This is a genomic window from Zunongwangia endophytica (genome assembly GCF_030409505.1).
GTDB classification, from domain to species: Bacteria; Bacteroidota; Bacteroidia; order Flavobacteriales; family Flavobacteriaceae; genus Zunongwangia; species Zunongwangia endophytica.
On the sequence record NZ_JAUFPZ010000003.1, the window covers coordinates 1 to 44832 of the forward strand.

General features: G+C 33.4%; 67 protein-coding genes and 7 pseudogenes. 60 read left to right on the top strand and 14 right to left on the bottom strand.

The window, feature by feature from the left end:
- Positions 1 to 1288 precede the first annotated feature (1288 nt).
- Together QWY91_RS18985 and QWY91_RS18990 are read left to right on the top strand one after the other, a co-directional pair.
- On the top strand, positions 1289 to 1447 hold the full coding sequence (locus QWY91_RS18985) for a hypothetical protein (RefSeq protein WP_290237132.1): 159 nt from the start codon (positions 1289 to 1291) through the stop codon (positions 1445 to 1447).
- A gap of 384 nt (positions 1448 to 1831) precedes the next feature.
- Complete coding sequence (locus QWY91_RS18990) at positions 1832 to 2119, top strand: hypothetical protein (RefSeq protein WP_290237133.1); 288 nt, start codon at positions 1832 to 1834, stop codon at positions 2117 to 2119.
- Positions 2120 to 2212: 93 nt separating this feature from the next.
- Here the strand turns inward: QWY91_RS18990 and QWY91_RS19415 are convergent, their stop codons facing one another.
- Together QWY91_RS19415 and QWY91_RS19420 are read right to left on the bottom strand one after the other, a co-directional pair.
- Complete coding sequence (locus QWY91_RS19415) at positions 2213 to 2323, bottom strand: helix-turn-helix domain-containing protein (protein WP_435433336.1); 111 nt, start codon at positions 2321 to 2323, stop codon at positions 2213 to 2215.
- Complete coding sequence (locus QWY91_RS19420) at positions 2284 to 2559, bottom strand: helix-turn-helix domain-containing protein (protein WP_290237134.1); 276 nt, start codon at positions 2557 to 2559, stop codon at positions 2284 to 2286. Before QWY91_RS19420 ends, QWY91_RS19415 begins: the two co-directional genes overlap by 40 nt.
- Positions 2560 to 3773: 1214 nt before the next feature.
- Between QWY91_RS19420 and QWY91_RS19000 the strand changes: the two genes are divergently transcribed.
- The 24 genes from QWY91_RS19000 (at position 3774) to QWY91_RS19395 (ending at position 15085) form a co-directional block, all read left to right on the top strand.
- Positions 3774 to 3983: a hypothetical protein gene (locus tag QWY91_RS19000; RefSeq protein WP_290237136.1), complete on the top strand. Its 210-nt coding sequence runs from the start codon at positions 3774 to 3776 to the stop codon at positions 3981 to 3983.
- Positions 3953 to 4180, top strand: a complete 228-nt coding sequence (locus QWY91_RS19005) for a fibronectin type III domain-containing protein (RefSeq protein ID WP_290237138.1) — start codon at positions 3953 to 3955, stop codon at positions 4178 to 4180. Before QWY91_RS19000 ends, QWY91_RS19005 begins: the two co-directional genes overlap by 31 nt.
- Before the next feature lie 95 nt (positions 4181 to 4275).
- Entirely contained in the window at positions 4276 to 4539 is a 264-nt protein-coding gene (locus tag QWY91_RS19010; RefSeq protein ID WP_290237140.1) for a metallophosphoesterase family protein, read from the top strand.
- 124 nt (positions 4540 to 4663) lie between these two features.
- A complete protein-coding gene (locus tag QWY91_RS19015) occupies positions 4664 to 4879 on the top strand; it encodes a hypothetical protein (RefSeq protein ID WP_290237142.1) in 216 nt (71 codons plus the stop codon).
- Between the two features lie 185 nt (positions 4880 to 5064).
- Complete coding sequence (locus tag QWY91_RS19020) at positions 5065 to 5220, top strand: hypothetical protein (RefSeq protein WP_290237144.1); 156 nt, start codon at positions 5065 to 5067, stop codon at positions 5218 to 5220.
- A 44-nt stretch (positions 5221 to 5264) separates the two neighbouring features.
- On the top strand, positions 5265 to 5924 hold the full coding sequence (locus QWY91_RS19025; RefSeq protein WP_290237221.1) for a glycerophosphodiester phosphodiesterase family protein: 660 nt from the start codon (positions 5265 to 5267) through the stop codon (positions 5922 to 5924).
- Positions 5925 to 6403: 479 nt separating this feature from the next.
- Positions 6404 to 6796 carry a sigma-70 family RNA polymerase sigma factor gene (locus QWY91_RS19030; protein ID WP_290237146.1) on the top strand — a complete coding sequence of 131 codons (393 nt, stop codon included), beginning with the start codon at positions 6404 to 6406 and terminating at the stop codon, positions 6794 to 6796.
- 253 nt (positions 6797 to 7049) lie between these two features.
- The gene (locus tag QWY91_RS19035; protein ID WP_290237147.1) at positions 7050 to 7409 is read left to right on the top strand and encodes a hypothetical protein; all 360 of its coding nucleotides are present in this window, start codon (positions 7050 to 7052) and stop codon (positions 7407 to 7409) included.
- Between the two features lie 345 nt (positions 7410 to 7754).
- Positions 7755 to 7949, top strand: coding sequence for a FecR family protein (locus QWY91_RS19040; protein ID WP_290237149.1), 195 nt, complete (start codon positions 7755 to 7757; stop codon positions 7947 to 7949).
- On the top strand, positions 7946 to 8176 hold the full coding sequence (locus QWY91_RS19045; protein ID WP_290237151.1) for a DUF4974 domain-containing protein: 231 nt from the start codon (positions 7946 to 7948) through the stop codon (positions 8174 to 8176). The genes QWY91_RS19040 and QWY91_RS19045 overlap by 4 nt, the downstream gene beginning before the upstream one ends.
- A gap of 342 nt (positions 8177 to 8518) precedes the next feature.
- A complete protein-coding gene (locus tag QWY91_RS19050; protein WP_290237153.1) occupies positions 8519 to 8860 on the top strand; it encodes a hypothetical protein in 342 nt (113 codons plus the stop codon).
- A 27-nt stretch (positions 8861 to 8887) separates the two neighbouring features.
- Positions 8888 to 9289: a TonB-dependent receptor plug domain-containing protein gene (locus QWY91_RS19055; protein ID WP_290237223.1), complete on the top strand. Its 402-nt coding sequence runs from the start codon at positions 8888 to 8890 to the stop codon at positions 9287 to 9289.
- A 420-nt stretch (positions 9290 to 9709) separates the two neighbouring features.
- Positions 9710 to 9841 (top strand): hypothetical protein, encoded by a 132-nt coding sequence (locus QWY91_RS19060; protein WP_290237155.1) that lies wholly within the window; start codon positions 9710 to 9712, stop codon positions 9839 to 9841.
- A 203-nt stretch (positions 9842 to 10044) separates the two neighbouring features.
- Entirely contained in the window at positions 10045 to 10308 is a 264-nt protein-coding gene (locus QWY91_RS19065) for a hypothetical protein (protein ID WP_290237157.1), read from the top strand.
- 167 nt (positions 10309 to 10475) lie between these two features.
- Positions 10476 to 10892: a TonB-dependent receptor domain-containing protein gene (locus QWY91_RS19070; protein WP_290237225.1), complete on the top strand. Its 417-nt coding sequence runs from the start codon at positions 10476 to 10478 to the stop codon at positions 10890 to 10892.
- Positions 10893 to 10967: 75 nt separating this feature from the next.
- Positions 10968 to 11267, top strand: coding sequence for a hypothetical protein (locus QWY91_RS19075; RefSeq protein ID WP_290237159.1), 300 nt, complete (start codon positions 10968 to 10970; stop codon positions 11265 to 11267).
- A gap of 2 nt (positions 11268 to 11269) precedes the next feature.
- Positions 11270 to 11551: a hypothetical protein gene (locus tag QWY91_RS19080; protein ID WP_290237161.1), complete on the top strand. Its 282-nt coding sequence runs from the start codon at positions 11270 to 11272 to the stop codon at positions 11549 to 11551.
- Positions 11552 to 11722: 171 nt separating this feature from the next.
- Positions 11723 to 11998 carry a hypothetical protein gene (locus tag QWY91_RS19085; protein WP_290237163.1) on the top strand — a complete coding sequence of 92 codons (276 nt, stop codon included), beginning with the start codon at positions 11723 to 11725 and terminating at the stop codon, positions 11996 to 11998.
- Entirely contained in the window at positions 11991 to 12512 is a 522-nt protein-coding gene (locus tag QWY91_RS19090; RefSeq protein WP_290237164.1) for a RagB/SusD family nutrient uptake outer membrane protein, read from the top strand. The genes QWY91_RS19085 and QWY91_RS19090 overlap by 8 nt, the downstream gene beginning before the upstream one ends.
- Before the next feature lie 241 nt (positions 12513 to 12753).
- Entirely contained in the window at positions 12754 to 12969 is a 216-nt protein-coding gene (locus QWY91_RS19095; RefSeq protein WP_290237227.1) for a RagB/SusD family nutrient uptake outer membrane protein, read from the top strand.
- 671 nt (positions 12970 to 13640) lie between these two features.
- Complete coding sequence (locus tag QWY91_RS19100) at positions 13641 to 13832, top strand: hypothetical protein (RefSeq protein ID WP_290237166.1); 192 nt, start codon at positions 13641 to 13643, stop codon at positions 13830 to 13832.
- A 200-nt stretch (positions 13833 to 14032) separates the two neighbouring features.
- Positions 14033 to 14533: a TlpA family protein disulfide reductase gene (locus QWY91_RS19105; RefSeq protein WP_290237168.1), complete on the top strand. Its 501-nt coding sequence runs from the start codon at positions 14033 to 14035 to the stop codon at positions 14531 to 14533.
- A 112-nt stretch (positions 14534 to 14645) separates the two neighbouring features.
- Positions 14646 to 14879 (top strand): DoxX family protein, encoded by a 234-nt coding sequence (locus QWY91_RS19390; RefSeq protein WP_353958665.1) that lies wholly within the window; start codon positions 14646 to 14648, stop codon positions 14877 to 14879.
- On the top strand, positions 14849 to 15085 hold the full coding sequence (locus QWY91_RS19395) for a DoxX family protein (RefSeq protein ID WP_353958666.1): 237 nt from the start codon (positions 14849 to 14851) through the stop codon (positions 15083 to 15085). Before QWY91_RS19390 ends, QWY91_RS19395 begins: the two co-directional genes overlap by 31 nt.
- Before the next feature lie 126 nt (positions 15086 to 15211).
- Here QWY91_RS19395 and QWY91_RS19115 read toward each other — a convergent pair whose 3' ends face one another.
- A complete protein-coding gene (locus tag QWY91_RS19115; RefSeq protein WP_290230501.1) occupies positions 15212 to 15778 on the bottom strand; it encodes an RNA polymerase sigma-70 factor in 567 nt (188 codons plus the stop codon).
- 99 nt (positions 15779 to 15877) lie between these two features.
- Here QWY91_RS19115 and QWY91_RS19120 point away from each other — a divergent pair, with 99 nt between their 5' ends.
- The 17 genes and pseudogenes from QWY91_RS19120 to QWY91_RS19425 form a co-directional block, all read left to right on the top strand.
- Positions 15878 to 16249 carry a hypothetical protein gene (locus tag QWY91_RS19120; RefSeq protein WP_290237169.1) on the top strand — a complete coding sequence of 124 codons (372 nt, stop codon included), beginning with the start codon at positions 15878 to 15880 and terminating at the stop codon, positions 16247 to 16249.
- Positions 16250 to 16305: 56 nt separating this feature from the next.
- Entirely contained in the window at positions 16306 to 16941 is a 636-nt protein-coding gene (locus QWY91_RS19125) for a FecR family protein (RefSeq protein ID WP_290237172.1), read from the top strand.
- Positions 16942 to 17103: 162 nt separating this feature from the next.
- Positions 17104 to 17481, top strand: a complete 378-nt coding sequence (locus QWY91_RS19130) for a secretin and TonB N-terminal domain-containing protein (RefSeq protein WP_290237174.1) — start codon at positions 17104 to 17106, stop codon at positions 17479 to 17481.
- A gap of 23 nt (positions 17482 to 17504) precedes the next feature.
- A complete protein-coding gene (locus QWY91_RS19135) occupies positions 17505 to 17615 on the top strand; it encodes a peptidase associated/transthyretin-like domain-containing protein (protein WP_290237176.1) in 111 nt (36 codons plus the stop codon).
- 85 nt (positions 17616 to 17700) lie between these two features.
- Positions 17701 to 18000, top strand: coding sequence for a hypothetical protein (locus QWY91_RS19140; protein WP_290237177.1), 300 nt, complete (start codon positions 17701 to 17703; stop codon positions 17998 to 18000).
- Positions 17940 to 18089, top strand: coding sequence for a TonB-dependent receptor plug domain-containing protein (locus QWY91_RS19145; RefSeq protein WP_290237229.1), 150 nt, complete (start codon positions 17940 to 17942; stop codon positions 18087 to 18089). Before QWY91_RS19140 ends, QWY91_RS19145 begins: the two co-directional genes overlap by 61 nt.
- A gap of 2 nt (positions 18090 to 18091) precedes the next feature.
- Positions 18092 to 18292: a hypothetical protein gene (locus QWY91_RS19150; RefSeq protein ID WP_290237179.1), complete on the top strand. Its 201-nt coding sequence runs from the start codon at positions 18092 to 18094 to the stop codon at positions 18290 to 18292.
- Positions 18293 to 18309: 17 nt separating this feature from the next.
- Positions 18310 to 18747 (top strand): hypothetical protein, encoded by a 438-nt coding sequence (locus QWY91_RS19155; protein WP_290237181.1) that lies wholly within the window; start codon positions 18310 to 18312, stop codon positions 18745 to 18747.
- A 131-nt stretch (positions 18748 to 18878) separates the two neighbouring features.
- Positions 18879 to 19496: a TonB-dependent receptor gene (locus QWY91_RS19160; RefSeq protein WP_290237182.1), complete on the top strand. Its 618-nt coding sequence runs from the start codon at positions 18879 to 18881 to the stop codon at positions 19494 to 19496.
- Positions 19497 to 19708: 212 nt separating this feature from the next.
- Entirely contained in the window at positions 19709 to 20350 is a 642-nt protein-coding gene (locus QWY91_RS19165) for a hypothetical protein (protein WP_353958667.1), read from the top strand.
- On the top strand, positions 20302 to 20637 hold the full coding sequence (locus QWY91_RS19170) for a hypothetical protein (RefSeq protein WP_290237184.1): 336 nt from the start codon (positions 20302 to 20304) through the stop codon (positions 20635 to 20637). Before QWY91_RS19165 ends, QWY91_RS19170 begins: the two co-directional genes overlap by 49 nt.
- Positions 20638 to 20646: 9 nt before the next feature.
- The gene (locus QWY91_RS19175) at positions 20647 to 22062 is read left to right on the top strand and encodes a RagB/SusD family nutrient uptake outer membrane protein (RefSeq protein ID WP_290230506.1); all 1416 of its coding nucleotides are present in this window, start codon (positions 20647 to 20649) and stop codon (positions 22060 to 22062) included.
- Between the two features lie 51 nt (positions 22063 to 22113).
- Complete coding sequence (locus QWY91_RS19180) at positions 22114 to 24093, top strand: TlpA disulfide reductase family protein (protein ID WP_290230509.1); 1980 nt, start codon at positions 22114 to 22116, stop codon at positions 24091 to 24093.
- 6 nt (positions 24094 to 24099) lie between these two features.
- On the top strand, positions 24100 to 24675 hold the full coding sequence (locus tag QWY91_RS19185) for a hypothetical protein (protein ID WP_290237186.1): 576 nt from the start codon (positions 24100 to 24102) through the stop codon (positions 24673 to 24675).
- Positions 24657 to 24836 carry a serine aminopeptidase domain-containing protein gene (locus tag QWY91_RS19190; protein WP_290237188.1) on the top strand — a complete coding sequence of 60 codons (180 nt, stop codon included), beginning with the start codon at positions 24657 to 24659 and terminating at the stop codon, positions 24834 to 24836. The genes QWY91_RS19185 and QWY91_RS19190 overlap by 19 nt, the downstream gene beginning before the upstream one ends.
- 23 nt (positions 24837 to 24859) lie before the next feature.
- Positions 24860 to 25504: a prolyl oligopeptidase family serine peptidase gene (locus QWY91_RS19195; RefSeq protein ID WP_290237190.1), complete on the top strand. Its 645-nt coding sequence runs from the start codon at positions 24860 to 24862 to the stop codon at positions 25502 to 25504.
- Positions 25505 to 25524: 20 nt separating this feature from the next.
- A pseudogene (locus QWY91_RS19425) lies at positions 25525 to 27076 on the top strand (protein-disulfide reductase DsbD family protein); the annotation flags it as partial.
- Between the two features lie 504 nt (positions 27077 to 27580).
- Here QWY91_RS19425 and QWY91_RS19210 read toward each other — a convergent pair.
- Together QWY91_RS19210 and QWY91_RS19215 are read right to left on the bottom strand one after the other, a co-directional pair.
- A complete protein-coding gene (locus tag QWY91_RS19210; RefSeq protein WP_290237193.1) occupies positions 27581 to 28153 on the bottom strand; it encodes an MFS transporter in 573 nt (190 codons plus the stop codon).
- A complete protein-coding gene (locus tag QWY91_RS19215) occupies positions 28138 to 28764 on the bottom strand; it encodes an MFS transporter (protein ID WP_290237195.1) in 627 nt (208 codons plus the stop codon). The genes QWY91_RS19210 and QWY91_RS19215 overlap by 16 nt, the downstream gene beginning before the upstream one ends.
- Before the next feature lie 446 nt (positions 28765 to 29210).
- Between QWY91_RS19215 and QWY91_RS19220 the strand changes: the two are divergent.
- From QWY91_RS19220 to QWY91_RS19245, 6 genes and pseudogenes are all read left to right on the top strand, one after another.
- A pseudogene (locus tag QWY91_RS19220) lies at positions 29211 to 29809 on the top strand (M57 family metalloprotease).
- Between the two features lie 200 nt (positions 29810 to 30009).
- A complete protein-coding gene (locus QWY91_RS19225; RefSeq protein ID WP_290230519.1) occupies positions 30010 to 30198 on the top strand; it encodes a hypothetical protein in 189 nt (62 codons plus the stop codon).
- Between the two features lie 148 nt (positions 30199 to 30346).
- Positions 30347 to 31111 carry a tetratricopeptide repeat protein gene (locus tag QWY91_RS19230; protein ID WP_290237198.1) on the top strand — a complete coding sequence of 255 codons (765 nt, stop codon included), beginning with the start codon at positions 30347 to 30349 and terminating at the stop codon, positions 31109 to 31111.
- Positions 31112 to 31288: 177 nt separating this feature from the next.
- Positions 31289 to 31972: an SH3 domain-containing protein gene (locus tag QWY91_RS19235; RefSeq protein WP_290237200.1), complete on the top strand. Its 684-nt coding sequence runs from the start codon at positions 31289 to 31291 to the stop codon at positions 31970 to 31972.
- A complete protein-coding gene (locus tag QWY91_RS19240) occupies positions 31933 to 32373 on the top strand; it encodes a sensor histidine kinase (protein ID WP_290237202.1) in 441 nt (146 codons plus the stop codon). The genes QWY91_RS19235 and QWY91_RS19240 overlap by 40 nt, the downstream gene beginning before the upstream one ends.
- Entirely contained in the window at positions 32358 to 33014 is a 657-nt protein-coding gene (locus tag QWY91_RS19245; RefSeq protein WP_290230522.1) for a response regulator, read from the top strand. Before QWY91_RS19240 ends, QWY91_RS19245 begins: the two co-directional genes overlap by 16 nt.
- Here the strand turns inward: QWY91_RS19245 and QWY91_RS19250 are convergent.
- The 7 genes and pseudogenes from QWY91_RS19250 to QWY91_RS19280 form a co-directional block, all read right to left on the bottom strand.
- Positions 33011 to 33163 (bottom strand): SsrA-binding protein, encoded by a 153-nt coding sequence (locus QWY91_RS19250; protein WP_290230524.1) that lies wholly within the window; start codon positions 33161 to 33163, stop codon positions 33011 to 33013. The two genes, QWY91_RS19245 and QWY91_RS19250, sit on opposite strands and share 4 nt — an antisense overlap.
- A gap of 72 nt (positions 33164 to 33235) precedes the next feature.
- Complete coding sequence (locus tag QWY91_RS19255) at positions 33236 to 34969, bottom strand: M56 family metallopeptidase (RefSeq protein WP_290237205.1); 1734 nt, start codon at positions 34967 to 34969, stop codon at positions 33236 to 33238.
- A gap of 5 nt (positions 34970 to 34974) precedes the next feature.
- Positions 34975 to 35364, bottom strand: coding sequence for a hypothetical protein (locus tag QWY91_RS19260; RefSeq protein ID WP_290237207.1), 390 nt, complete (start codon positions 35362 to 35364; stop codon positions 34975 to 34977).
- 17 nt (positions 35365 to 35381) lie between these two features.
- A complete protein-coding gene (locus QWY91_RS19265) occupies positions 35382 to 35732 on the bottom strand; it encodes a hypothetical protein (RefSeq protein WP_290230528.1) in 351 nt (116 codons plus the stop codon).
- Positions 35733 to 36199: 467 nt separating this feature from the next.
- Positions 36200 to 36564, bottom strand: a pseudogene (locus tag QWY91_RS19270) (BlaI/MecI/CopY family transcriptional regulator).
- A gap of 79 nt (positions 36565 to 36643) precedes the next feature.
- A complete protein-coding gene (locus QWY91_RS19275; RefSeq protein WP_290237209.1) occupies positions 36644 to 36820 on the bottom strand; it encodes a hypothetical protein in 177 nt (58 codons plus the stop codon).
- 328 nt (positions 36821 to 37148) lie between these two features.
- A complete protein-coding gene (locus tag QWY91_RS19280) occupies positions 37149 to 37637 on the bottom strand; it encodes a carboxypeptidase-like regulatory domain-containing protein (protein WP_290237211.1) in 489 nt (162 codons plus the stop codon).
- Between the two features lie 112 nt (positions 37638 to 37749).
- Here QWY91_RS19280 and QWY91_RS19285 point away from each other — a divergent pair.
- Positions 37750 to 38696: pseudogene (locus QWY91_RS19285) on the top strand (calcium/sodium antiporter).
- A 245-nt stretch (positions 38697 to 38941) separates the two neighbouring features.
- Here the strand turns inward: QWY91_RS19285 and QWY91_RS19290 are convergent.
- Positions 38942 to 39950 (bottom strand): annotated as a pseudogene (locus QWY91_RS19290) (glutamine synthetase beta-grasp domain-containing protein).
- Between the two features lie 342 nt (positions 39951 to 40292).
- On the opposite strand from QWY91_RS19290, the pseudogene QWY91_RS19295 reads away from it, so the two are divergent.
- The 10 genes and pseudogenes from QWY91_RS19295 to QWY91_RS19445 all read left to right on the top strand — a co-directional run bounded on the left by QWY91_RS19295 (position 40293) and on the right by QWY91_RS19445 (position 43500).
- Positions 40293 to 40795: pseudogene (locus QWY91_RS19295) on the top strand (glutamine synthetase III domain-containing protein).
- On the top strand, positions 40792 to 41118 hold the full coding sequence (locus QWY91_RS19300; protein WP_290237213.1) for a hypothetical protein: 327 nt from the start codon (positions 40792 to 40794) through the stop codon (positions 41116 to 41118). The pseudogene QWY91_RS19295 and the gene QWY91_RS19300 overlap by 4 nt, the downstream one beginning before the upstream one ends.
- A complete protein-coding gene (locus QWY91_RS19305) occupies positions 41108 to 41257 on the top strand; it encodes a hypothetical protein (protein WP_290237215.1) in 150 nt (49 codons plus the stop codon). Before QWY91_RS19300 ends, QWY91_RS19305 begins: the two co-directional genes overlap by 11 nt.
- Positions 41254 to 41448 carry a hypothetical protein gene (locus QWY91_RS19310; RefSeq protein ID WP_290237217.1) on the top strand — a complete coding sequence of 65 codons (195 nt, stop codon included), beginning with the start codon at positions 41254 to 41256 and terminating at the stop codon, positions 41446 to 41448. Before QWY91_RS19305 ends, QWY91_RS19310 begins: the two co-directional genes overlap by 4 nt.
- Positions 41449 to 41701: 253 nt before the next feature.
- Positions 41702 to 41989: pseudogene (locus QWY91_RS19315) on the top strand (hypothetical protein).
- A complete protein-coding gene (locus tag QWY91_RS19320; protein WP_290237219.1) occupies positions 41983 to 42258 on the top strand; it encodes a hypothetical protein in 276 nt (91 codons plus the stop codon). Before QWY91_RS19315 ends, QWY91_RS19320 begins: the two are co-directional and overlap by 7 nt.
- A 343-nt stretch (positions 42259 to 42601) precedes the next feature.
- On the top strand, positions 42602 to 42961 hold the full coding sequence (locus tag QWY91_RS19430; protein WP_435433332.1) for an AIR synthase related protein: 360 nt from the start codon (positions 42602 to 42604) through the stop codon (positions 42959 to 42961).
- A 14-nt stretch (positions 42962 to 42975) separates the two neighbouring features.
- Entirely contained in the window at positions 42976 to 43107 is a 132-nt protein-coding gene (locus QWY91_RS19435) for a hypothetical protein (protein ID WP_435433333.1), read from the top strand.
- A gap of 6 nt (positions 43108 to 43113) precedes the next feature.
- Positions 43114 to 43278 carry a hypothetical protein gene (locus tag QWY91_RS19440; protein ID WP_435433334.1) on the top strand — a complete coding sequence of 55 codons (165 nt, stop codon included), beginning with the start codon at positions 43114 to 43116 and terminating at the stop codon, positions 43276 to 43278.
- Between the two features lie 9 nt (positions 43279 to 43287).
- A complete protein-coding gene (locus QWY91_RS19445; RefSeq protein ID WP_435433335.1) occupies positions 43288 to 43500 on the top strand; it encodes a hypothetical protein in 213 nt (70 codons plus the stop codon).
- Positions 43501 to 44575: 1075 nt separating this feature from the next.
- Here QWY91_RS19445 and QWY91_RS19330 read toward each other — a convergent pair.
- On the bottom strand, positions 44576 to 44832 hold a 257-nt coding region (locus QWY91_RS19330), incomplete at its 5' end, for a P-loop NTPase family protein (RefSeq protein WP_494338490.1).

Below are 44832 nucleotides of genomic sequence, written 5' to 3' on the forward strand. Positions count from 1 at the left end.
GTTCCTACAATTAATTTACCGCTGAATAGTGTGAAGGATGTTAATTCTTCCTCTTGTTCTATAGTTGTTAATATATTTTATTTGGATCGAAGCTTGAAACACTATGGTTCCTAAAATCCAAAATAATTTGTTAGAAGAATCGTACAATATCTCTAAAACTTCATCACCGATATCTCCTTTCCATCCCGCTCCATCTTTTGAAAGAAGTTGTAATATTTTACCATCGCTGATTAAAAACTCGAAGTTATCGCTACCAGCAAAAAGTTTCGCTTGGGTAAGATCATGAGTATATATATCGCCCGCCCAAGCATTGCTAAATACTGATTTATCATCTAAAACACAAACTGATTTTATATACCAAAAAGCTACTTATTTTTTTATTTGTAAGAGGTCTATAAGTTTTATCTTTAACTAGCGTGCCGGGGTATAAAAATTGTCCATCATGGGTGCGTAAAATACCATCACTAGAAAGTAATTGTATCACCCCATTCCTGTCCATATAAGCTTCAGAAATCTTTTGATCATCTGCGGAATTATATTTTATACTATAATCTTGCTGGTAGGTGTCTTTATAAGCTGAAACATAACTACTTGATCTGGTTTTGTTTTGTTAATAGAATCACCACAGGATAAAAGAAGTATAGAAATAAATAAAAGATAATATGATTTATTTTTTTTCATAGGGTCATAATTTATAGTACATACTTGAATCGAATTATCTATCAACAATCAAATATTGCAACGTCTGCAAACAAATTAACTAATTTAAAAAGTGTACTGCCACTTATATTTTATATGGTTTGCATAGAATTTTGACTAAAATTCATGATTTTTAAATTCAGGGTGAACTAATTATAAAAGTGTATTCTATTTTTTGATTGTACCAGAATGATTTCTAGATATTGAATTCTATTCTTGAACTCTCTGCGCGATCTAATGTTTTTTTTATTTTAGATTCGGGGCATTTTGAGAATTCAAAATCATTTTGTGGTGATCATAATTATAGTGATTTTAGTCCCTTGGGTAGTATTCTATTAGACCAGTCAAAATAAATGTAGTGTAAGTGCTAAGCTGACCATTATATTTGTATTGAAGTAGATAGATGAATTTAGATTCAGAAATATCTAAGTTTAGATTTACTATAAGCATTAGGGATACTTCACTTCAAAAAATAGAAAATCTAATTTTTTCAAAATAATGACCAATATTAAAAATAAAAATTCTGCGTAGAAGCATTTATAACTCGTTCAGGATTAGCTTTAGCTTCTTTTCCATTTTTATCTAAATCTTGCAAAATTCATCTAAAGAGCCTAAAGAAGAATCAAGTGAAACTTCTTTTGAATTTGCTTTTTTAACGGATATTCATATCAAACCTGAAATGAATGCTCCTAAAGGTTTTCAAATGGCCATAAACAAAGTAAACGAGTTAAATCCAGACTTTGTTTAACCGGAGGAGACTTGGTTTACGATGTTATGCGTGGAGATCATAAGAAGAGCGAATCACTTTTTGATTTATATAAAACAATTGATTCAGGGATTTAAAATGCCAGTATATAATTGTATAGGAAATCATGATTTGTTTGTATATATGAAGAAAGTCCTGAAGATGAGAACCACCCAGATTATAAATATGGAATGTGGGAAAGACATTTTGGAGATTCTTATTATTCTTTTGATCACAAAGGATGGCACTTTGTTACGTTAAATTCTTTAGACGTGACCCATGATAAAAAATATAAAGGGTTTTTTAACCAAGATCAGTTAGAATGTTAAAAGAGATCTCAAAAAAGTCAATAATTCTACCCCTATTGTGATTACCACCCATATACCTATGATTTGTACATATTCCCAATTGAACGGAGAGGGTAGTCGTACAGTTGCTAATGCTTTTGAAGTATTTATAATATTAGAAGCTTATAATTTGAAATTAGTATTACAAGGACATATTCATTGGAAGGAATACGGAGATGTGAATGATAGATTCCAATTCTTAACTGGAGGTTCTATAGCAGGAAATGGTTGGAAAGGCCGCAGACATAATACCAAAGAGGGCTTTGTGAAAATAAAGGTAGAAAGCGAGGATTTTTCGTGGAATATGTTGATCACGGTTGGAAGATGAACGGCTTAAAGCAGAGAACCGTGCAATATGAGATGCAATGACAATTTAAAAGTAAGAACCTAGTTTTGAAATACGTATCTCTCTAAATAGATGTTATCTGAAGTTTTTTCTATACTCTGTAGGGGTTACACCCATACTTACCTTAAAATAGTGGTTAAAATTAGCTAGATTATTATAGCCACTTTCGTAACAAATTTCAGTGATTTGCTTATCTGTTTAGCTAAAAGTTTGGCCGCCATTCCTACTCGTACATTTTTAACATATTCCATAAATGTAATACCTGTTTTTTTCTTGAAGAACCTACAGAAAGAACTTGGAGCCATATTTAGTACAGAGGATGCTTCTTCCAGATTAATACCTTCCTGAATATTTAAAAACACGTACTCATAAACTTTATTGATTTTTTCAATATTTTTTGAGAATACAGAAGATTGATTCAAAGGATTCGATAATTTTTTCGGTCTTTAATCTTTAATAAGAGATTAAAAATCCTCAATAATCCTATATAATATTCCAAGCCTTCACTTTGGGAAAGTCCTATTAAGATTTCACGTATTTCATAATCATTTTCGACTTTAAAATGAATACCTCGACTCGCTTGTTTGATAAAGAAGAATATTTTGGAGTTCTGGCATTTTGAAATACTCATTTAATAATAATTCTTCTGAAAAATGAGTCACTATGCAATTAGGCTCTTCATTTTTTTCTCTATCTAGAAGTTCCCAACAATGTGGCAACTCAGCACCTAACAACACTAGATCTCCTTTTTCAAAATTAGAATGTTATCGCCAACAATTCTTCTGCCTGTCCCAGATGCTATATAATTTAGTTCAATGTTTTTATGAGAGTGTATTATAGTTTCGCCAGAAAGCGCAATTTCTCTGGTAATAAATGAGTGGTTATTTGGGATATATATTTTGTCAAAAATAAATTCCATGTGCTGTAATATTAACTCTTGGTTCAATATTACATATAAAATTTATCCCTAATGGTTAAGATTCTATGATAATCGTAAAATAATTGTATTAATCTTATTCGCTTTTATATTCTTTTGCTCTTGAAAGAGAGGGTGAGATCTAGCTAATATTCCATTATTCGGAGTTTAAATTTTTGAAAGCAATACGGCTTGGAATTAATTTTCAGCTATAAATTATTTTAAATTATCTAGTTATAGGTATTCAACTTATTTAAGTGAGAAAAATTGAAGCTTATCTCTTTTATAAAGATTATTTGAATTCGTTGTTAAGGTAAGGTGTTACGCTAGCTTTTAGAATTATTCCTTAAATAACCTTATGGTAATTAATTTATCACAAAATAGTAATGTACAATTGAAGCCCGTTTATCCTAAAGACAGTAATATGTTTAAAATCTTTTCATCAGAATAAAACGGTTTTTAAACAAATAGAATAGAGGTATTAAATTTCAATAAAATAGTATTTAAAATGCAAAAATGTCTACAAGCATTATCAGTGGTGATATTGCTTAATTTTACACTACATGCACAACATAAGCACTCAGATAGCTTAACCCATCATCATTCACATTACACAGAACATGTTGAAACGCCGGCTCACAAATTAATATTTCCTTCAAGCACTCCAGATCGTATTATATCTAATCTTACAGAAGATCAAGCACATACCTTTGCTGTGAATTGGCGTACAGATCAGCAGGTTTTAAATGGGTAGTAGAAGTAGCGCTAGCAACTGATGGCCCGGAGTTTTTACTAGATGGTGTTCGTAGAATAGATGCCATATCAGAGAAAATTGAAAATCAAAATAGAAATGAAGCGCTGGTTAAAGCTACTTACCATTCTGCTTTGTTACAGATTTATTGCCAAATACGACCTATGTATATAGAGTAGGTAATGGCGAAAAAAATGATGACTATTGGAGCGAATGGTTTCAAATTAAAACCGCTAAAACAGGGAGCGAAGAGCCCTTTAGCTTTATTTATTTTGGAGATGCTCAAAACAATATAAAGTCATTATGGTCTAGAGTTATACGCAGTTCATATCGTAAATTTCCAAAAGTTGATTTATGCTTCATGCAGGAGATTTGATTAATGACCGAGACTCTAATCTAGAATGGGAGAATGGTTTTATGCAGGTAGCTTTATTCATGCCACAGTACCTAGTGTAATGACTCCAGGTAACCATGAATACAGGTGTTTTAACTTCTCTTTGGAAACCTCAATTTACACTTCCTGAAAATGGACCTACAGAGGATTTGAAAGAAACCTGCTTTTCTATCGATTATCAGGATATGAAATTGATTTCGATAGATAGTGAAGCTTTTGATGAAAGTATGGAATCAAGAAATGCACAAATAGAATGGTTGGAATCTGTATTAAAGTCAAATACAAAAAAATGGATAACTATTTTTACACATTATCCGTATATTCAACTGCTGAAGGCGTGATAATTGGGAACTACGAGAAGCTATAAAACCACTTATAGATAAATACAAAGTAGATTTGGTATTACAAGGGCATGATCATACATATGCAAGAGTTTTCCTGAAAATAAGGTAAAGGCTAACAGTTGTGAAAGATATAGGTACTGTGTATGCAGTATCGGTAAGTGGACCAAAAATGTATGAATCAAAAGACCAAAACTGGATGGTGAGAAGAGGAGAATATACTCAACTTTTTCAGATTATTACGGTTGCAGAGAATTCGATTAGTTATGGAGCATATACTCCAATAGGTACACTTTACGATTCCTTAAAATCATCAAAAAAAATGGTAAAAAGAAATTGATAAATATGATGCCAAAAACTCCTACAAGATTAAAAGAAGATTTTGTGAAGCCAGATTAAGTATTCCCGCGAGCTATGAAAATATAAATACTTCTAGTTCATATTTTCATAGCTTGAATACAAAAATAAAAACAGTAATCAAAAAGCAACTTTCAATAATCAGTAGTAAAGTAAATCAAGTAAGTTATGAAGATTTTTAAGCTGGTAATAGTAGGGATATTCTCCTTTTTTATTTCTTGTGCAGCACCCAAAATTTCTAGTAATCTCAAAGACACTATAGAAGTTTTTAACGATGCTAATTCAAAAATGATTTTGGTGGCTGCCCATAGGGAGCACATTTAAATAATTTTGAAAATTCTATAGCATCCACAAAAAAAGCTATCCAAATTGGCGTAGATATCATAGAAGTAGACTTACGAACCACTAAAGATGGACATTTAGTTTTAATGCACGATTCTAAAATAGATCGAACCACTACTGGTAATGGGGAAGTAGAGGAGATGACTTTAGCAGAAATTCGTCAATATCACTTAAAATCATCTTCTGGAAAAATAAGTGAGGAGTCTGTACCTACTTTCGAGGAGTTCTTAAAGATAACTAAGGGTAAAATTATGGTCGATCTAGATATGAAAACTGATAATGTGGAAGGAATTCTTACTAATGTAGCGAAAAATGCTATTGATAATGAAGTTTTATATTTTGATAATGATTATAATCAATTAAATAAAATTCAAAACTTAAAAAAATCAGCACAATTGATGCCTCGTGCATATTCATATCAGATGGCAGATTCGGCAATTACTCGGTTTAAGCCCGCTGTAATTCATATAGATGATAAATTTTATACTAGTAAAGTGGTAGAATTAATTAAAAATAATAATGCCAAAATTTGGATAAACACTTTAGGGAAATTTGATTCTGAAATTCGAGAAGGAGAGATAGAAAATGTAATGAAAAAAATACTTAAGAACGGAGCCAATATTATACAGACCGATGAACCTGAAAAATTATTGGAGTTTTTAAAATCTAAGAATCTACATAATTAGACTAATTTTTTATAATTTGAGTTATAGTTTATAAAGGGTACTAGTATCCTTTATAAACTTTTCTTTTTTTATACGAAATCATTTTTTGAATTATTCTGCAATAACTTTTTATAGACTTCATGTCTTTGATGATCTTTCAAAATCATTCTTCTTATAATTTTTAAAATTTAATGCATTATGTAGGATAACTGTTGTTCTAAAAATGGAGAAATTTAGTGGTGTACTATAATATATGATTTAGATCAATTTTTAGATATGTATTAGTTTTAGCGCAGAGAATTCCTAATTCAAAATCTAAAAACTGTTCTATTATTAATTTACTAAAATCATCACAGCATTAAATTCTTGTAAACAAAATAGCTATTTTTGTTAAAAAATTGTTTTTGTACAAAACAACGTTTCATGGATGATGAATTACTTAAAACACTAAAAGAAGGAGACAAGCGAGCATTAACAGCTTTATATAATAAGTATTGAAAATGTTATATATATCTTCTTTTAATCTTCTAAATAAAAGAGAGACTTGTGAAGAAATTATTCAAGACGTGTTCATTGATCTATGGAATAACCGATCTAAGGTTGAGATTAGAGTTTCATTAAAAAGTTATCTCTTTGCATGCGTGAGATATAAAGTATTTTCAGAATTTAGGAAGAGTAAAACTTTGCACGTTGAGTTATTTGAAAATATAGACTCTAGATTACAACAAGTTACTCCCGAATCTAAGATTATTCACGAGGAATTAAAAGAACATATAAAAGTCGTAGTAAATAATCTTCCTGAAAAATGCCAAAACGTATATAAACTGAGTAGATATGAGCAACTGACTCATAAGGAGATTTCAGAAAAGTTAGGTTTTCAACTAAAACAGTAGAAAATCACATTACAATAGCTCTTAAAATTCTTCGCTCATCTCTTGGGATATATACTTTATAGTACTACTTTTTCATCTATAAAAGTCTATTATTAAACCTTTGTTATTGGTTGATGTTAGTGTTTTAAATGTTAATTATTGAATGTTATTTTTATTAAATTATGTTAAATTAATAAAAATATTAAAATCTATTAGGGGGTAGTTAGTCTTTATGACACTATACTTTAGAAACTTAAATTAGATTTTAAAAATATTGGAGATTAATAATACAAAGTTCCAAAAACTCATAGAACAATATCTAAGCGGTGATATTAATAGTGAAGAGCTTCAGCAGCTTATAAATTATTATGAAAGTTTTCAGAAAGACGATGTTTGGATTGATAAAATGGGTGAGAAGGAACTTAAAAGTAAAATGCTTATTTCTATTCTCCAATCATTGGAATATGAACCGGAGACAAAGACAATACCGCTTTATACGAAAAGTTTCTTTAAATATGCTATAGCTGCCAGTATAGCATTTTTTGCAGCAATTAACTTTTACTATTATAATCAAAAAAATGAGATTGACTTAGTTGGGGACTCTAATGTGCAAATAGGGGTAAAGCAACTCTAATCCTTGCAAATGGTTAGTTTAATTTAGGAAATGGAAAAGAGTATCATTCAGCATCGTTTATAGTGATGGAAGAAGCTAATCTATCACGGTGAAAAAGACAATCAGCTTCAAAGGTTTCATATAATTATTTAAGTGTTCCTATAGGAGGAGAGTTTTTTGTTGAATTAGCCGATGGTACGGAGGTTTGGTTAAATTCAGATTCAAAAATTGCCTTTCCAAAAATTTCGAAGACGGAGAAAAAAGAGAAGTAATTGATTTATGGGGAAGCATATTTTAAAGTCTCTCCAAGCTCAGAACATAAAGGATCAAGATTTGTCTTGAAAACGGGCGAACAGTATCGAGGTTTTGGGAACCCAATTCAATGTAAAAGCTTATAAAGAAGATACTAATATCTATACAACTTTAGTCGAGGGTGTTGTAAAATTGAATAGTACCGATAGCCAAAGTAAAAATTTAGTTCCTGGGGAACAGGCAATCTTCAGCAAACAAAATAAGGATCTAATTATTTCGCCCGTCGAAATATCTTATGAAGTTTCTTGAAAGAAGGTGTATTCAAGTTCAAATATAAAAACCTAGAGCAAATTATGACCGTATTATCACGATGGTATAACGTTCAGGTTATTTATGAGGATGAAAATTTGAAGGAAGTAAAATTTAATGGACAACTTCGAAAAGACCAAGAGTTAAAAGATATCTTAGAATTGTTTAAAAACACAAATTTTATAACGAATTATGAAGTAAAAAATAACGTAGTTATACTGAAATAACATAATAAAAAAGGAGTAAAGCCTGCACTCGCCAAAGTTGATGCTTTCTCCCTTCAATTAATAACCAGTTAAATATATTAACTAATTAACACCCTCTAAATTTATGAAATAAAATTAACTACTAACTCGACTGTTCAGTTTAGGAGTACATTAAAATTCTAATGAAAAGTTTCGTTTTTTTATTCTGTACAACTGTATTCAGTTTTACGTCTACTAACATTTTATCTCAAAATGCTAATATTAGCATCGATTCTGATAAAACAATTTCAGTAGATGAGGTACTTAATTTAGTGATGACAAACTGATTATGTTTTTGTATATCAGTCCGATTTGTTCAAAGACTTGCCAGAAGTCGAATTAAAAAAAGGAATTATCAAGGCTAACAATTTGCTTAATTCTAGTTTGGTAGATAGCAACTTTGATTTTGTATATGATAATGAATATACAATTATTTTTAAAGAAAAACCGAACACAACTCAACAACAGCTGCTTGTTAGTGGAACAATCACCGATGAGCAGGGAATGCCTTTACCTGGATTGACTGTTTATATTTCCAGTACCCAGCCGAATATGGAGCAAGGTGAAAATGGAAGCAAAACTATGGTAAGAGGCACTGTTACCGATTTTGATGGCAAATTTTCAATTCAAGCAGACAAAGGACAGTTTTTAGTTATTACGGTGTAGGTATGAAATGTATTACCAAAAAGTAGAATCTACAATGAAAAATGTTTCTATTTCCTTGAAGGAAGAAATGAATTCTTTAGAAGAGGTTATGGTGGTTGGGTACGGAACAACAAAAAAAAAGATTTAACAGGATCTGTAGGATCTGTGAAGGCTGAAGAGTTAGGGCAGATTCAAACACAAACGGTAGATCAGGCTTTAATAGGAAAAGTTGCCGGAGTTTATGTTCAAAATAGAGGAGGGCAACCAGGAGCCGGAGCTTTTGTGCAAGTTAGAGGGCTCAGCCAAATTAGAGGAGACAATCAACCATTATATGTTATTGATGGAGTTCCAATAAATATCACACCAAATACCGAATCTCTTGGGATTATTAATTATGGTTCGCGTGAAAATCCGCTTTTATCTATAAATCCGGATGATTTGAACGTGTAGATATTTTAAAAATGCTTCAGCAGCTGCGATCTATGGATCAAGAGCCGCAAATGTGTAATAGTAACTACAAAACGTGGTAAACGAGGTGAAGCACCAAGATTATCTTTTAATGTAAGTTCTACCATTCAAAATCCGTGGATACTTATGATTATTTGGATGCCTCAGATTATATATCCTGGACTCAGGCAATGCTCGTCGTATATTAAGTGGTGTTCCTGAAGAAAATTGGGAATCTGCTTACCCAGTACAAAATAGGATCTTAAAAAATCCAGATAGTTATTTTGGAAATGCAGATGCAAACTGGCAGGATATTATAAAGAATAAAAATGCTTTATGGACAAAGTATAGTCTTAGCGTTAGCGGAGGTACAGAAAAAGCCAGTTACTTCACTTCTCTTGTATTTCAGATCAGGATGGAGCTATGATAGGTAATAATTTTAAGCGCTACAATTTAAGTACAAACGTAGATGCCAATGTAACCGATCTTTTAAAAGTAGGGACGTCTATTAATTATAATTATTCCATTAATAAGAATAAGGGTTTACTTCCTTAAGTCAAGGACAATTTAGACCCGATTTAACTCCTTATAATGATGATGGATCATATTCAACTTTTGATGGCGAATATGGTGAGCAGTTTACACTTTTGGGCAATGAAACCAAATGAGGGATAAAAAATTTCTAAAAACCTTTTAGCCACGATTTTTGGGAATAGATTATAGATGATTTAAAGTTTAAATCTCGAATTAGTATTGGCTTGAAAGAAGATAATATCGATGAGTTTTACACTTCAAAATCTACAGAGGCTTTATATGAAGGTTTATATTATAGTCGACCTGGTGCTGTTTTAGGTGTACAAACTAATAATAACTGGTCTACGACATTTACAAATACGCTAAACTTCAACAAAACAATTAATAAAAATCATACAATCGATGCTGTTGTTGGAGTTTCTTGGATCGGAGTCGTTATGATGCAGAATCACAAACTTATAGAGGTTTTCCAGACGATGATATTTTAACTAACATAGCTTCAGCAAGTTTTTTTGATGATGCCAATAGTGAGAGTTTACAGCAGGCTTAAACTCTATTTTTGGAAGAATAAACTACAATTATAAAAGCAAATACTTAGCTACATTTACTGCACGTAGGACGGATCAACAAAATTTGGTCCAGATAATCAATTTGGATTTTCCCTTCTGGTGCTCTTGCCTGGAATATGCATAACGAAGATTTCTTAAGAGAAGTAAGTTTTGTTAATCAACTTAAGCTAAGAGCTTCTTTGGGGCGCGTAGGGTCTGACAATTTACCTTCTTTTACCTACTTGTCCTACTATCAAGCGTTAGAAAATGGAGATTCTTATTATGATGGCCAAAACGGTATAGCTGTTACAGGAGTGCCAAATACAGGAATTAGATGGGAAGAAACCGATCAATTAGATCTTGGTGCAGAATTTAGTTTATTCAATAATCGTTTAGAAGGTGAGATTGTTTATTATGAAAAAAATACTTCCGGTATAATTTTATTTTCCCCAATCCCTGCAGAAACTGGATTCAACTCTTGGAATACTAATATTGCAGATGTTTCGAATAAAGGTTGGAGATAACAATAGGAGAGATATCATCAGAAATAAAAATTTCACTTGGATTATTCTTAATAATATCGCAACTGTTAAAATAATGTGGATCATTTGTATGGTTCAAATTCAGGAGATCAAACTGGTATTGTAGAAGGTCAGCCTATTGGCGTAATAATGGGGTACGATGTAATTAAAATTGTTCAGACACAGGAAGAAATAGATGAATTAAATAGTACGCTAGATGGTCGCTATCAATCTTCACTAAGACAACCAGGAGATTATCTTTTTAAAGATATAAATGGTGACGGTAAAGTTAATACAAATGATAGAACACCTATTGGTAATCCTAATCCCGATTTCTTTGGGGGAACAACCGACTTTCTTACAAAAATTGGAGTTTAAACATGAATTGGAATTTTGTTAGTGGAGCGCAACGAGAATATGAAATGATAACAAAATTAAGGTCTATCGATATTAACTCAAATATCACCAATCTAGTAAGTAATACATGGGCAGAAAATAATACTGATGCAACTTATGCCAGACACGGTTCAAGAAGTCACGGCTCTACTCCAAGTTCAAAATCAATTGTAATGCATCTTACATTAAACTTAGATCTGCTTCTATTAGTTATAATTTGCCTAAAAAATGGTTTGGAGATACAGGAATTTCTAATACTCGATTAACCTTGAGTGGAAATAACCTAATCACTATTACCGATTATCCCGTTTAGATCCTGAAGATGTTTCTAGTTTTGGTTTTGCAAACCGAAGTACCAATTTCAACTCAGATGATGGACTTTCGTATCCAAATGTTAGAACTTTCACATTTGCTCTAAATGTGACCTTTTAAATAGAATGCAAGAGCATATTATCCCAAACAAAAATTTAAAAGATGAAAAAAATACTATACAAATATATAAGCGTTTTAACGATTTTGGTAACTATATATTCTTGCCACTAACCGAAGAGCTGGACGATTATGAACCCTTATATTCATTAGACGCCGAAGATGCAATTGATACACAAGAGACTGCAGAATTAGCGTTAGTTGGAGCATATTCTGGTTTTACACAAAAAGAAGGTAGCCCATTTCCAGATATGTTTATTATTCCAGATGTTTTAAGTGGATAGCACTGTAGGGCGCATATTTTCTTCAGATCCAGAAGAAGCGGCCTTTATTCAAAACGATCCAATTTCAACTGGTACGGTTAGAACATTAAACATTTATACTGGTTTATATGAATTTATTAATAGAACAAATTGGATAAGTACTGTAGAAGGACTTGACGATGATATTTTTGAACCTCAAGTAAGACGTACAGAAATAATTGCTGAAGCTAAAATTCTAAGAGCTTTAGGACATTTTTATTTGTTACGCAATTTTGGTCAGTTTTACGATATTAATTCAAAATATGGTATAAATACAAGATTAGAGCCCGCCAAATCGGCTGAAGCATACTCTAGAGATTCAGTTTTAGAAACTTACGAAACGATATTAAATGATTTGGAATATGGTATTGAGAATGGTCCTAGTTTAAGAACTAAAGGCTATACTAATAGCACCTTTGCAAAAGGATTAAAAGCTAGAGTATTATTATATATGCAGCGTTATAGCGAAGCGGCTATTGTAGCAAAAGAAAATTGAGAGTTCCAATAGTAACTTCAGTTTAGAACCTACTTTTTTATCTATTTTTGATGATCATGAATCATCCGTAATATTTCAAAGTTCAGAAATTTTATTTGGGACAAGAGGGAACCTGCAGCTACTATATGGGATCTTATTACAGTGGTTTTTTGCCACTATTACTCAGGATTATTTCAGTTAATGGATCGTTGAATGTTAATGGACAGACAATTAATATTGGTGTTCAGAACGAACAGAAGAAATATTTTTTCCGAACTCATCGTATGGAGGATATTATTCAACAAAATACACTTCAAATTTCACAGACGGAGATTATGACATGATTTACCATATGCGTATGGCTGAAGTTTATTTAATATTTGCCGAAGCAAATGCCAGAGCAAATAATATGGTAAAACCAGAAGCTTTGGAAGCATTAAATACAATTCGACAGGGCAGGGGCAACTTCGACTGGTGAAGGCGGTTTTGAGAAGTATACGACAACTATAAGTTTAGATCAATTTCTTACGGCTGTTCGTTATGAAAAATTAGCAGAGTTGTATTCAGAAGTGGGGAGACATGGTACGATCTAATTCGCTACGATTATAGCGATGGTTTTAATTCAGGTTTTCAGGTATCTGATGTTAAAGCATCAGCCACAGATCCAGAAAAATTTATTTTACCAATTCCAACTGAGACTATAGATGCAGGAGGGAATATGATTGTTCAAAATCCAGGTTATGACGATTAATTTTAATAAAAGTATGGATAATGCACTGGCTTTAAAACCCGTGATTTGCCATAATCCTTATGCAATCAGAAATACCTAATATTAAATTTTAAAACACTTAGAAATGAAAAAGCTTATAGCACTGTTTTGTGTTATCCTGATACTCATAGCTTGTCGAGATGATATAAAATTAAAGCCTGGTATAAAATTTCTGGTAAAGTTCGAGGAATGGAGACTGGAAAATTATTTCTTATTTCAAAAAAGCCGAGCGGAATTCAGGTTGATACTTTATATGTAAAGTCTGGAAATTTAATTTCAGAAACAGTCTGGAGAATGATGTACTAGAAGCATATATTGCAGATCAGCCTAATTATCGTTCAAGTAATAATAAAGCCAGCATTTATATAGAACCAACTCGTATGCAATTACAACTTAATACCAGTGATTTTGAAAGTGTTGAATTAACAGGTTCTCAAACACAGGAGGACGCTGAAGCATTACAGCAAAAGCAAAAGGAACTGCGGTTAAAATATAAAAATGAGCTTGGCGCTTATTCAGCTAATGGAGAGCGACTAAAAAAAGCCAAAAACCCTGAAAAAAAAAAGAATTAAAATGGAAGGATGACGAATTGAGAGGTGAGCTTCAACCTTATTTCGAAGAAGAAAAAGCTTGTCAAACAATTTATCAACACATCCAAAATCGTATATAAGCTTTGAAAATATACTTTATATGATAGAGGATTCACTCAGGAAGAAGCCAGAAAAGTTTATAATGAATTTCCAGAGAGCTTTAAAAAAGAAAACTTGGATCGGTGATTAAAAAACAAATCGACGATAAGTCAAAAGGTATCGTAGGTGCAACTGCTGAAAATTTTAGTAAGGTGGATATTGATGGCAAACCTCTAAAATTAGAAGATTTTAAAGGACAATATGTATTATTAGATTTTTGGGCTTCGTGGTGTATTCCCTGTAGAAAAGGAAATCCGCATTTGTTGAAGATATACGATAATTATAATGACAAAGGTTTTGAAATAATAGGTGTTTCTGATGATGATAGAAATCCTGATGCATGGCTAAAAGCAGTAAAAAAAGATAGAATAGGAGTATGGCGTCATATCTTAAGAGGGATGGAGGTGGATACCACCAGTGGAGGATTCAAAATAGTCAATCAAGGTATCACAGAAGGATACAATATTTCTTCTTTACCGACTAAGATATTAGTAGATCCAGATGGAAAAATAGTTGGGCGTTACGACGGAAGTAAAGCAGATGAGGAAGCTTTGGATAAGAAGTTGGCAGATTTATACGAGTAAGTATTGAATCATATTCTATTTCATTTAACTTAACAATTTTGTCAAAGATTTTAAAGCCTGCTCTATAATTGCTAATACCTTAAATCCTAAGTATTTTTAGATGAAAAAGAGTATGAGAAAGATAGGAGTTAAAAGTGTTTTACGAATTTTGATGGGATCTGCGATGGTCTTTGCGGGTATCGCTCATCTATCTTTTAAGCGAAAAGAATTTCAGGCACAGGTGCCAAGATGGTTGCCAACAGACCAAAAAACAATGGATTTGACAGTGCTTAGTTCTGGTATTACAGAAATTACTTTAGGCTTGTTAATGATTTTATGGAAAGAAAAGAGGATAACTACCGTCTAATGTTGGCGCTTTTCTATGTACTTATTTTTCCTGGCAATATTTCACAATATCAAAATAAGATTGATGCATTTAGCTTAGATAGCGACACTAAACGTTTTGTTCGATTACTGTTTCAACCCGTTTTAATTTATGGAGCATTATGGACTACCGGTGCAGACAAATATTTGATAGAGAAATGCGATTTTCAAAAGTGTCTTAAAAATTAGAAGACTTTAAACTCAAAATCCATTAATTCACTACGATTTAAATAAAAAATTCAGCGGAGTAGCTACTATGATATTGAGCCTGCTATTTTGCTGGATGTTATTTAATTGAGCTTTGCCATTTTTTGATTAAATTCTTCCGAAACAGAGTATAAGCAATAGGTCTGTTTCCTCTTTAAATTCTTTCCTAATACGTTTAAGAGCAATACTCATCTGTGCTTCCACAGTTTTTACAGAAATCTGTAGTTTTTCCGCAACTTCTTTATAAGAATAGCCTTTTTGCTTATGCATTTTAAATATCATTTTGCATCGATCGGGAAGGTCATTTACGGTCTTTTCAATCAGTTTTATTTTTTTCTGAAAATCTTCTTCAGGTTCTTCTACTAAAAGTTGAAGCGCTTGATGCTTTAGACCCTCTAAGTAGCTTTTGTTTTTCTTTTCTTTTCTGAAATTATCAACAAATCTATTATATGCTGAAGTATACAAATAACTTTTTACTGAAGTTGTTAAATTGATCTGATTTCTTTTTTCCCATAATTTAATAAAGGTATTCTGAGCAATGTCTTCGGCATCTGCAGTCTTATCAGCATACTGTAAAAGATAGGCTACCAGGGGTTGGTATAATTCATTGAAAAGTAGGGTGAACGACTTTTCATCCCCCTTTTCCCATAAATTATTCAATTCAGAATTAGTCATATTTACTGCAAGAAACGATAAAGGTTAAAAAAAAATTAATTTTTCTTTAAGGGTAGCTTTATTTTTTTCGTCATTAATGTGTAAAATAGTGTATATACGATGGGTAATATTGATAATTTAATATCAAAATTTCAAAATAAAAGCATTAGTGATGAAGAATTGTCTGAGCTTGAAAATTGGGTAAAAGATAGTAAAGATAATAACGATTATTTTATAAAGAGCGTTCAGACCGACTATTTAATTTCATCTTTTTATCGAAAGCAAGAAGAAATTCCGAATTTATCAAATCTGAAAAAACCAATAATTGCTCTAAATTCGAAAAAACAGCGTGCTAATTTGATGAAATTTGCAGCTATTTTTATTGTTGCACTTATAGCTTCCAGTACGGCATACTTCTACTTTTTTAATCCGGCAGAAACTACTTATGCGCCCGGAAAATTATTATCACGAATGAAAATGGTGAAAAAATAACCGTAGACTATCAAATTAAACAGATCGTATATAATGAAGAAGGAGAAGTTTCAAATTTGGGATCACAAGTAAAAAAGAATCCAAATACTAGCGAAAAAGACAATAATAGGTTAGCGTATAACACGATTAATGTACCTAAAGGAAAGCGCATCCAATTAGTGTTATCAGATGGAACGAAAGTATATCTTAATTCTGAAAGTTCACTACGATTTCCTTCTCACTTTCCAAAAACAGAACAGTTACGAAAGGTCAGTATTACCGGCGAGGCAGTTTTCGAAGTACATAAAGATTCTTTAAAACCTTTTATAGTAGAGGCAGGTATGCTGAATATAGAAGTTTTGGGAACACGATTTAATGTAGATGCCTATCCTCAATCTAAACAAATTTCGACTACACTGGCAGAAGGATCGGTACAGATAAATTACGACAATGAAGTTTTTAAACTAGAACCAGGTGAAGCCGGAATACTTAGCCAAAATACAGATGTGCTGAGCGTAGAAAAAGTAAATGTAGCTAATAAAATGGCTTGGGTAGACGATCGTCTATTGTTTATTAACGAGTCCTTTGCAGAAATTCAAAAGAAAATTGAGCGCAGTTACGGAGTTCAAATTATTAATAAAAATGCCCATTTAAATGACGTACGGTTTAACGGGATTTCGATATCAAATCAGAAACTATCGAGGATGTACTAGATGCCTTTAAAGCAGTAGACTTTTTCGAATATACTTATAAAAAATAATATAGTAACCATTAAAAAATAAACGATGACTTAGCGCTTAAACAAAAAGGGAATGCGCCAACATTCCCTCAAACAATTAACTATTTCCTCAAACAATTAAAAGTTATTCAAAATTATGAAAATAAAGTATTTGAAGATGAAAGCTTCATTCATTTTAACCTTGTTTTGTGTTTTGCAGGTTTCTGCACTAGAAACCCTTGCTCAAAAATTTAATATTGATCTGGATGGGGCTAAGGTTACCCACGTTATAGAACAGATCAAACAACAAAGTGATTATAAGTTTTTTTACAAAGACGATGTGATTAATGAAGAATGGCAGGTCAATATTCATAGCGATAGTGAAGAGATTACTAATGTTTTAAAGCAGCTGTTCAAAAATTTACCGGTGAGTTTTGTCATTCAGAAAAAGCAAATTATTCTGAAAAAAAAGAACCAGTTTCGTCTCCTGAAACTAGTAGTATCGATATACAGCGTTATATTGATGGTACGGTAAAAGACGAATCTAATTTCCCAATTATGGGAGTTACCGTTTGGTTAAAAGGTTCTCGCGTAGGATCTGTTACAGATGAAGATGGAAAGTTCAGAATGCAGGCTGTTACCGAGATACTTTGGTTTTTAGTTTTATAGGTTTTAAAACCAAAGAACATGTGCTAACGAAAAAAACTTAGCTATTAAGCTGGAAACCGATATTAGTGGTTTAGATCAGGTTACGGTGGTTTCTACCGGTTATCAAAAAATCAATAAAGAGCGTGCAACAGGTTCGTTTTCTACCATAAGCGGAGAAGAGTTACAACAAGTACCGGTAAACAATGTGATGCATCAGTTGGAAGGGCGAGTTCCTGGTCTACAAATCGAAATTTTAGAATCTGATAATACATTTGTTTACGACAATCTTGAAAGAGAAACCGAGGGAATACCAGCTATAATTTTCAAATTAGAGGCCAGTCGACTATTGATGGTAATAAAAGTCCGCTTATTGTTATCGATGGCGCCCCAACCGAGCTGGATATAAAAAATATTAATAGTGCTGATGTCGAGAATATAACATTTCTAAAAGATGCTGCCGCTGCTTCCATTTATGGAGCAAGAGCCAAAAAGTAATTGTGATCGATACAAAAAAAGGCACTAAAGGAAAAATGAGGGTTAACTTTTCTCATACCAATACTTTCTCAACAAAACCTTCTATATCAGGTCTTCCTTTAATGAACTCTAGCCAGGTGCTGGATTTAGAACAGGAGTTGGTAGATAAAAATATTATTGCAGATCCTGCACAGTCAGGGCCCTTTTTAGTTCCTATCCTGTAAGTGATGGGGTAGAAAGTATGCTAGAATATAAACGAGGAAATATAAGTCTAGATGAGCGCGAAGCACGTTTAAATGATTTACGTGGAAGAAATAATTATAATCAATTAACCAGATACTTAATGCAGCAGGCTTCGGCTACTACCTATAATTTATCACTAAGCGGAGGTAGCAATAATTACAGTTATTTCACTTCGGCTTCTTATTCGAATGAAAAGACACAGCGAAAAGGTTCTGAGGGTGATAAGATGACGTTTACCATAAATCAAAACTTTAAACTGTTTGATTATGCTGATGTAAGCACTAGCCTTAAAGGTTCCTTTTTTAATTTTGATGAGAACGGGATAGGTTTGCAACCATTAGCCGGCAGCGTTATTCTTATTTACCTTACGATAGACTTCGTGATGAAAATGGTAATAATGTTAGTTTTGCTCGTGAATTTTATCGTGATCAAATAGCTGATTTTGAAGATGCTGGATACCTACCATGGGAATATAGTTATTTAGATGAATTAGAAAACAAAAACTCAACTGCTCAGGAGCAAAACTATTCTGCTAATATCCAGATCTCTCTACCAATTTTCAAAGGATTGAATGCATCGGGAACTTATTTGATAGAACGTTCTAACAGAAGCAGACCAATCTTATACAATGAAGATACATATTACACCAGAAACCTTATAAACAATGCTACTTATTTAGATCCTTCTACTAACACTATTACTAGAGGATTGCCTTTAGGTTCAGTTTATCGAAGAAACAGAAATATTTTAACAAGCCAGACTACTAGAGCACAATTAAATTATAATGAACGTTTCAAAGATCACTCAATTGATGCTATTGCTGGTATAGAATTTAGAGAAACTCGGGAAGAGGTATCATCAGGAACTTTATATGGTTATAACGAAAAAACGCAAACTTCGGTAGATGTAGTCTCTCTAAATTACACTACAGTAGAAGGGTGGAACTCAACTTTAAATTATGGCAATCAGTTAACCGACCAAAGAAGAAGATTTTTATCGTATTACGGAAATGCAGCTTATACATATAAAAAGAAATATGTGGTTTCTGGTAGTGTTAGACTGGATGATTATAACAATTTTGGAGTTGATAAAAGTTATAGAAGAACACCTTTATGGTCTACTGGTGTTAAATGGAATGCCAGTAAAGAATCTTTCTTAAAAAATTTGAAGCGATTAATAATCTGAGTTTTAGAGCTTCCTATGGTTTTAACGGAAATATCAGTTTAACGACATTCCCTTTTACCAAAATTTCGATTGCTAATACCGATTATAATCTTTCTCAATTACCTTACGCATTTGTATCGGCAGCAGCAAATCCTTCACTAAGATGGGAGAAAACGGGAATATTAAATATTGGTATTGATTTTGGATTGTTGGATAATCGAATTTCAGGTAGTTTGGAATATTATAAAAAGAATAGTGATGATTTAATTCAGGAATTCCCGGTATCAGAATTTTATGGAGTTCCCAACCGCGCACTTACCAGAAATACTTCAACTTTAGAAGGGAAAGGGGTAGATCTTAGCCTAAACGGTATTTGGATTCAATCTAAAAATTTTACGGCTAGCTCTAATTTTATCTTTACTTATAATACGAACGAAGTAACCGATTCTCGTTTCGAAAATTATTCAACATATCTAAATGGTTCAGGAAGTACTCCGCCAATTGTAGACTATCCATTAAATAGTGTATTTGCATTTCGCTCTGCTGGATTAGATGAAAATGGAGCCTTTCAGGTCTATGATCGCAATGGAGATATTGTTGGTTCTAATGAATTATTAACCGATATCGAGGATATGAAATATATGGGAACTAGCACGCCTAGGTATTATGGAAGTTTAAATACAACATTACAGTACAAGCAATTCTCACTATTTGTATTAGCGACCTATAAGATGGGGTATAAACTATTCAAACCTACTTTTGATAATTATATTTCTCGTTTCAATGAGTTCACCGGCTACAATTTGAATACAGATATTGCAGATAGATGGCGCGAACCGGAGACGAAAATTCTACCAGTGTACCGGGTGTTTTAGGATTGGGAGGATACTCTTATCCTAGATATAGGTTAAGTGAAGATAAGGTAATCTCTGGAGATCATATTCGATTACGTGAAATATCTCTTAGTTATGACCTTTCTGAGGTTTTACCAGAAAGCTTTATTAGAGGAGCTTCATTATCATTCACCGCTCGTAACCTAGGACTTTTATGGCGCGCGAATAACGATGATATAGATCCAGATTTCTTACCATATACAACAGGAAACCAAATAAGACCTACCCCTACAGCGATGTATTCTATAGGCTTAAATGTTAACTTTTAATTCGATACTATGAAACTAAATTATATATATACCTTTTTATTTATAATAGCTACAACTTTAGTGAGTTGTGATGATTATGTCGATATAAGAACAGAAGGAATATTATATCCAGAAGATACCGAAAATTACAGGTATTTATTAAATAATACTCCTATTTATGATCTCTCTTATAGTCTGGTAGATATACCTACAGACGATATTTCTATGCGTTATGATCATGCCCAATATTTTGAGACTAATGCGGCAAATTCAGAGTTCAATCGCCCCTTTAAGGATACTTATATTTTTGCTGATTCCATTTACCGTACTGGTGAGATGGATAGTGAGATAAAAGCGATGTACGAAGGACTTTATAGCGCCAATGTGGTGATTACTGAAGTTTTAGAAAGCACAAGTGGTGCAGAGCAGGAAAAAAATGCTTTGCAGGGTGAAGCCATGGTTCATAGGGCTTATTTATTTCTTAACCTGGTTAATACTTTCGGAAAAGCTTATGATGCTAATACGGCGAGTACAGATTTAGGAATTCCAATGTTTATCGAACCAACCGTAGATCAAGATATTAAAAGGGCGACAGTACAGGAAGTTTACGATCGCATCATTACAGATTTAACCTCAGCAGCCAATTCAGGCTTACCTGGAGTTCGCAGTGGTACAGAAGTTGGTTTTCCGTCTAAATCCAGTGCTCATGCATTGCTTGCGCGAACCTATTTATATATGGGCGATTATAGCAAAGCTTTAGAAAATGCAGAGCAAAGCCTTGCTTTACAAAACACCTTGCTAAATCTAGAGAATTATACGGAAACTCCAGATTTTAGCTGGCCACGACGAATAGAAGATCCAGAGCTTATTTTATCGAAAAAAACGATGAGGTCTTATAATTATCTACCAACATTGTTATCTCTAAGTGACGACTTGTTGAATAGTTTTGATAGCACCGATTTGCGTTATCAACTTTATACAAGACCTAACGAAGAGCTTACTTATGGGGATATTACAGAAGGAAGATCTTACTGTATAGCAAGGTTAACTGGAGAGAATCGTAATGCCGGGCCAACGGTGCCAGAAATGTATTTGATTAAAGCAGAATGTCTAGCTCGTGCTGGGAATACAGAAGCTGCTATGGATGCATTAAATACGTTAAGAGAAGCGCGTTTTAGAGCTGAAGATTATATCGCTTTAAGGGCTGGTGACCCTGAAGATGCTTTAATAAAAGTTCTGGCAGAGAGAAGACGTGAACTTATGGGAAAAGGTGGATTTAGATTATTCGATTTAAAACGTCTAAACAAAGACCCAAGATTTGCCAGAACAGTAGAGCATGAGTATTTAAATGAAACCTACACGTTAGAGCCGGGAGGTGATAGATATCAATTTCCTTTTGCTTCAACCTTATTCCAATACGCGCCTAACCTAGAGCAAAATCCATAAAAAATAATAGTCCCCGGGATTAGCCGGGGACTTAATTAGATTCATAAAAATATGCGAAAAATAAAAATATTGCTAGGTATACTATTAGTGCAGTTCACTATAAATGCCCAGCAAACCGAACCAATTTTTTCTGTAAGTCCAAAACTACCTAATCCAGGAGATCAGGTTGCGTTAAACTATAACTCAGAGAATACAGTATTAAAAGACGCTAAAGACATTCAGGCGGTGATCTATGTAAATGCAGATCATCAATGGTCGGCTAGCGATCTAACTTTTCAGGAAACCGAAGATAATCATTGGAAAACCTCCTTTACGTTACCTGAAAATACAGCCCTTATAAGCTGTGTTTTTAAATCGGATACTTTAGTAGATAGAGGTGGCACAACTACTTATTCCTGGTTACTCGATAAAGAGCCGGGCTCTTATGCTAGCTGGGGTATTTTAAGATCTAAAATTTTCCAAGAGGAAAGTATTGCAATAGTAGACGATAGCGCTTATATCTCTAGCGAGATTGGATTAATGTGGATCAATAAAGAAATACAGAAATTTCCTGAAAGCCGAAATCTATATTTTTACGAAGGACTAAAATTAATGCAAGATTCGAAAGAAGGTGATCATAGCAATCGAATTCAGAATGAAATTAAGCATATTTTAGAGCAGGATCTTACTAAACTTCAGCAATATAAAATTCAGAAATCACTTCAGTTATTAGATACAGAAAAGTATAAATCTTTTATTGATTCTGTAAATGATGCTTTACTGAAAACATATCCTAAAGGAGTTTTAGCAAGGGATAATGAGATGAAGCGTTTGTTTACTGAAAGTGATATTCAGAAAAAGATCCGTGAATTTGAAGAATTTCAATCTAATTTTCCTAAAGAGGATTTTAAAGATGTCTTTACATTTACTGAAGATTTGTATTACGACAAATTATACAGAAGTATAGCTTATAGATACATTACAGAAAACGGAAATTATAGCTTTGTGTTCGACAATCTAAAAGATGCAGGTTTTTATAATCTGGTAGATTATAGCTGGCATTTTGTAAGTATTCCGTATAATAACGAGTCTATAGCAGTGGATAGTTTAAATACTATTGCAAGCAAAATCATACCTGAATTAGAAGTTCGAGAAAAAGAGATTCCTAAAAGATACGAAGGGAAATTATCGATTCTGGAATGGAAACAAAAAGCACAGGAAGCATCTGCTCGAGAATATTTAACCTACGCTAAAATTCTTGATGAATTAAAAGATTACGAAGCTGAAGATCATTATTTAGAAAAAGTAAAATCATTCTATATTTATGAAAATACAGATTTTAATGAGCTTTATGCAGATTATTTACTAAGACAGGGTAATAAAGAAGCAGCGATTAATTTTATTAAAGAAAGCCTTTCGCGTAATAATGCTACAGCGCAAATGCTTTCTATACTTAAGGAAGATTTTTTAGCACAGAATGGGAGCAACGCCAATTTTGAAGATTACGTAAGCGCTATTAAATCTGGCGATTCTCAAGATCAATTTAAAGAAGAATTGATTGCTGAAATAATTAATAAACCTATTGAAGATTTTGAACTGGAAAGCTCTTTAGGAGGAACAGTAAAGTTGTCTGCTCAAAAAGGAAAAATCGTAATTATCGATATGTGGGCTACGTGGTGTGCCCCTTGTAAAAAAGCAATGCCCGGCATGAAGATGGCGGTAGATAAATATTCTGAAGATAAAAATGTACAATTTTACTTCCTAGATACTCAGGAATACATTTCAGATTATAAAAAGCAAACAGTAGAATTTATCGAGGAAAACAATTATCCTTTCGAGATTCTTTACGACGCTAAAAATCCCGAATCAGGTAAGTTCGACGATACTTATGCTAAATATTCAAAAGCATTCGAATTTTCAGGAATTCCACAAAAAATGATCATAGATCAACATGGAAAATTAAGATGGCGATCTACTGGTTACTCAGGAAGCCCAAGCGAGCTTGCAGACGAAATTTCTATCATAATCGAATATTTGAAATCTGAAAAATAAACCTTAATGCTTAAAATAAAGCAACTTGTAATCCTTTCAATCTTTTCTATTGCAGCTGTTGGTCATTCTCAGGAACTTTGGCAAGGACAGTACAATTCAAAAAGGATTTTGTTAGAAAAAGTAACGATTTCAGAGGGTTTAGACTCACTTTATTTAAGTAGTCCGGAACATATGTATAAAAAACTCCCCCTTCAACAAGAAAAGAAGGGGGATTCTCTTTTTTTAGTGAACGAGAATTATAATATCAGTCTCAAAATCGAGACGATATTGGGTGATTTGAGTCAGGATTCTTTGCGAGCTAATTATATCGATTACACTGGGATCCATCAAGTAAAGTTAATTTCAACAGATAGTTTACAGTCGCTTACTTTTCCGCAGCATCCCAAAGGAATATTACCTTACATTAATAAAGAAGTAACATTTTATAGTGAGAAAACAAATGTAACTTATAGTGGAACGTTGGTGCTACCTAAACATAAAAAGCATTATCCATTAGTTTTTTTGCTGAATGGAAGTGGACAACAAGAACGGAACTACACCTATGCCGGCATCAGTTTTTTACAGTGCTTGCGGATGCTTTAGCCAGAGAAGGAATAGCTTCTTTTAGAATGGACGATCGCGGCATTGGAGAAACTACCGGAGATTTTGAGCATTCAACAATTGAAGATTTTGTCCAGGATCTTGAAGCTGCAAAGTCTTTTATAAAATCTCAGGATAAAATAGATCATTCCTTTTTGGAATAATTGGTCATAGTGAGGGCGGAGTAGTGGCTTCTATTGCTGCTTCCAGAAATAAGGATTTTGAATTTATGCTGAGTCTCTCTGGCGTGGGAGTTAACGGACTACAAATTCTGGATCTACAGAACAGCGCGATACTAAAATCTATGAATATTGAAGATTCCCTGGTAGAACATCACATGGAATTGTATAATTTTTTATTTAAAACGGTTTATAATCTCCAAGAAGAGGATAGTTTAAAGCTGCAGTTAGAACAAGCGGTAAATAATTGGATGCAGGATAAAGATGAAGATTTACTAAAAAGTATGGGATTGGCCAATGGCCGTGAAAAAAATTTGATTTATAGATTTCACAAGGAAGCAAAAAAAGATGCGTATCAATACATGATTCGTTATAATCCTAAAGATTATTTGCCCAAAATTGAAATTCCTGTAATGGTTTTAAATGGAGCAGAGGATATTCAGGTGCCCGCCGAAGAAAATGTCGCTGGATTCCAGAAATATCTATCAAAATCAACTAATTTTGCATCGAAAATCTATCCAAACCTAAACCATATGTATCAACACTGTCATACCTGTATTGCTTCAGAACAAAGCGAACTTGAAGAAGTTTTCGCGCCAGAAGTTCTTGCAGATATCACTAAGTGGATACATAAAGTTTATCAAACAAAGTAATTTCAATTAAATAGTCTTCAATGAAAATAGTTATTGCCAGTATCCTTCTATTTTTTTCAACATTCTCACAGGCGCAAATTTATGATCCTGTATCTTTTGAAACTTCTGTTGAAAAAGTAAACGAAAATCAGTACGCCTTAATAATTAATGCTTTTATCGAACCCGGTTGGCATTTATATTCGCAAGATGTACCTTCTGGTGGTCCTATTCCTACTTCATTTCAATTTTCATCTAATGATAACTATGCTCTAAAAGGCGAAGTTATCGAGCCTGAAGGTCATGTTATAGACGATCCTATTTTTGAAATGGAAATCAAATATTTCTCAGATAAAGCCACTTTTAAGCAAATTATAGAACGCAAGTCTCAAGGTGCTTTTCAAATAAAAGGTCGCGAATTATGGTTTGTAACGACGAAAGTTGTTTGCCACCTACACAGAAAAAAAATGTAGTATTTAAATTTTCTAAATTGAATAATACGGAAGTTGCTTCCGCGGCAGATTTAGATGAAGAACCAAATACCGATGGAGAGACTACTGATTCCGAAAAATCTGTAGAACAAGATAAAGAATCCGTTGAAGAAAATATTAGTCCGCAGGTGTCTGGAGATATGGTTGATGCTGTTGCCAAAACTGATAATAGCGCTGAAGATGCTAATGAAGATACTATTACAACTGAAGAAGTAGATGGAGAAAGTGAAAATTCAGAAAGCCTTTGGTCAATTTTTATATTAAGTTTTCTAGGCGGTTTTGCGGCTTTACTTACCCCATGTGTTTTCCCTATGATTCCTATGACGGTAAGCTTTTTTACCAAACAAAGTAAAAGTCGTGCTTCGGGAATTAGAAATGCCATTTTCTATGGATTATTTATTATCATAATTTATGTGATTTTAGGCTCTGTAGTAACCGGGATTTTTGGAGCAGATGCGCTTAATGCCCTTTCTACAAATGTATGGTTCAATGTCATATTCTTCATTTTATTGATCTTTTTTGCTTTTTCATTTTTGGGAGCTTTCGAGATCATGTTACCAAATTCTTGGGCTAATAAAATTGATTCTCAAGCCGATCGAGGTGGGATTGTAGGTATCTTTTTTATGGCGCTGGCATTAGCTATTGTTTCTTTCTCCTGTACAGGACCTATCTTTTACTTGTTAGAAGCAGCATCTAAAGGAGGTATTGCACCTATTGTAGGAATGCTTGGATTTTCAACTGCAATCGCATTGCCATTTGCTTTATTTGCAGCATTCCCAGGTTGGTTAAATTCGCTTCCCAAATCTGGTGGATAAATACAGTAAGTAGTATTAGGATTTTTAGAGCTTGCACTAGCATTTAAATTTTTAAGTAATGCCGATTTGGTTTTACAACTTCATCTGTTAGAAAGAGAAACCTTTTTAGCGATTTGGATTGCAGTTTTTGCCGGACTTGCATTATACTTATTCGGGAAAATCACATTGCCGCATGATAGTCCTTTACCACATATTTCAGTAGGAAGATTATTTAGGATTATTAACTTTATTTTGTAGTTTATCTATTCCTGGTCTTTGGGGTGCTATTACAATGGATTAGTGGTTTCCCTCAAATATAGTAAGATGAAAATTACGTTAGGAATTTTGTGGTCCAAACAATATTCCAAAAATGAAATGCTTGGTCAAATCGTTATGTTTTATTAAGAAGGAATGGCTTATGCAAAAAGTCAGAACAAACCGTGATGTTGGATTTTACAGGTTATTAATAAAAATTTTTAAGAATTGAAGATGTAATGAAGTCCTTAGTGGAAGTCCTAAAATATGTTATTTATTTAAGTTTTAAAATTGTGAATTTGAAAAAAAAATTGTTTAGTGAAATTTGTGGGAATGATTTTTTCAGATAATTATAAAGCAATTATTATTAGTGTTAAATAATTTAACTTGAATAAACCTTACATCCAGATATAGAATCTTATTTGGGATGGCTACAAGAAGGTTTAGAGAATTATAAGTAAAATAATCGATTTTAGATATAAAAAAAGGGATCGTTGCTTTTAAGCTTCGATCCCTTTTTTTTTAATGATTTTTTGCTATTCCCTTTCTTTTGTTGTTTTTTAAAAAAAATTTGAGTAAAAAATAACCAAAATTAATGGAATTCCCACGCCAAGGTAACGCAGTGACATATCGAAAGTAGTGGCGATTTCCCCTGAAGAAGATATTACGAAACTTGAGATTGATGTAATAATATAGAGCAATCCACCAATAAGTCCACCAGCGATACCAGCATTGCTAGGGAAATAAATCATGTTTTGGGTAAAGTAGTTGGTAAAAATAAACCCAGAAACGATATGGATCACAAAAGCAAAAGCAATTAAAAGGTAAAGATGATCTAATTGCGTTGCCGCGGCTATAAACACGAGTAAAAGCACAATTTGTGCGAAAGCTGAAATTCGTAATTTCTGAGGAAAATTTTGGCTAGCAAAGGTCTTACTTAAAATTCCGCCAATCATCCAGGATATTCCTAAGATTAGCGTACAATACCCCGTAGTTACTGCATCAAATCCAAAATGATGTTCTACCACAAACGGGCCAGCGATATTAAATACCATCACGGTTGAATAAGCTAATCCTAAAATCAAGATTCCTAAAACAAACGCCTTATTCTTCAGCATTACGGCATAAAGCATTGATGTTTTTTCAGATTAAATTTCTTGACATTTCTAATCGTTTCTCCACTAAAAATTAATTCAGCAAAAAATAGAATTGCGGCATATATCGCTAAAAAGTAAAAATTTGCCTGCCAATCAAACAAGCTTTCCAGATAACCACCAAGAAAAGGAGCAATTATCGGCCCGCAAGACCATACGATGGTAAAAAAGCTTAAAAAATGTTTTCGTTTTACTTCATCATAAAGGTCTACAAAATAAGCTCGCTTTGCGACCACGATAAACGATGTTCCTAATCCCTGTACGATTCGCCAAAAGCAAATAACCCAAACCTGATCTGTCCATGTAATAGCAAGGCTACTAATAATTAGAGCAATTAATGAAAATAACACAGGTTTGTAGCGCCCAAGACTGTCCAATAAACTTCCTACGAACAATTGCGCAAAACCATAGCTTAAAAAGAAGCAAGTAAGCGTAAGCTGAATACTTTTTTCTGAAACCGATAAATTCTCGGCCATCGATGGAAATGATGGCAAATAAATATCTGTCATAAACCCAGAAAGTGGAATGGTGAAAAAGGTAATTATCGTTGCAATTTGTTTTTGTCTTTCAGAAGCTTGTCTTAGGTGCATTAGTTAGAAAAGTTGGCGGGGTAGGGGATTTATAAATTTTTGAAGTATAGTCGAAAATTGGTGCTTTTGCTTTCAGTTTTAGTATAAACTGGAGAATATTATATTACGGTTTTCCCTTACTTATTCTACGGTTAAATTTCAAACAACTGGAAACTAGTAGGTTAAATTTGAGATATAATTTAAAACCTACTTAAATGGAATTAAACAAACTACCACTCGTTTTGGCAGCGACAGGACTGCTTTTTACTTCCTGTCAAAAAGATGAAACAGCACCAGAGACTCAAGAATTGCTGAATAATGAGGCTCCAAGTTCATCACAAATTCCTAAAGAGGTAATAGAAAAGGTAAACAATTTACATTTCAATTCAGATTATATTGAAACTTTCGAACTTACTTTACCTGGAGGTGCTACAGAAACCACTTATTTAATTGAAAATGATATTGCAATGTCTGCCGATCAATTAGATAAGCTTAGCACCGCAGATATTACCAGTAAGCAGTATCGTACTTACAATTTGGTTAGTAGTCCCAGAACCATCAATGTTATTGGTTATACGGGTACAGGCTATGGACAAAATCTTTCCAACAAAATGCAACAGGCATTACAAAGAGCTGTAGCGAATTATAACGATTTAAGTATTGGTCTAACCTTCAATCTTAGTTTCGGTACTAATTATAGTTCTTCAGACATTGTTGTTTATAAAACTAGCAATGGACAGGCTGGTGGAGTAGCCGGTTTTCCATCAGGCGGAAATCCATACAAATTTGTACAGATTTTTTCAGGAATGGAAAGCTATAGTACATCAACCAACGAACATGTAATCACTCACGAAATTGGACACACTTTAGGATTGCGCCATACCGATTGGTTTTCTAGACAGAGCTGTGGCCAAAGTGGTGAATCTGCAAATCCAGACGGAGCGGTGCATATCCCGGTACCGAGACGGGGTATGATGCGAACTCTGTAATGTTAGCATGTTTTAGCGCCAACGAAAGTGGAAATTTTGGTGGTGACGACGAGAAGGCTCTAGAATATTTATACTAACCACAGAGCATTATTTTTAAATGTAATTAGCCCAAAGTCACCCGGCGAGAAAACTTTCTTAGAATCTCCAAACCTACTTATTAATATGGCATGTATGTCTAAGTGCCGGGTGTTCTTATTTATCCTTTCTGTCTCTCGCAAGCATATCCTTTTGTAAGAGAATGTCTTCACTTTTTTAATAATACATTAAACAATCATCCATGAAAAATTTATTTACACTTCTAATTTTGGGAACGCTAATGGCAGTCACTTATTCTTGCGAACCTGAAGCTCTACCTGTATCTAATGCCGAAACACTTGAAGAATCTGAAATAATAGATATCGATACTTATGCTGATTCTTCTGGAAGAGAGGAAAATGAACAGGAAAGAAGAGATCCGCCTGAATAAGAAGAGCAAGATTAATCTTCTAAACAAAAATAAATTTGAGAAATTTATGATTAAATTCTTAAATTGATCGATGCCCAAATCTATATATCAATACGAGACAACATTAATATTTTTTAATTCAGAGTTTGGGCATCTAAACAACTGAATATTGAAGAAGAATTATTTTTTATTTTTACTATTAGTCTTAATGCTTTCATCCTGTGATCTATACCAGTCACAGGATGAGTCCTTTTCTAAGGATGCTATCGAAATTTCAGACGATTTTAAGCTGGATTCTCTAGATTTAGAAGTTAGAAAGGAGAAACTGAAAGCATATTTAATTCAGACTTCAAAACTTAATGATGATACGCTTAAAAAGAAAAATTACCTGCATGCTTCTTATTACGCAGCTTCGATAGATTCCGCTTTATTTTTAGAAGCCAATTCCAAGGCTATAGCTTATGCAACACAACTAAAAGATAGTTTAGGGCTTGCCGGCGCTTTTTGGGATCGTGGATATTTTTATTCAGAAATTGGTGGATATCGTCAAAGTTACGATGCCTATCAAGAGGCAAGTGAACTTTATTTAAAAAACGACAAGCCAGTATTGGGAGGGAGATTGCTAATAAATATGGCGATTCTTCAATCTGATATTAAAGATTATGTGGGAAGCGAAGTAACTACGGTTAGAGCTTTAAAAGTTTTAAAGCCTTTGGATGCAAAAGAATACATTTATCGCTGTTATAATAATCTGGCGGTGGCTTACAACCAAATGAATGATTTTGAAAATTCATTAGACTACCATAAAAAAGCCTACGAGATTCAGCAGGAATTAGGCAATAATACCTACCAGAAAGCTTCAACATTAAATAATATAGGTGTGCTTTATGAAAACATGGGGCGATTTGACGATGCGATAAAATGTTTATGCTGAAGCATTAGAATTTTCAGAATTAGAAAAAGAAAACCTCAGGTTTATGCTAAAATTATCGATAACCGTGCATTTGCTGAATTTAAAATAGGAAAGAAAGAACATATTCCTGAAGACTTTTTTAAAGCACTGCATCTAAGAGAAGCTATAGGTGATGAAGACGGTGCTATTTTTTCTAGTATGCATCTTGCCGAATATTACGAAGGTATTGACAAAAATAAGGCATTAAAATATGCCGATAAAAGCAGAATATTAGCTCAGCGAAGGGAGCATATGCAAGGTTTAATGGAATCTTTAAGATTACAGGCACGATTAGATAAGGCTAACAGTTATGCGCATCTTGAGCGATATATACACTTAAAAGATAGCTTAGAAAAAGAAGAGCGAGCTGCTCGTAATCAATTCGCACGAATACGTTATGAGACCGATGAATTTATTGAGCAGAACAAATATTTGAATGCACAGCGAAAATGGATAATCTTAGGTGCAGGATTTCTGCTGATTATTGTAATACTTGGATTTGTAGTACGCCATCAAAAGATTAAAAACAAACAGTTGAAATTAGAGAAACAACAGCAACAATCTAACGAAGAAATCTACAATTTGCTTATCGACCAGCAAAACAAATTAGAGGAAGGTCGTCAAAAGGAGAAAAAACGTATTGCTGCGGAATTGCATGACGGAATACTTGGAAAAATATTCGGAATTCGGTTAATATTAAGTAGTCTGAATAGCAAAGTGGATACCGAGTCGGTGGAAACCAGATCAAATTATATTGCTGAATTGAAAAAGCTAGGGAAGAGGTTCGCAGTATTTCTCATGATTTGGATGCCAATATATTCGATTCTCGATCTGGATTTATAAGTATTCTTAACGAGCTATTAAATGAGCAGTCTATAATAGGAAAATACGAAGTGGTTTTAAATAATGACCCTAATATCGAATGGGATAAGGTAAGTAGCAAAATTAAAATTAACTTGTTTAGAGTTCTGCAAGAGTCTACTTATAACGTAACGAAATATGCCCAGGCTCAAAAAGTTATTGTAGTCTTCAAAAATCAGGATACGCATCTTTTTGCAATGATCAAAGACGACGGAACAGGCTTTGACATTGATGCGACACCAAAAGGTATAGGATTAAAAAATATGAAATCCAGAATTAATAATCTAAATGGTAAAATAAACTTTAAGTCTAGTGAAGAAGGCACAGCGATAAGTATACAGATACCTATTAATCAAAATCGTAAAATATGGCTAACCGCTTAAAAGTGTTGATTGTAGATGATCACCCGATAATTATAGAAGGTTATAAAAGCACGTTGCAATCCTGTAAGCACGAGATTCTCGTGCAGACCGCCAACGATGTGGATACTGCTTTATTACAAGTGCGTAATGCCGAACAATTTTTCGATATTATCATATTGGATATTAAAATCCCTGCATCCAAGGATGGTAGAATAATTTCTGGGGAAGATTTGGGGATGAAATTTCGCGAAATCACACCACATTCTAAGTTGGTTGTGCTTACGATGTTCAATGAGAAATATAGACTTCAGAATATTCTAAAAAGCATAAATCCTGAGGCTTTCATGATCAAAAGCGATGTAGGTTCTACAGAACTGTGCGCAGCAATTCTATCGATAAACAACGGTATTCCTTTTTACAGTAAGACGGTACGCGAATTGTTTAGAAGCCAAATGACACGAGATATTACCTTAGATGAAAACGATAGGAAAATCTTATATTATCTTTCTAAAGGAACCAAAACAAAAAATCTGGTCGATTATATTCCGCTTTCCTTAGCTGCTATTGAAAAGCGAAAAAGAAATATTAGGAAGCTTTTTGAAATAGAAGAATTAGGGGATAAATTAATTTTGGACAAAGCAGAAGAATATGGTTTTCTTTAATCTAAAGAATTTTTAGTAACCCACGTTTTCCAACCAATAATAGCCATTTGTAATTTACTAGCATTAGCCAGGTCTAATTGCTTCTTAGAATAACTTGGCAGTATTTTTTTATTCAATTTCGCTAATGATGTAAACAGCTTCTTTTTCATTCTTAGTCAGTTTCTATCAAAGATATTAAAATATTGATATTCAGTAAAAAAGAAGCTGTTTTTTTAGAATTTTTATTTCTTTTTAGGTTTCTCACTCGTAATCTTGAAATCGTCTTTTTCAGTATCCATTATCATATAAAACTCATCAATCGAATCACTACTGGAAGCGCTATACGTCACATTCCAAAAAGAAGCACCTTTATGTCTGGCTTTGATTTTTACATTAGTAAGAATTCCTGAATCATCACGCTTCAATTTTTTAATATTAATTTCAATATCATAGGTCTCTTGGATAGCTTTGATGATATTCTGAATGGCGGCATCTGTTTCATTAGGATGAATAGTATATACGAAAGTTGTTGATTTTTGAGGTAATTTACCTTTAAAGGTTTTAGTGTAAACTTCAATAACACCATTAACTGCACGATCATTTTTATACTTTTCTGAGGCTTTTTTATCTTTCAAAACATTAATAAAAATGATATCATTTGGCTTGATGTTTTCAAGAGTTTTTTGCTCTTCAACTTTTCCGTTAATAACCAATAATGGTTTTCCATCAATTAAGTGATTATTTCTTAAGATTATAATATGGCTAGAATCTGCTTGTTTTTGATTTTTTATAATCAGTGAATTATCCTGAACTTTTGTGGTATAGAGTTTAACACCGTATTTAGAAACTCGGCTTCCGTAAAGAGCCCTAGCTTTCTTACCTTCAAGATAAGTGATGTTTTCTATGTCATTTTTCTCAATATCATTAAGAAAAGCATTGCTCTTCTGTGGAACTCCATTCAGAATATAAAGAGTATCATTTAAAATATTAGAAGAAGTAGTCGCTACTTTACCTTTGCCATTAATCGTACTACGCTCTTTATCTTTCGAACTTTCTTCAACCGTCTTCTCAGTACTTTTTTCTTTATTTAGAGTAATAATAGAAGGTGTTTTCTTATCTAAGAATTTCAAAAACTTAAGTTGGATTGCTTCCTGTTTTTTATCTATATCTTTTAAATAGGTTTGAAAATCTTCAATAAATTCGGTTTTAGAAAGTTTAACTACGCCATCTTTTCCTTTTTCACCAAATTGTTTTACTGCAGTTTCGGGTGCTATCACTTGGATAGATTTATAAACTATAGTTTTACCTTCAAGTTCATCTCTTTTATAATTTTGGTTGTCCAAAATATATAAGGCATTTTCACCTAAATCCTCAAGTGAAATTGATCGTTTTGGTGATTTGTAAGTGTTATTTTTTTCAGTTTCAGTATAACTTCCAATTCCCGTGATTTCAGGATTATCTACGGTATCAGTATACTGAGATCTATTTCCCTTTGAAGAGTTGAGCACTACACTTTCTTTCTTTAAATTGAAACTATAAAGGAATAGGCATAAAAATGGAATTACTAAAATAGTCTTCCACGAGGTGTTTTTCTTTTTCGATTTGTTAAGCATAATAATACGTTTTTTGATGAATGATTGATAAAACTGATTAGTCATGGCCGGCTGCATACCAACACTTGCCATAACTAGCGCTTTTTGGTATTCTTTTTTGCTGGCTATTGTAGCTACTGCATCTTGATCGGCTAGAAATTCTAAGTTTTGGACGATAACTTTTTTGTATAACCAGATAAACGGATTAAACCAAAATACCACACAGAGTATAGAAATGAAGATCACATCCAAAGAATGCCACTGTCTTGCATGGATTTGCTCATGCTTCAGGATTAATTTTAGGTCTTTTTGTTGATGTTTTTTAGGATTGTAAACGATATTATTAAAGAATGAAAAGGGTTTAATATCCTTAGTCGTTCTCACCAATTTTAAATTCTTGTATTTTTTAAGAATCCAGAATTAATAACCTTCTTTAGGCTGTAGATCTGAAAAGCAAATCGTAAGCTCATTACTGAAACACCAAATAAGTAAACATAAAAACCAATTTGCCACCAATCTGTTGGTTCTTCGATTACCGTGTTTTCCTGCTGAAAATCGCCATTCATAACAGTATATGGTATCTCGGTGGACGGCAATTCTATGTATTCTTGCTGAGTGAGATAAATAAGTGGTAAAACTAAAGAAGTCGCCAAACCTACTAAAAGAAACTTACGGTTTTGCATAAAACTTGTTTCCTGTTTCAGCAAAATAAAGTAAGCCAAATAGAAAATAGCAATTAAAGCTGAAGATTTTAAAAGATGGAAAATTAATTCTTGCATGCTTACTGGTTTATATTTTATTTATCTTCTGTCTTGTAAATACCGGCGTTAAGATCTTTTGATAATTCAAATCGAAAATTGCTGCTGGTTCTTAAAATAATTTTCTGATTCTTAAAGCTTAAAAGGTTAGGGCGTTTGTCTTTATAAGCCTGATTTTCTAAAGTAGCACCAATTTTAAAATTAGTCTCATCGGGAAATTTTCTACTAATAGTATAGCTATCTAATTGACCATTAAGATAAGAGATTTCTGAGATCTTTATAATAACCGAGTCTCTATAAAATTGGTTAAATAATTTTACCCGGTTTTGCAGCTCTTTTTTACTAATATCATTTTCAAAATAGAAAGAATATTGGGACGATTGTTCCATAGTTTCGATTTCATCGACATTGCAACTGTAAAACATTATGCTAAGAAGAGGAAGCAGAAAACTTAGTTTTAGAGATCGTAATCTAGCGAATGTATGTTGATTAATCATGATAGTTCGGTTTCTTGATTGATGAGTAATAAAACTGGAAATTCTAACGTCTTAAATGGCTTAGAAAATAATTGATATTGGTGATTTTTGATTTTCTTTTCTGCAACTTTAATTTTTGATTTCAGGATGAAGAAATGCTTGATCTTTTTTATTTCTGAAATGATTTCTGCAGAAGCAATAAGCCACTTCAACTGAAATAGCTTAACACAGCATCGTATTAGAAACCCAAAACTTATAATAGATATTGATAAAAGAAATTCAGTATAATTTATAGAATTTTTGAGAAGCAGTTCATATCTGGCAAAAAATAACGCCAGGATTAGAAAATGTTTCAATATGTAAATCCAAAATTGCACGTTTTATTGCTTCTCTTTATTTTCAATAATTTCTAGAATTTCTCTCAATTCTTCAGCACTAATTTTTTCTTCTTTAGCAAAAAAGGAAACCATGCTTTTATAACTATTGTCAAAAAAACGTTTAGTAGCGATATTCATAAACTGTTTCCTATACGCTTCTTTGGTAATAATTGGATAATATTGATGCGTTTTACCGTAGGCTTTATAAGAAACATATTTTTTTTCTTCAAGATTCTTACGATGGTAGAAACCGTATTATAATGAAGTTTTTGTTCTTTAATATGCGGGATAATTTCTTTAACGAAAGCTTCCTCGAGCTTCCATATAATCCGCATAATTTCTTCTTCTTTATTCGTTAACTTTTCCATGTCGATGTCTATCTTCAGATATGTAGATGATAAATATAACGAAAAAAATAGTTTTCAAACTAAAAAAGTAGTAATTATTTTAAAGCGCGTAATTTAGTGGTAAGGATAAGGACATTCTCGCCTGTCCCATTGCGCCAGAAATATTGAAAGCTCGAGTAGGAGTGAAGTTTCCAAATTTGTCAATATAAAACGGACTTTTATATATAAGACCAGATTGCTGGTTTTTATGCAGTATGCTAATCGTGTCTTTTGTCATTGCCACTTTTGTAAATTGATCTGCCTGCTGAATATCGAAATACTTATATGTGGTACTTCAAATCTCTCGTAGAAAATTCTAAAATCATCTTGAGCAAGGTTTCTCTTTGATAGGGAGCGCATAAACTGAAGCAAGGATCCTTCAAAAGCTTCCTCACGATTTTTTAAATGGCGTCTTCTTGGTTTCTCATTTTGTTCTTTATAAAAGCTGCTTCCTTCATAAAAGGTGTATTCAATCAAATAAAGACCAGAACTTCCTGTACTAAATTTGATAGTAAAATCTATAAGCTCATATTCTATAAAATAGCCCAGATGATTATTTTTAATTATTAGCGGTTCTTTCGCATACGCAATGAGTTCGTTTTGTGAAGGGGTATATTAAGTTTAATCGCATCTTCATTCAATATTTTACATTTTAACGCAGCAGTTGTATGCCCCAAAAATTCTCTGCGGAAGTAATTAAGTTTTCTTTTGCGAGACCAGGGATCGGTTTCCAGGACTACCGTGCCCAGCTCATCCATACTTTCTTCAAGAAAAACAATTGGATAATTTTTATCCTTGAAAACTGAAATATTAGGTACTGTCCTTGTTTTAAATCCGATGGATCTAAAAATTAATGGTGAAATGTTAGAAGATGAATTCTCGATTTTGAAGTAACCTTTCGTATTGCTAACAGTACCAAGACTGGTACCGTCAAAATAAATTGAAACCGACTGAACAGCTGTTGAATCTTTTGCATTTAGAACTCTTCCAGTATACACTTCCTGAGCCTGAATATGAAATGAAAATAAAATAGCTAAGAGTAAAAGTCGTTTCATAAATTAAATATAACGGTTTTTTTAGTTTTTAAACTATATGTGTAGTTTTTAATTCAGTATTTCATTAATAGAATAGCTTTAAAGTTTAAGTTATATTAGCACAAAAAAGTGTATGGATATTGTTTACATACTAATTGGTTTAGTGTTATTAGTGGTAGGTGGTGAGTTTTTAGTAAGATCATCTGTCGCTCTTTCTTTTAAGATGAATATCTCTCGTATGGTCATTGGGCTAACGGTAGTTTCTTTTGCGACATCAGCACCAGAATTATTAGTGAGCTTGCAGGCAGCGATGGAAGGATTTTCAGATATTTCTTTAGGGAATATTATCGGCTCTAATATTGCTAATATTGGTTTGGTTTTAGGGATCACAGCGCTTATTTCTCCCATTGCGGTAGATAGTGACTTCTATAAGTTTAATTGGCCGGTGATGATGATCTTTTCATTTGCATTATTTTTCTTCTTACTTAATGGGGAAATATAGACCGGTTAGAAGGTGGAGCTTTAGTACTTGGACTACTAATTTATCTACTTTTCTTGATTATTCGTAGTAGAAAGGTAAAGGAAAATGTAGTAGAAGAGGTAGATGAAAGCCTAGAAGGCACTTCCTGGTTTAAGATTATTATCTGGTTAGTAATTGGCGGAGCGGCCTTGTATGGAGGATCAGAATTATTAGTAGATGGATCGGTTGCGTTGGCGAGAGACTTAGGCGTTAGTGAAAGAATTATTTCTGTAACAATGATCGCTATAGGTACCAGTATTCCCGAGCTTGCTGCATCGGTAATAGCAGCCTTAAAGAAAGAGAAAGCCCTATCTTTTGGTAATTTGATAGGTTCCAATATTTTTAATATAGCTTCAGTATTAGGTATAACTGCTTTAATTAAACCGATCGTGATGCAATCTCAGGAAGTTTTGAGCAATGATATTTATTGGATGATTGCCTTTTCTTTCATACTAGTTCCCATGGCTTTTATTCCGAAGAAATTTCTATTTGGAAGAGTTAAAGGCCTAGTTATTCTAACCGGATATTCGGTATTTCTTTATATCACTATTTTTAGGTAACAGCTTTTGATAATAGAAAATAGAGCATGAGACGCCATAAATTAGTCGTCTGAATCACCAATCTTGATTCTTATTTGGTGATCTGATTGCAGATTTTAGTACTTCTGTTTCAATTTTTGGCCTTTATTGAAAAATTGTTTCAAACAGCCTAATTTCAGTATTTAATAAAATTAGTGCAATAAAAAAGGCGTTTCTGAAAGAAACGCCTAATCTAAGATTATTACAATCTAGCCTAAATCTGTTATTTATTCTGCATTTTTAACCGTCTTAATAATACGGCTTGCAATTTTATAAGGATCACCATTAGAAGATGGCCTTCTATCTTCTAACCATCCTTTCCATCCGCGCTCTACAGTTGCGATTGGAATACGGATTGATGCTCCACGATCAGAAATTCCGTAGCTAAAGTCGTGGATAGAAGCAGTTTCGTGCTTACCAGTTAAACGCATGTGGTTATCTGCACCGTAAACGTCGATGTGTTCTTTTACAACTGGACGGAAAGCTTCACAAATTTTCTCGTAAGTTTCACGGTTTCCAGCATTTCTTAAAGTTGAGTTAGAGAAGTTGGCGTGCATACCACTACCATTCCAATCTAAATCGCCTAATGGTTTTGGATGAAGATCAATTGCAATTCCGTATTGCTCACCTATTCTTTCTAACAAATATCTTGCAACCCAAATCTCGTCACCAAGCTGCAGCTCCTTTAGCGAAAATTTGATATTCCCACTGTCCGGCAGCAACCTCACCATTAATACCTTCTACGTTTAATCCAGCTTCAAGGCAAACATCTAAATGCTCCTCAACGATAGATCTACCATAGGCATTGTTTGCACCTACAGAACAGTAATAAGGTCCTTGTGGTCGTGGATATCCATTAGCTGGGAAACCTAAAGGTTTACCTGTTTCAGTATCAATAAGGAAGTATTCTTGTTCAAATCCAAACCAGAAATCATCATCCTCATCGTCTATAGTAGCTCTTCCATTAGTTTCGTGAGGTGTACTATCTGAATTAAGTACTTCGCACATTACTAAGAATCCATTTTTACGTTGTGGATCTGGACATATAAATACTGGCTTTAATAAACAGTCAGAAGCATTTCCTTCAGCTTGTCCTGTAGAAGAACCATCAAAAGACCATACCTCACAATCTTCTAACTTTCCTGAAAAATCAGTTACTACTTTTGTTTTACCACGTAACTTCTGAGTTGGCTTACTACCATCAAGCCATATATACTCCAACTTTGATTTGGTCATAATCTAATTCGTTTTTTTATAAAATTGAACGTCTAAGGTTAACAAAAATATAATTTTTTTGAATAAAATGTATATTTTTTTAGGGTGCATTTATTGAGAATTTTCAATTTGTAAATAATACCCCCTAATTTTTAGGGGGTAAACATTATTTAATGTTTTTCAAGGTGTTGTAGTGAGAAATATTTAAATTTGATCGTAATATTTTATTAATCATAATAGCTTAACATGTCAACACTTAGATTTAAGGCAATAGAAGAAACCTTTAACCGAAAATCTGTAAATATCGAAGAGCCAGGAAGGCGCTCAGCGATTTTTGGAAGTAATGTCTTTAATGAGTCGGTTATGAAGCAGTATTTAACCAAAGAAGCATATAATAATGTGATGGATGCTGTGAAGACCGGAGCGAAAATTAACCGAACAGTAGCCGATCATATTTCTGCTGGAATGAAAGAATGGTCTATTAATAAGGGAGTTACTCATTATACGCACTGGTTTCAGCCTTTAACAGGAGCAACAGCTGAAAAGCATGATGCATTTTTTGAAACTATAGGTGATGGACTAGCGATAGAAAAATTTGGCGGAGGATCTTTGGTTCAGCAAAGCCAGATGCTTCCAGTTTTCCAAACGGTGGAATTAGAAATACCTTTGAAGCTCGAGGATATACCGCATGGGATCCTACTTCACCGGCATTTATTTGGGGAACAACTTTATGTATTCCAACAGTTTTTGTTTGTTATACGGGCGAGGCTTTAGACTATAAAACACCACTTCTTAGAGCTTTACAAGCAGTAGACCAGGCGGCAACAGATGTTCAAAATATTTCGATAAAAATGTTTCTAAGGTGAATGCTACTTTAGGTTGGGAGCAGGAATATTTTCTTGTAGATTCAGCTTTAGCAGCGACTCGACCAGATATTCAATTAGCAGGTCGTACACTTTTAGGACATTCTCCAGCAAAAGGGCAGCAATTAGACGATCATTATTTTGGATCTATTCCATCACGTGTCTTAGCCTATATGAGAGATTTGGAGATCGAGTGTATGCGTTTAGGAATTCCGGTGAAAACCAGACATAACGAAGTTGCTCCAAATCAATTTGAGTTAGCACCAATTTTTGAGGAAGCTAACCTTGCGGTAGATCATAATTCATTAATTATGGATGATGAATAAGATTGCCGAGCGTCACCATTTTGTGGTGTTAATGCACGAAAAACCATTTGCCGGAATAAACGGAAGTGGAAAACACAATAACTGGTCTTTAGGAACTGATACGGGCATTAATCTTTTATCTCCCGGTAAACTCCTATGAAGAATCTTCAGTTTTTAACCTTCTTCATTAATACGATCAAAGCAGTTTGCGATAATGAAGAATTATTAAGAGCTTCTATTGCAAGTGCATCTAACGATCACCGTTTAGGAGCGAACGAAGCACCACCAGCAATTATTTCAGTATTTATTGGTAGTCAGTTAACGGCTGTCTTGGATGAGTTGAAAAAGTAACTTCCGGGAAATTATCTCCGCAGGAAAAAACAGAATTGAAACTAAATGTTGTAGGAAAATTCCAGAAATTCTTTTAGATAACACCGATCGTAACCGTACTTCTTCTTTCGCATTTACAGGTAATAAATTTGAATTTAGAGCCGTAGGATCTACTGCCAACTGTGCAAATCCTATGACAGTACTTAATGCGATAATGGCTAAGCAGTTAAAAGACTTTAAAGTTGAGGTTGATAAGCTGATTAAGGATAAAAAAATGAAGAAAGACGATGCTATCTTCAATGTTCTTAGAGAGTATATCAAGAAAAGTAAAAAGATTAGATTTGAAGGTGATGGTTACGGAGAAGCTGGGAAAAAGAGGCTGAAAAACGTGGCTTAAGCAATAATAAAAAACACTCCAGAAGCATTAAAAGCTCAAATTTCTAAAAAAGCGATTAAGCTTTATGAAGAATTAGGAGTGATGAATACTGTAGAAGTTGAAGCTCGCCACGAAATCGAATTGGAAGAATACGCAATGCGCATCCAGATCGAAGCAGAGTGCTAGGTGATATTGCAAGAAATCATGTAATCCCAACCGCAATTAGATACCAAAATGTTTTGATTAAAAACGTTACTGGTTTAAAAAGTATCTACGGCGAAGATTTTAAAAAGTACGCTGAAGAACAATTAGACTTGGTTGAAAAAGTTTCTAACCATATCGCAGTAATTAACAGTAAAGTGAGCGCTATGATCGAAGCTCGAAAAGTAGCGAACAAATACGAAGATATTCAGAAAAAGCAGAATCTTATTGTCACGAATAAAACCGTTTTTTGATGAAATTCGCTACCATTGCGATAAATTAGAATTACTGGTTGATAATGAAATCTGGCCACTTACTAAATATAGAGAGTTGTTATTTACTCGATAATCGAGAATAAAAATATAAGGCTTGCCTTGCAATAAGTATCTAGCAAAAGTCTCATGGGATCGCCTATAGGTGGTTTACTAGATAGGATTAGATAACTTAATCATAAAAGCTCTGCGAAACGCAGGGCTTTTTCTTTTTATAAACTTCTTAAAGAATTTAAAACTGATTATCTTGACGTCTAAACCAAATTCATGAGTCAGGACTAAGTAAAAGGTATAGTCAGCGTGGTTTTCAAGCAGTAAAGAAGATGTGCACAACGCGATTAAAAATGTAGATAAAGGACTTTTTCCTAAAGCATTTTGTAAAATAGTTCCCGATTACCTAACTGGTGATGAAGATTACTGCGTAATTATGCACGCCGACGGAGCAGTACAAATCTTCACTAGCTTACATGTACTGAAAGAAACCGGAGATCTTTCGGTTTGGAAAGGTATTGCACAAGATGCCTTGATCATGAATATTGACGACTTACTTTGTGTTGGTGCAACTAATAAAATCTTACTTTCTTCTACAATTGGTAGAAATAAAAGTTTGGTTCCGGGAGAAGTAATTTCAGCAATTATTAACGGAACTGAAGAATTGATTGCCGATCTTAAAAATTTGGTGTAGAAATTCATTCTACCGTGGGGGAAACTGCAGATGTTGGAGATTTGGTAAGAACTATTATTGTAGATTCTACGGTAACTGCTAGAATGAAGCGCAGTGAAGTAATCGACAATAAAAATATTGAACCGGAGATGTTATTGTTGGTTTAGCTTCTTATGGACAGGCTACTTACGAGAAAGAATACAACGGAGGGATGGGCAGTAAACGGTTTAACCTCTGCACGTCACGATGTTTTTGCAAAGATTTTAGCTGAAAAATATCCTGAAAGTTTTGATGCTTCTATCCCGAATGAGTTGGTATACTCCGAAGCAAAAAATTAACAGATACCGTTGAAGATGCTCCTTGATGCCGGTAAATTGGTGTTATCGCCAACCAGAACTTATGCTCCCGTAATTCAGAAAATAATATCGAAATTCAGCAATAAGGAAATCCACGGAATGGTGCACTGTAGTGGAGGAGCGCAAACCAAAATTCTTCATTTTATAGACAATCTTCATATTGTTAAGGATAACCTTTTTGAAGTTCCGCGCTTTTCAAATTAATTCAGCAGGAAAGTAAAACCGATTGAAAAAATGTACCAGGTTTTTAATATGGGACATCGTATGGAAATCTACGTGAAACCAGAGCATGCTGAGGATATCATCGCGATTTCAAAATCTTTAATATTGATGCACAGATTGTTGGAAGAGTAGAAGCTTCAGATAAGAAATCACTTACTATTAATAGCGAATTTGGAGAGTTTAATTATTAATAATTCAATTTTTCACTCTAAAAATAAAGATTAACGCCAAAGAAAATTGCGATAGCATCAATTTCGCTACTTTTTTATCTTAAACCTTTGTTTATATTTGCCTCCAAACGAGGCCGATAAATGGAAGAGAGTAGAAGGTTTATTGCACTATCTATAGTTTTTTGGGTATTACTAAATTTTACGACACTATTAGTTTTTGATGATGAGTTTGGGCGATGGATGCGCTTCATTACTTCTGCATTTTATTTAATTGCCTTAGTATTTATCAACACTTATGGTTGAGATTATTTCTCGCTTTTTTCTATTTGCTATTTGTGACTTTTCAGTAATATTTTATGAAGATCCTACTTTCAATGCAGCGGCCTTTATCAGTAGAGGTTTGGCCTTTATCACTGTAAGTAGTATTGGTTTTGTTTAGATTAAATCGATTTCGGATTTCGAAAATAGAGTTGCTGTTGGGCTTATACTTGTTGGTATAAATTGCTTTTTGCTGTTTGAGCTGGAAAGTATGATGACGCTTCATGATCACGAAGAATTGGGAAGGCAGCCTTTTATGGCTTTGCAGGGATAACAATTATTACGATGATCATTGCAGTTTCTTATAATAATCGATTCAATAATAAAAAGAGTCTTTTTTACTTAGGCGCGGTTCTATGGATGATTCTTTCTGATCTTTCCTTTTTTATATCTTATTATTTTAGATTTTTCAATATTCAATTATCCAGACCGTATTTTTAATATCTTGGGATCTGGATTTCTTGCGCTCTTTGCGACAACTACCTATAAAGAGAAATTAGAATTATTTTGACTAAATTTCAAAAAATCAGCTTGGTAAATAACCCAAATTCGTCAATTTAATCTGGAATTTACGATTCTGGATTGTTTATTCTAAAGAGATAAATATCATCTGAAATGTCCAATATCGCTTCGTAGCGATGGTCTGTAATTATAATGCTTTCTGTTCTTTTTCTTTTTGAATTATTGTTGAAAATTTTTCGATCATTAAAGAAAAGTTGCGCAAATGGTTCGTCCCAGAAGCACAATGACATTTCTCTCAAGACCAGATAGATTTCAATAATTCGTTGTTCCCCACCGGAAAGTTCTCTTATTCTCTGATTATTTT

Bases quoted from the DNA above. Each gene is read 5' to 3' on its own strand.
- QWY91_RS18990 (WP_290237133.1), top strand. From the start codon at position 1,832: ATGATTTGTACATATTCCCAATTGAACGGAGAGGGTAGTCGTACAGTT.
- QWY91_RS19010 (WP_290237140.1), top strand. From the start codon at position 4,276: ATGAATACAGGTGTTTTAACTTCTCTTTGGAAACCTCAATTTACACTT.
- QWY91_RS19020 (WP_290237144.1), top strand. From the start codon at position 5,065: ATGAAGATTTTTAAGCTGGTAATAGTAGGGATATTCTCCTTTTTTATT.
- QWY91_RS19030 (WP_290237146.1), top strand. From the start codon at position 6,404: ATGTTATATATATCTTCTTTTAATCTTCTAAATAAAAGAGAGACTTGT.
- QWY91_RS19060 (WP_290237155.1), top strand. From the start codon at position 9,710: ATGATAGGTAATAATTTTAAGCGCTACAATTTAAGTACAAACGTAGAT.
- QWY91_RS19080 (WP_290237161.1), top strand. From the start codon at position 11,270: ATGAATTGGAATTTTGTTAGTGGAGCGCAACGAGAATATGAAATGATA.
- QWY91_RS19085 (WP_290237163.1), top strand. From the start codon at position 11,723: ATGCAAGAGCATATTATCCCAAACAAAAATTTAAAAGATGAAAAAAAT.
- QWY91_RS19100 (WP_290237166.1), top strand. From the start codon at position 13,641: ATGCAATTACAACTTAATACCAGTGATTTTGAAAGTGTTGAATTAACA.
- QWY91_RS19390 (WP_353958665.1), top strand. From the start codon at position 14,646: ATGAGAAAGATAGGAGTTAAAAGTGTTTTACGAATTTTGATGGGATCT.
- QWY91_RS19395 (WP_353958666.1), top strand. From the start codon at position 14,849: ATGGAAAGAAAAGAGGATAACTACCGTCTAATGTTGGCGCTTTTCTAT.
- QWY91_RS19115 (WP_290230501.1), bottom strand. From the start codon at position 15,778: ATGACTAATTCTGAATTGAATAATTTATGGGAAAAGGGGGATGAAAAG.
- QWY91_RS19120 (WP_290237169.1), top strand. From the start codon at position 15,878: ATGGGTAATATTGATAATTTAATATCAAAATTTCAAAATAAAAGCATT.
- QWY91_RS19130 (WP_290237174.1), top strand. From the start codon at position 17,104: ATGAAAATAAAGTATTTGAAGATGAAAGCTTCATTCATTTTAACCTTG.
- QWY91_RS19135 (WP_290237176.1), top strand. From the start codon at position 17,505: ATGGGAGTTACCGTTTGGTTAAAAGGTTCTCGCGTAGGATCTGTTACA.
- QWY91_RS19155 (WP_290237181.1), top strand. From the start codon at position 18,310: ATGCTAGAATATAAACGAGGAAATATAAGTCTAGATGAGCGCGAAGCA.
- QWY91_RS19170 (WP_290237184.1), top strand. From the start codon at position 20,302: ATGGCGCGAACCGGAGACGAAAATTCTACCAGTGTACCGGGTGTTTTA.
- QWY91_RS19175 (WP_290230506.1), top strand. From the start codon at position 20,647: ATGAAACTAAATTATATATATACCTTTTTATTTATAATAGCTACAACT.
- QWY91_RS19180 (WP_290230509.1), top strand. From the start codon at position 22,114: ATGCGAAAAATAAAAATATTGCTAGGTATACTATTAGTGCAGTTCACT.
- QWY91_RS19185 (WP_290237186.1), top strand. From the start codon at position 24,100: ATGCTTAAAATAAAGCAACTTGTAATCCTTTCAATCTTTTCTATTGCA.
- QWY91_RS19210 (WP_290237193.1), bottom strand. From the start codon at position 28,153: ATGCTTTATGCCGTAATGCTGAAGAATAAGGCGTTTGTTTTAGGAATC.
- QWY91_RS19215 (WP_290237195.1), bottom strand. From the start codon at position 28,764: ATGCACCTAAGACAAGCTTCTGAAAGACAAAAACAAATTGCAACGATA.
- QWY91_RS19225 (WP_290230519.1), top strand. From the start codon at position 30,010: ATGAAAAATTTATTTACACTTCTAATTTTGGGAACGCTAATGGCAGTC.
- QWY91_RS19235 (WP_290237200.1), top strand. From the start codon at position 31,289: ATGCATCTTGCCGAATATTACGAAGGTATTGACAAAAATAAGGCATTA.
- QWY91_RS19245 (WP_290230522.1), top strand. From the start codon at position 32,358: ATGGCTAACCGCTTAAAAGTGTTGATTGTAGATGATCACCCGATAATT.
- QWY91_RS19250 (WP_290230524.1), bottom strand. From the start codon at position 33,163: ATGAAAAAGAAGCTGTTTACATCATTAGCGAAATTGAATAAAAAAATA.
- QWY91_RS19260 (WP_290237207.1), bottom strand. From the start codon at position 35,364: ATGCAAGAATTAATTTTCCATCTTTTAAAATCTTCAGCTTTAATTGCT.
- QWY91_RS19265 (WP_290230528.1), bottom strand. From the start codon at position 35,732: ATGGAACAATCGTCCCAATATTCTTTCTATTTTGAAAATGATATTAGT.
- QWY91_RS19275 (WP_290237209.1), bottom strand. From the start codon at position 36,820: ATGACAAAAGACACGATTAGCATACTGCATAAAAACCAGCAATCTGGT.
- QWY91_RS19280 (WP_290237211.1), bottom strand. From the start codon at position 37,637: ATGAAACGACTTTTACTCTTAGCTATTTTATTTTCATTTCATATTCAG.
- QWY91_RS19305 (WP_290237215.1), top strand. From the start codon at position 41,108: ATGATGAATAAGATTGCCGAGCGTCACCATTTTGTGGTGTTAATGCAC.
- QWY91_RS19310 (WP_290237217.1), top strand. From the start codon at position 41,254: ATGAAGAATCTTCAGTTTTTAACCTTCTTCATTAATACGATCAAAGCA.
- QWY91_RS19440 (WP_435433334.1), top strand. From the start codon at position 43,114: ATGGACAGGCTACTTACGAGAAAGAATACAACGGAGGGATGGGCAGTA.